Source organism: Paenarthrobacter sp. NPDC089988, assembly GCF_044748465.1.
Taxonomy (GTDB): Bacteria; Actinomycetota; Actinomycetes; order Actinomycetales; family Micrococcaceae; genus Arthrobacter.
Genome location: NZ_JBIVGD010000028.1, coordinates 1 through 42312 on the forward strand (window position 1 = coordinate 1; position 42312 = coordinate 42312).

The following is a 42312-nucleotide window of genomic DNA, read 5'->3' on the forward strand; positions in this document are numbered from 1 at the left end:
TTCGGAACGAAAGACAAAACCCAACAAGCCCAGGCCTGGCAAGGTGTGGGGGCCTTGGGTGCTGCGGTGTTCCGGTCCAAGGCCGTGATCGACCGTGGCTTCACGGACATGGACGAGGGCGATATCGAGGCGCTCCTGACCGCATCCGCCGCGATCCGGGAGACCGTGCACGCCGACGAATGGGCCACCGATTACTGGCGTGCCGGCGGGCAAACCACCTTCGACCTCGCCACCGCAGCAACCGGGGGCGCCGGTGGCGGCCTCACCCTCGAGGCCCGCCTCACAGCCCTCACCAATCGGCTCCGTAGTCTGCCCACCAAAGCAGCCTCGGTTGCGGAGGTCGGCGGCGAAGCAGCCTCGGCATCCGTGAAAGCCGGTTCGGGGACGGCAGGACTCGAGGCGGCCGCGGCTCGTATCGAGTCCCACCTAGCCGCTGTCGGCAAAACCGTCGACGACTACGAAATCCCGCGGGCCACACCTGAGTCCCCCGGCCTCCCCGAGGAGCTGACACCGGCGGATGGGCAGACGGCCAAATGGTCCAAGGAGGTGTCTACCCCAGACCTCAACGTTCAGCCGGCCCAATCCAAAGGCATCTGGACTGACGATATCAACCGCACAAAGACCACCCCACCCCCGGAACTCGGGCCCAGAACCAGCGGGATTGACGAAGCACGCCTAAGACAACGCCTCAATCCGGCAACCCCTGAGCGGGCGGCAAGTTCGTCACATGCCGCGCCTGAGGCTCCTGAGCACAGTCCAGGGCCGGGCACCCATGTTGGCCCTTCCGCGACGCTTGGGCACGGCGCCGACGAGCTGCTGCAGACCGAGGATAGGTCCGTTGATGTCAACGCATCCGGAAGGCCAACATCAGACCCTGCACACCTTGAGGGTCCGGTGCAGGCTGCAGAGGTCTATGGGGAACCGCGGGCCGTGCATGGAGAGCATCCGCCCTACCCGGAATTCACCGACAAGAACCGCGAAGTCATGGCTCTGCGTACCGACTTCGAGGCCCGGTGGGGACGCGACGATAACGGTTACGGCCGTCCTTTCACCAAGTATGAGTACGAGATTAGATACAGCGGTCCCGAAAAGAACGGACAGCCCCGTCACGTTTATCCTCCGTTCGACGGTGCGATACTTGAGACTCTTCAGAAGTTTCATGATCTATCTGCCTTCGTTCAGAAGTTCGGTAGTCAAATGGATCGCGTTGGCCCCCAAAGTGGTCGATTTATTGGAGTGATCGAGAACGGGGTCCCAGCTACATTCGAAGAACGTTCGTTACCCGTTGCACAATTGGGTGATAAATACTATCAGTACAAGTTGGTTGATGCCTGGCCTCCGGACGCGAAGGGCTGGAGCATTGAAGTGCCCGTATCGCTCCAGCTTTCGGACGCAAAGGGGGCGGTCTACAGATGGTAATAAAGGATGCTAACGGACTAAATGTCAGCGTTGAACGGTTGATCCAAGTAGGAATCTTAGAAAAATGACAATATCTCTAGAATCGCTAAACGAAATCTGTTCCAATCTCACTGAATTACTCAAGGAATCCGATTCAGGTCTATGGCAGGAGGAGGAGAACGACTCATGGTATATAGCCATGGGGGCAGAGGCGACTCTCCGTTTATATACGAGCGATTCTGTGATCGTGATAGCAGAATCCGACAAAGGCGGGAAGGAGTTTCTTCTATTTGAGTCGACTGAAGCTGAAGCGGTTGAGTTGTTCCTTGCCCGCTTGCTGTGCATGCACATTCGCGGAGACGCGGATCTCCCCATGCTGCTTGTTGTCCCCATTCCCCTAACGTTGAAAGACACAGCTCCGGGGTTTGTGCTTGCCAGCGACGGCCCGGTATCTACCCTAACCGAGACCGCCACGGGAAAGATTTATCGCGGCGATGACTTGGATCTAGTGGTCTTTTCCCACTACGCAAAAATGACGCCGCGCGAGATTCGAGAAGCCTACGCCGCGCCAGAGGGCAAACCGCCGTTCTTTCCGTTGACATGAAATAAGGGTGCACCTCGACGGGCATACGGCTAGACCTGCCAATCTCGTTGCTGCGTCTCACACTGCGGTTCTCAGTAAGGCCAACAGTAAGCAGAGTATCGAGCTTCGCAATGAAGCCGTTGGAAGATGAGGTTTGTAGATCATGCAAGAATCTCTAGATCTGATAGTAAATCGGATCGACGACCTCGCAACCCGGTCATGTTCTGCTGCCTGGCGGAGCGCCCCCGACGGGACATGGTTCTTGCGTACCGGCCACGATCTCAGATTGCATCTTTTTCGTCGTGGCACGATGTTGCTTCTCAGCCAGTCTGAACGAGGTGCAGAGGAAGAGCTGTATTTCGAAACATCCGCAGTCGGGGCTATGGAAAGATTCATGGTCAATGAGCTCTGTATGATACTCAGAGGTCGAAACGGAAACTCATTTCTCGTGGTTGCACGACCGCCTCTTACCGAACAAAGCGTTGCTCCGGGTTTCACTCTTACGAGAGAGGGACACTTGGCGAAACTAAGTGAGGACTCCACAGGTCTCATTTGCCGCGGAGAATTTACAGATCTCATCAAGTTCTCGTACATTGCCAAGATGTCGCTGGTGGAGATTCAGGACGCTTACATAGCGCCCCGCGGCCTGCCGCCGTTCTTCCCTCTGCGATGAAGTCAGCAGGGGCGTGCATGACAGCCCGCCCGGAATGCAGTTCTTTCCGATACCGGCAATCTGAGTTTATGGACGGGACACATGGAATCGTTGCAATGGGTCGTGATTGGACCGGCAGCAGTGTCTGCGGTCTTGGTCGCGGGTTCCGTCATCTGGGCTATCTTCGACGTCCTCCGACATGGGTCCATGAATCAGGTCACCAAAGCGCTCTGGTTGATCTGCCTCTTCACCCTCCCACTCGCCGGTCTTCTCGCATGGCTGTACTGGCGACCTCGAACCAGCGACAGCGCTGAACGGGTCAAGATCACGAACACCCGCAAGGCGTGACCACTTTGGCCGCGAACCGACGGGACGCTTGGTACTTGGCTGCTCGTCGGCGTCGGGACAACGGACGGTATGGGAAGACGCCGGACATGGCCGCGAAGTGGTGGGAACCAAGCGATATCGCACCCATCGACGGGCCACCGATTCACCTGGGACGTACCGCCCTGGTCAGCAGCAGTACACGCCCCACACGGGGCCTCTCTCACGAAGCCGTCCGGCCCTCCCGGCACCTACGACCACGCCTCGGCGACCACACCCTCCCCGGCCGCCACCCCGACCTCCAAACCACCATCGGAGACACCGACGGCAGCCCCGGCACCTGGCAAGAACCAGCTGGAAGAAGCCCTAACGGTGCGCCGGACCAGGCGTTCGCAACCGGGGTCACAGCCACCGGACCCAAAGGCAACGCTTCGGAATACGTCACGGACTACATCACCGCCACCGGCGAAAAGAAATCGATCGCCTTCGACGGCCACCTGTGGCGGGGACGCCCACCCATCCAGATCTTCCAAGAAATCAAAGGCAACTACGATCTGGTGTACCGAGGACTCTTCGAAGGGTTCCACGGCAAGGCCGCAGTTCAGAGGGCCATCGTCAAATGGGCAGAAGAGACGTTGATCAAGACAATAAATCCTATGAGGATCGGAAACCTTCAATGATTGCCTCGGAACTCTTTGACCCCGCGCTACGGGCAGTAAGCCTCCGATTGCTTTTGGGGGGTCGAGACGCTCGCCCTGAGCAAATAGCCGCCAGGGTCATGTCCACGGTGGAACTCCTGGAGACGGTGGACTCTCGCCCCATGGAATGGGCGCACGCCAATGCGTCGCGCCAGCGAACACACAACGACGACATTCTGCCTCGAAGCCTTCAGGATCTTTCGCTCAGCGTCGAGGATGGGGCTCGCGTGGACGACGCCGGTAAGTTCCACCCGGGTTTCGGCTATTTTGTTTCTCTGTTTGGCTTTCTCGCGGGATCCAAGCGAGAAGTATTCCCTTTTGACATTTCCGTCACCGACGGATGCCCTGGCCCCCGTTCCGGTGACTCATTCAAACTGGGCTTTGCCGAGGCGGATGTGGCCGGGTGTGAGGTGATCATCGACGGGTTCTGCGCGCTCATTGACATCTGGGAACCCGTCCGCGGTGCGGTCAGCGGGCAGGCGTTGGCAAAGCTGCATCGCGACGATCCGATCCTTTACCCACCCGTCGGAGTACTCACGTACTTTGCCAACAACAGCGGCTACACCGTCCCGGAAAGCCCCCTCGTACACCTAAGAGCGCTGACGCATGGCACCGTGGCCGTGCTCAAGCAATGGACGCTCGAGGCCAACCTGGAGTATAAGAAGGCGTTCGCCGCCGTCAACGAGGGTATACCCAACGGACGCCTAAGGAGCTGACGCCTCGTGGATGAACCAATACGGGACGAGCTGTTCGACGCGAATCTCGATGACATTGATCTTCGATTCCATCTCGGGGGGAGGTTCGCTACACCAGTTGAGATTGCGCGGCGGATATTGTCGTCCGTGGATGTCCTGGAACAGTTAGATACGCGCCCTCTGGAATGGGTCGATGTCCTTTATCCAGGACGGAGCCAGGCTGCAGATGATTCACTCCCTCGGTCCCTTGAAGACGTAGCCGCGAGAGTGGAAGACGGCGCGCGCAGAGATGATGCAGGCGGCTTCTGGCCAACATGGGGTTATCGTGTGTCAGTCCTCGGTTTCCTCGAAGGAACAGGGCGGACGGCTTGTCCATTTGACATCAAGGTCACCGATGGGCAACAAGGTGCGCAATCCCGGGATTCATTCAAGCTGGAGTTTGTCGAAGCTCTCATTCCTGGACGGGCCGCCCTTGTAGACTGCGTCGCTTCACTTGCCGACATCTGGGAGCCCGCGCGCGGTGGCGTCTTCGGATACGAGGTAACAAAGCAGAACGAAGGCCACCCACTGTGGTATCCGCCAGTGGGAGTTTTGACGTACATGGCGAACCGCTCCGGATACTCACTTCCGTCGAGCCCCCTGGTGAACCTGCGTCCCCTTCGCAGCGGGACACTTGCGATCTTGAAGGATTGGACGCTAGACGCAGTGCTCGCGTACCAAAGCGAATTCAGGGCAGCCAATGCAGGAGCCCGGAAGGCTCCAAACTGACTCCCAAGGGAGATCGCCGCCAGGCTTCGCTCTGCATTGCATCTCGTGGAATCCATGGTTTCATGTACAAACTGCAGAAGACGCTGCTGATGGTGACGCCAGGACGCCCTGACCAGAAGTCCTGCGGGCGGTGTATGACGCTGTAGAGAAAGGTGCACAGTGACAGTGAAACTCAACAAGAAAGCCTTCGACCACGCCAAGAAGCTGATCCGGGACGGCAAGGTTGCCAAGGACGAGCGCGATGACTGGAGCGAGCACGCGCCGTCAACGAAGGAAGAGAACACGTTCCTGGAAAAACACGACTTCGCTGAGTACGGCAAGTGGTACCTCGGCGTCGACGATGAGCATCCGGATGACCAGAAGGGCCACTACAAGTTCCCCATCGGCGACTTCAAGAAGATCCATCGCTGCGGAGTCAGTTCAGCGGAAAGCCGCGCCGGCCAATACGACCACGACGACATCAGGGACGCCCTGGGCAAGCTGCTCGATCAGATCGATAAGGACTGAGCGTCTGCGGGCGGATTCCACAGACGCTTCAGTCCGTGCTCCCAGCTAAGCCAGCAGCCGGCCCCACTTCGTATCAAGCAGGGGTGCGCCCGCCAGCTTCAGGGCATGCCAGAGGGTGACCGCCACGGAATCGAGAACGGGTACTCCGGTGCGGGTCTCCACCTCCGCCGTGATGTTGGTTCCGTACAGATTGGTGCAGAGGTAAACCAGCGCGTCGGGATGGGCCGCCGCGAGTTCGAGCGAGCCCGGCAGCATCTCCGAGTCGGTCACCCGGGCAAATGACTCGTTGTCGCTGAGGTCCAGGTGCCGGTGGTCGATGGTCTTGATTCCCTCACGGGCGTATGAAGCGATCACTGCGTCATTAACGTCCGAGGTGTACGGCGTGAACAAGCCGATCCGCTCGGTTCCAAAAGCTTCAAATGCCGACAAGTAAGCAAGTGTTGAAGTGGTGGCGGGGATGCCGGTGGCTTCGGTGATCTCCTGGACAATGGCGTGATCGTGCGCGGCCCCCAGCCAGGATCCTGAGGTCCCGTTCCATGCGATGACGTCTACGTTGGCGGTGGCAAGGAGTTCGGCGGCGGCGCGCATCACGGACCCGTCGAACTGCTTGTCCGAGGAATCATCCAGGGCAATGCGGGTGACGGGGATGCGGGTGGAATGGATGGTGATGTCCCGCCGGTCGCCGAGGATCCGGTAGGTCTGCGGTTCCAGGCAGGTGTTGGAGGACGGCACGATCATGCCGATCCGGGTAGGGCGGTCAAGGGTAGGCATCAAGAAACTCCTAGGCAGAAACTGGGACGGGGATTGATTGGTGCTCCGTGAAGCCATTCCGGGCGACGAAACGTCCCACTGGGCCGGGATCGTGGAAACCATCGGCATCCAGGACCACGCGTCCCGCGGAGACCACGACGGCGGGCCAACCGTTCAGCGTCTTCCCTTCGAATGGCGAGAAGTCTGTCCCCATGTGCAGCGCGCCGCCGTCGACCTCGCGTTGAACGGCAGGATCAAAGATCACCAGGTCCGCGTCGAAGCCCTCCGCAACCACACCCTTGAAAGGCAGCGCGTTGATCCGGGCGGGACCAGCGGAGAAGACCTCTACAAAGTCCTCCACCGAGCCCCCGGCCTCCGTGACCAGGGCGGTAAACGTGACGGGCATGCGGGTCTCGACACCGGGCAGGCCATGGGGCATGAAACGGACGTCGTCGGTGCGCTCCCGCTTCTGCGAGAGGTCGTAGCAGGAGTGGTCCGAGGAAACGGCGTGGATGGCGCCGGCAGCAAAGCGCTCCTTCAGGGCAGCCACAGTTTCGGCGCTCCGCATCGGAGGGCAGCAGGCGTACCACTCCGGGAACGTCGAGCCATACACGGTGTCGTCCAAGGCGAGGTAGTGCGGGCACGTCTCGGAGTAGGCTTGCAAGCCCCGCGAGCGGGCATCAGTCACCAAATCAACGGCACCGGGCGTGGACTGGTGCACGAAATACACGGGTGCCCCGGTGTACTCGGCCATGGCGAGCGTCTCCTTTACGGAAATCTCCTCGGCGAGCTCGGGCCGGGTCCGGTGCAGGTGTTCGATCCCGATGAGCCCGTCGGCCGCATGCTCTTCGGTACAGTCGGTGATGATGGCATCGTGCTCGGCATGGATGTACGTGAGCCCGTCGAGCCGCACCATCTCCCGCATGACCTTCAGGATGGTGTCGTTGTCAGCCATGGTGGAGCCGCGGTTGGTGGTGTACATCTTCACGGAACGCACACCCTCGGCAGCGAGTTGCTCCAGTTGCCATGTCACGGTCTCGTCCCACGAGATCACGGAACCGTGCAGCGCTACATCGCAACGGGATTCCTGGGCGAGCCGCTTCTTGTTGAGGACGGCATCGAGTGGGGTTTCCTGCGCATCGCGGGGGATGCCGAAATCGATGATGGTGGTGGTTCCGCCCCACAGGGCAGCGGTGGACGTGATGGCGTAATCGTCCAAGGTACGGAATCGCCCGGTCACTTGGGCTACGTGGCAGTGTCCGTCCACGCCGCCGGGGATGACCAGCAGGCCGACGGCGTCGATGGTCCGCTCAGCGGCGGGTACGGGTTCCGCGGCGTCGAGCAGGCCGGTGACTTTGCCGCCGTCGACGATTACGTGGGCGGCCTGCCGCCCGAAACTGTTCACCACCGTGCCGTTGGCGATCACGAGGTCTGGGAGTTGGGACATCGTCGTCCTCCTTTGCTGGTTCTTAGTTGGCGATGCCGGACAGCTGGGCCGATTGGGCTGCGGCCAGGGCGGCGTCGAGGTTGGTGGAGAGGCCGCGCCGCGCCTTGACGGGCGGGGCCGCGAACGAACCGCCCCGGTGGGCGCCGGACTTCAGCGAAACCACGGCCTCGGTCATGCGGATGCCTGCCGAAATGCCGTCCACCACGGGAACCGGGATCCGGCCTTCGAGCTCCCGGGCGAGTCCGGCGAGCGGCGCACCGGCCAGGATTACGACGTCGGCACCATCCTCCGCGACGGCCTGCCGGCTCAGTGCCAGGAGGGTTTCCTTGAAATCGGCCTGCACGGAGCCGATTGAGTTGAGGGATTGGTTGATGGAACGGATGGAGGCGAGCCTGCCACTGAAGCCGAAGCGTTCCACGCAGTCCCGGTACCACGCCTGGATGCGGTCCGAGATGGCGATGATGGAGAAACGCTGGCCCTGCAACGCTGCGGCGCAGAGTGCGGCTTCGGTGATGCCGATGACCGGCACATCCACCAATTCCTTGAGGGCGGGCATCCCAGGGTCACCGAAGGCGGCCACGACTATGCCGTCCACAGCGGAACCGGCGTGATCGCGCCCGGCGGAAGGGCCGCCGTCGTGCGCTGCTTCCGAACCGGAAGCGTATTCCGCGATCAGCTCCGCAACCGCTCCGGCAGCGATGAGCGACTCGAAGCGGGTCTCGATGTATTCCATGCCGTGCCCGGCAGTCCGGACGATCAATTCAGTGCCTGCGCTCGCCGAGCGGAGTGCCTCGGCCTCGATAAGGGCTGTGACGTCGTCGCTGATGTTGGGGTTGATGACCAGGAGTTTCATGGTTTCTTCCGTGCTTTTCTGGGTTGGGGCTCGGTGGCGCTGTAATCCTCCGGGAACTGCTCGCGGTACTTGCCAATGTGCGACGCCGATTGGGCGGCAGCGCGGTCGTCGTCGCCGCTGGCGATCGCTGCGTAGAGTTCGCGATGTTCGCGGATCAGTTCGGGAAGGTCGCTGACGTGGCGGAACAGCCAGTGCATACGGCCTTGGAGGGGTTCGAGCGCCGAGCGAAGAAAGTCGTTGTTGGCGATGCGGGTGATGGCATCGTGGAATTCGCTGTTGGCCCGGTGGGCTTCCAGGATGGATCCCTTGGCCAGGAAGTGTTCGGCCTGGTCCAGGAGTCCGGCGAGGTGCTGGAGGTCTTCGGCCGTGGCACGCTTCGCGGCGAGCCGGCAGGCGAGGACTTCCAGGGATTGCCGGACGTCGAACAGGTCCTCCACGTCCTTGGGGCTCAGGCCGCTGACCTCGGTACCGCGGCCGGAGCGGTCCCGGATGAGTCCCTCCTGCCGGAGCATCCGGAGGGCTTCGCGGATGGGGAGGCGGGAGACGTTGAATTCGGCGGCGAGGTCCCGCTCCACCAGCCGGGTGCCGGGCGCGTAGTGGCCTTCGAAAATCCGGGCACGGAGCGTGTCACGCACGGATTCCCGGAGGGGGCGGTCCGTGGTGTTCGTGTCTTCTGCGGTCAGCATGTCAGCTCCATTTCCGTGATGTGTAAGGCTATGCGCCCGGCCCGGCGGTGTCCGGCCTTGGGTGGTTCAGGACCCGCGGCCGGCCCGGCGAGTGCGAGTCAGACCGGGAGCCGCTTGTTGTAATCCAGCGCCAGGACGGAGATGCCCATGATCACTGCCGATCCAACGAAGTACAGCAGGGCCCAGGTGTAGGAGCCTGTGGCCCCGACAATCAGGCCTACCACAATCGGGGTGATGAACCCGGCAATGTTGCCGCTGAAGTTCATGGCCCCGCCCAGGACGCCGGCGTTGGTGCGGCCGCCCAGGATGGACGGGATGGACCAGAAGAGGCCAACCCAGCGGAGGAAGAACAGCACTGCCGAGAGGAGCACGACGGCGGTGATCGGGTCCGGGACGACGGTAACGCCAACGAGTCCGCCGACCACCACGAGGCTGGAGACGCCCAGAAGGGTCCGCATGACCTTGTTGGCCGAGGCGCCGGAAGCACGCCACTTGTCGGCGATGGCACCGCCGAGGATTTCGCCGACGAACCCGGCGCCGAAGATCACGAACGTGGACCAGCCGATGGTCTTCAGGTCGAAGCCCTTGGCCTGTGCCAGGTAGAGCGGACCCCAGGTGAGCAGGCCGTAGAACACGCCGTTGAAGCCCAGCCAACCGAAGCACATGGCCCAGAAGGAACGGAACTTCAGGTAGGGGAGGAGGGCACGCTTGCCGCGGGCACCTTCGCGGGCGGCTTCGGCATCTTCCTCGGCGTGCGAGGCCTCGATGTAGCTGGCCTCGGCGTCGTTGACGCCCTTGTGCTGGCGGGGGTTATCGCGGATGTACCACCAGACGGCAAGGCCCATGAGGACGGTTGCGGCACCGGCGATGATGAAGGACATCCGCCAGCTGCCGGTGGAAGCGATCAGCCAGGTGATGAGGATGCCGCCCAGGCCGGCCCCGAGGGGAGCTCCGGCGTCGAGGATGGTGGCGCCGCGGCCGCGTTCCTTCCGGTGCATCCAGATGGCGTTGAGCTTGCCGCCGGCAGGCATGACGCCCGCTTCGGTGACGCCGATTCCCAGCCGGGCAATGAACATGCTGAGGAATCCACCGGCGAAACCGGATGCGGCGGTTGCGGCGCCCCAGCCGACGCAGGAGGCCGTGACCACCTTGCGGGGGCCGAACCTGTCGATCAGCCAGCCAACGGGAATCTGCATGAGGGCGTACGTCCAGAAGAAGGCCGAGAGGAGCAAGCCCACCAGTTCAGGCGGGAGGTTGAATTCTTTTTGGATGATGGGGAGGGCTACGGAGATGGATCCGCGGTCGATGTAATTGACCGCTACCAGGACCAACAAGAGGATGAAGAGCTTCCAGCGGACGTTGGTGCGTCGCTGCACGCCGTCCTTGCCGGGTTTTTGGTCGCTGTCCTGGGTTGCCAGTTGCGTGTTTTCGAGAGACACAGCTTCTCCTTCAGTAGGAGTCAACGGGATGGAATGTCTTGGGGCTTTTCTTGGGGGGATGAGCCGGGCGGGATACCGCTGCAGCCTGACCCGTGCCGGCGGCAACTGTTGCGGTCCCTGCCCGTTGATGAGGTGGGGCCGCAGCCGGTGGTGGATCTTTTGGGATCCCGTTTTGGGATCCCAAAAACAACGCTAGATGTGACGGGAAGCACTGTCAAGGTATTTGGTATACAAATGCTGCCAACAAATTGTGACTAAGGCTTGCCGCTCATGCCGAGCTACTTCCCGGGCACCCATCGTGACGTGCGGAAACCCGGTAAATCGAGGGGATTTACCGGGTTTCGCTGGGACGGCCGCTCGTCACGGCTTGCAGTTTTGGGATACTGCGAGACCCATCAGGTCTTACGACCCGCCGGACCGTATGCCAGGATCTCCGCAAGTTCGGCCAACCTGTGCGCCCGCGCCGACTCCGCTGGCGTGAACGGTTCCCCGGGGCGGGAGAACACCAGCGGCCCGTGCCAGGCAGTAGGGATCTTCAGGATGTCCGCGGAGCGTCCGATGGCCGCATCCGCCTCCGTAGCCGGATGCTCCGGATCCAAGGGGACCACGCGGGCTGACAGCAACTCGGCCACGGCCAAGGGGAGTTCCGTGGGGTTCCCGGCAATCCTGGCCGCGAGGCTCAGCGCCCTGGTTTGGCCGTCTGCCATGGCCAGCGCGGTGGTAGGCCAAACGTGGGACTCATGCCCGCCGCCGTCGTGCATGGCCTGAAGCAGCTCGTGCTCGGTGAGCTGGCCGGGGGCGGACAGGACGAACTCATCCATCACCGTGCCGGGGCGTCCGACGCCATCCAGGGGATGGACGTGGATGCTGAGGATGTTGGCGTCGAGCTTGGCCAAGGATCGTGTGATTCTTTGCAAGGACCCGGGCTCGTCCCGCAGCAGGGTTCTGGCGCGCCATAGTGCGGGGGAGCTCTGCAGTCTGTGCCGGTGCTTGAGTGCCGGGGCGTGGAGCCAGCGACGCAGCACCTTCGCCGCCGACGGTTCGGCCACCCAAATCACCAGGACTGTGGCAGTCACCGTGAGCAGCAGGACCTTGGCAACGTACGGCAAATGGGTTTCAACCACCGCCGCATGGACGAGGAGTTCGATGGGCAGCATGACGGCGATATTGGCCAGGGTGAGCCGGGCCTTGGGCGGTTCCGGCAGTTGACCGCAGACCTCGCACAGGAGGTCCGCGGTGGCGGGAGAGCTCGCGTTGGGCTTCATGAACCCATGCTGACGGGCGCGTGTTTCGTGGGCGTTGCTGCTGCGTCACGGTCTCGCGGCAGGATTTTTCCGGGACGGTCCACCCCGATTCCTGGGCGTCAGCGGAAACGCAGAAACCCGGCACCCTCCCATTGGGGGATGCCGGGCTTCGGGCGGATTGACCGCAACGACAGGGAGGCGCTGCGGGCGTCCTAACGGACGGAATCCTCGTCCAGGTCGCGCTGCCCGCGGGCGTTGTTGGCGGCGGCTTCCTTGAGGAGGTCGCGGATCTCGGCCAGGAGCGCGGTGTCCGCCGGGATGGGCTCCTCTTCGGGTTCAGCCGCGGAAAGGCGGTCCTTGACCATGGTGTTGATCTTGTTCATGGGCGCCACGAAGATAAAGTAGACCACGGCCGCGGTGATGATGAACGTTACCAAGGCGGTGACCACGGCGCCGAAGTTCACGAACGTGGCCTCGTTGTCGGCCCAGATCCGGAAGCCCAGGCCGTCGGCGTTCACGCCACCCGCAGCTGCGATGACGGGGTTGATGATGTTGTTGGTGAAGGCGGTAACCAGCGCGGTAAAGGCACTGCCGATGACGACGGCGATGGCCAGCTCGATCACGTTGCCGCGGAGTATGAAGTCCTTGAATCCCTTAAACATGGAAAGTCCTCTGATCGGTACGGTGCGTATGGCTCAAGCAGAGATCAAACTACCACTCGCAGGTATCAATGGGGCGATGCCGGCTGATCGCGAACCACGTAGTCCCGCCGCCGCGCGTCCAAAAACATGAGTACCGACTACTCGTGCGCTGAGGGATAGTAAGCAACTTTACTAATCATGGCGGGACCGCACGCATGGCGATCCGGCCATACCCCTCGTGGGAATGGCGGGTGGCATGCATTGGGCACCCGCTGGGGGTCCGGGCGTCGTTATCCCAGAGGCGGCGCCCGGTACTTCCTACTATCGCTGCCGCCACACCCGGCGGTCTCCGCCCCGGTCCAGCGGCCGGGGGGGAGCGGACAGCGGGCGACGCCGGCACCTTGGTGGGTGCCGACGTCGTGGTTCTGCTGTGGTTGACGCAGCACGCCTGTGCTAAATACGTCAGGCTGTGGCAGCCTCCATAGCGAGTTCGTTCGCTCCAGCCACCTTTCCACGATTGACCATGAGTGCCAGCAAGTCGAAGACGACTGTTGCAGCGGCCACGCTGGTGATATCGGCGTGGTCGTAAGCGGGAGCCACTTCCACCACGTCCGCACCCACGATGTTGATGCCATTCAGGCCGCGGAGCAGGGCAAGCAGTTCACGGGAATGCAGGCCGCCCATTTCCGGCGTTCCGGTGCCGGGAGCGTAAGAGGGGTCCAGGACATCGATATCAATGGAGACGTAGACCGGCGTATCTCCCAGCCGTTGTTTGACCCGTTCGATCGCCGCCGGGACGCCGATGACGTCAAGGTCGGAACAGCGGATGATCTGAAATCCGAAGTCGTGGTCCCGGAGAAAGTCGTTGCGGTCGTACACAGGCCCGCGGATGCCCACATGCATTGACTTGTCCTCAACAAGCAGGCCCTCCTCGAAGGCCCGGCGGAAGATGGTCCCGTGCGTAATGGGCTGGTCGAAATAGGTATCCCAAGTGTCCAGGTGCGCATCGAAGTGGAGCAGCGCCACCGGGCCGTGGACCTCGTTGACCGCCTGCAGCATTGGAAGGGCGATGGTGTGGTCGCCGCCGATAGTGATCAGCTTCTTGTCGTGGGCGATCAGAGGCCTGGCTTGCTCCTTGATCTCCTTGACGGCCCTGCCGATGTCATAGGGCGTGCAGGCGATGTCGCCGGCATCCACAACCTGCACTTCGTTGACGGGCTCAACGTCGAGTTCGGGGTGGTAGCCCGGGCGCAGCAGTCTTGACGCTTCACGGACAGCTGCCGGACCAAAGCGGGCCCCGGGACGGAAGGAGGTTCCGCCGTCGAACGGAACGCCCACAATAGCGATGTCGTACTCCGGGACGCGGTCCAGTTGTGGAAGTCGGGCGAACGTGCCCAGTCCGGCGAAACGGGGAATTTTAGTGGCGTCGACGGGACCGATTGCTTGGTGGTTGCTCATGACAGGGATCCTTCGTTGATCTTGGGGTCTGATGGTGCAGGAGGCTTCTTTTCGGAGGTGAGCTCGTGCAGTGACTTGTTGGCTGTTTCGGGAGCCAGGAGGAAAGTGGCAACGAGCCCCACAAGGGAGATGATCGCGCCGATGAGCAGCGAGCCGGCTGCTCCGAACGACACGATGGCCAGGGGCATCAGGTAGGTGCTGGCCGCCGAGCCAACCCGGCTGATCGCCGTGCCGAAGCCGACGGCCGTAGCACGGATCTCTGTGGGGAACAGCTCGTTGGGATACACCACTTCAAGGAAGCTGGAGGCGCCGGAGGCCAGCGCGAAGATGGCCAAGGCAATGAAGAGCGGTGCTGCGTCCACGTTGGGGATAAAGGCCGGAATCGCCAAGGCAACCACAATGATGCCGAACGTCCACAAGAGCAGCTTTCGGCGTCCGATCTTTTCCACGAGCCAGAGGCCGGGAATGCCGCCAACAACAAACAGCATGGAAATCAGGAACGAGCCGCCGTAAAGGTTGGCATCGCCGTGCATGCCAAAGGACGTCAGGAGATCCGGGGCAAAGGTGTAAACGGCGAAGAGCGGGATGACCTGCGCAGTCCAGAAGATCGAGACGAAAAGTGTTCGCTTCCAAAACTGGCCCCTGAAGATGTCCAGGAAACTGCCTTGCCTCTGAGGTCCTTCGCTATCGGAAGAGATGTCGCTGAGGCCGTACTGCGGGCCGTACACCTTCTTGATTACGGCATCGGCCTCGTCCCGGCGGCCGCGGGAGAGAAGCCATCGCGGTGATTCAGGTGTGCCCAGGCGGCACAGAAGCGTGATGACGGCGAATACTGCCGGACTGGCAACCATGAAGCGCCAGGCATCCGGACCGGCGTCGCGCAACAGGTAGCCCACTGCGTAGGCTGCGGCGGCGCCGATGGCCCAGACCACGAAGGTGGCGCCGAGGAGGCGTCCGCGATGCTTCTTGGGCAGGAATTCCGCGAGCAGCGACGTTGCGATGGGGTAGTCCGCTCCAATGGCCATGCCCAGGAAGAACCTGCACAGGACCACTTGCCAAATATCCGTGGCGAAACCGTTGAGGACGGAGAACAGCGCCAGTGCGATGAGGTCTGCGATGTACATTTTGTGCCGGCCGATCTTGTCGGTTAGCCAACCGAAGACCGCGCCACCGAAGAAGATGCCTACCAGGCTTGCGGCGCCCACCAGGCCAATCTCCGCCGGGGACAGGTCCAGGCCAGGAGCCATGGTGATCAGTGCGATGCCGATGATGGACAGTGCATAGCCGTCGATGAATGGTCCGCCGGACGCGAAGAACGTCAACTTTTTGTGGAACCGGGTTAGTGGGGCGTCATCAATGAGGTTGCTGGTTGCGCTCATTGCCAACCCTCTCTCGTGAATGCTCGTCATTGAGCGGGTGAAGTTAGTGGTTCCAGTTTTCGTGATGCGCGTCACCGCGTATATTCGTGCATTGTTTACATCTGACGAATCGGTTTAGACGAACGTCTAAGTACCCCGAAAGTACGCAGAACTGGAGCGCATCCCATGGCGATCACCGTGGCCGAACTCGTCGCCGAACCCCAGCTTGGACTCACCCTCCTGGCCGGGGCGGGCGGGGCAGGAAACCGCATCACCTGGGCCCATACCTCGGACCTGCCGCGCCTCTGGGAATGGGTCACCGGCGGCGAACTCATGATGACGAACGGGCTCTCCATCCCCGCCGACGCGGACGGGCAGGTGGCGCTCGCCGAAGCCCTGGTGGACGCCGGCGCAAGCGCGTTGGCCATCGGTGAGAAGATGCACGCACCCCCGCTGACCGACGAGTTCCTTGCCGCATGCGAGGACTTACCGCTGCCCCTCATCAACATCCCGTACCCGCTTCCGTTCATTGCCATCGCCAGGTCCGTCGCGGAGTCATCGTTGCTTGAGGAGTCCCGCAGGCTCCGCCAAACAGCCCGGGTTTACGACCTCCTCCGGACCGCCGGTGCCTCCGAGGACCACTGGCAAAGCCTGGTGCTGCGCTTGGCCACGGAGTTGGACGCCGAGCTCTTCGTGGTGGACCGGAGTTGCCTGCACCCCTGGCACCCCGAGGGCCAGCGCCTGCCGGGCTTCCTGGTGGACGAATGGTCGCCGCAGCCGGGCCAGGTCTCCGTTGCGGGCAAGAACTTCCAATGGCACCGGATCCGCGGCAGGCACGTGTTGACCATGGACATTCCCACGCACGCGAATGCGCTCCTGGTGGTGCTGCCTACCAGCGAACCGCACCCTGACGCCGTCGTACTTTTGCATGCCGCAACCGTGCTGGGACTGCAGCTGGCGCGCATTGTGCTCTCGCTGGAGGGGCGGCACCGGCTGGCCGGCGAGTTCCTGCTGCAAGCACTGGACGGCCGACTCGGAACCGGCGAGATTGAGCGGCGGCTGGAGGCCTTCGGGGTGCCACCGCAAGGATTCGTGGTCGCCTCGATGTCAGCGGACGACGGCGACAGGCTGGCCAACGTGCACATCGAACTGTGGCGGCACGGGACTCCGGCGGCCTCCTTGCGGAGGAACGACCGGCTGCACGTGGTGGTTGCGTCGGAGGCCGCCGATGAACTCCTGACGCACTGCGCCGGGGCCGGAACCACCATTGGCGTGAGCTCCGCCGCCGCCGTTGGTGGACTCCAGCAGGCGCTGCAGGAGTCGCTCTGGGCGCTCGGTTCGGCCAGGGCCAACAAGCTGGGCCTGGCCCGGTATTCCGAGGGGCCCAGTTGGTTGGGGCTGACCGGATACGAGGAAGGAACGGCCCTTGTCCAACGTCTCCTGGGCCCGATATTCGACTACGAACAACGGCAGGACGGGAACCTGATGGTCACCCTGAAGACGTATTTGGACTCGCAGCGATCCTGGCAGAAAACGGCGTCCGCGCTCTTCACGCACCGGCAAACCATCATCTACCGGATCCGGAAAATCGGCGAGCTGACGGGCCTGGACATGGGTGAAACGTCAACGTTGGCGCAGCTGTGGCTGGCGTTGCAGATCCACGAGGCGATGCACGGTTAGCCTCCGGGAGAACACCTGCCTTGCGCTTTTTCGACGTGACCCGCTATGGTGTGAAGCGTGTCACTGAGGTGGCGCAAACGCTTTTGATCTGCGGCGGGAGAGTCCTGCCGGTACATCCAGTCAGGCGCCGTAGGAGCAAATCCTCCCCAGGAATCTCTCAGGCCCATGTACCGCCGCGGCGAGGCAACTCTGGAAAGCAGTCCGGGCAACCGGGCTCACCGACGGTGCAAGTGAACTATGTGGAACCACAGTTCGCGGAATCTCTCAGGTCCAATACAGAGCGGGGAGGAACCCATATTCACCATGGCGCTCAGCGGGCGCCTGAATCCTGGAGTTCCTCTTGACTGTTCAATCCTCCCCAACCGCATTCGCGGACCGGCATATCGGCGCCCGCCGCCACGCCGATGTTGACACCATGCTCAAGGCCATCGGGTACGACTCCGTAGACGGCCTGGTGGACGTCGCTGTCCCCGATTCCATCCGCCAGTCCTCGCCGCTCACTTTGCAGAAAGCGCTGAGCGAGACCCAGGTCCTGGCCGAACTGCGCGAGCTCGCGGCGAAGAACAAGACCGCGGTGCAGATGATCGGCCAGGGCTACCACGACACCATCACGCCCCCGGTGATCCGCCGCAACATCTTGGAATCCCCGGCCTGGTACACGGCTTACACGCCGTACCAGCCGGAGATTTCCCAGGGCCGCCTCGAAGCGCTGCTGAACTTCCAAACCATGGTGCAGGACCTGACAGGCTTGCCGATCGCCAACGCCTCCTTGCTGGATGAAGCCACCGCCGTGGCCGAGGCCGTGCTGCTCATGCGCCGCGCCAACAAGTCCGCAGGGGCACGCGAAGGCAAGACCGTCCTGGACGCCGACCTCCTCCCGCAGACCATCGCGATCGTGAAGGGCCGCGCCGAGGCGTTGGGCTTCGAGGTTCTCGTTGCGGACCTCTCAACGGGATTGCCCGACGGCGACATCAACGGCATCGTCCTTCAGCAGCCCGGCGTTTCTGGCCGGGTCTTCAACCACGCTCCCGTGATCGCTGCGGCGAAGGAACGCGGTGCCCTGGTCACGGTCGCCGCCGATCTGCTGGCGCTCACCCTCATCACGCCCCCGGGTGAACAAGGTGCGGATATCGCCGTCGGAACCGCCCAGCGCTTTGGCGTGCCGCTCTTCTTCGGCGGCCCGCACGCTGCCTACATGGCCGTCCGGAACGGCATGGAGCGCACACTTCCGGGCCGCATCGTGGGTGTGTCCAAGGACAACGCCGGCGTGCCCGCTTACCGCCTCGCGTTGCAGACCCGCGAGCAGCACATCCGCCGTGAGAAGGCCACGTCCAACATCTGCACAGCGCAGGCGTTGCTCGCGATCGTCGCCTCGATGTACGCGGTCTACCACGGCCCGGACGGCCTGAAGGCGATCGCCGAAACGGTCCACGGCCACGCGCGTGTCCTGGCTGCCGCACTGCAGAAGGCTGGCCGCGAGCTTGTCTCCGATTCCTTCTTCGACACCCTCACGGTCCGCGTCCCGGGCAAGGCCGCCAAGGTCATCGGCGCCGCTGAGGCACGCGGCATCAACCTCCGCCACATCGACGCAGACACCGTGGGTGTTTCGCTGGATGAAACCACGACGCCGGAAGTCCTCTCCGCGGTCGCCGTCGCCTTTGGCGCAGGTCCGGTAGGGGACGCGGCCGGGTTCGAGTTGCCTTCAGATGTTGTCCGGACCTCGGACTTCCTGCAGCACCCGGTGTTCAACACGCACCGTTCCGAGACGCAGATGTTGCGCTATATCCGCAAGCTGTCGGATCGGGACCTCGCGCTGGACCGCACCATGATCCCGTTAGGTTCGTGCACCATGAAGCTCAACGCGACCGCAGAGATGGAGGCCATTTCCTGGCCGGAGTTCGCCTCGATCCACCCGTTCGCCCCGGATTCGCAGACTGCCGGATGGCGTGAGCTGATCACTGGGTTAGAAGCCGACCTGACGGAGATCACCGGCTACGACCAGGTGTCCATCCAGCCCAATGCCGGTTCGCAGGGGGAGCTGGCCGGCCTCCTTGCGATCCGCGGCTACCACCTGTCCCGCGGCGATTCGCAGCGGAACATTTGTTTGATTCCGGCGTCGGCCCACGGCACCAACGCTGCTTCGGCTGTGCTGGCTGGCATGAAGGTTGTCGTGGTGGCTACCGCTTCCGACGGCACCATCGACCACGCGGACCTCACTGCGAAGATCGAGGCCAACCGCGATGTGCTTTCCTGCATCATGATCACCTACCCGTCCACGCACGGTGTGTACGACGCCGACGTTGTTGAGGTGTGCGATGCCGTTCACGAGGCCGGTGGCCAGGTATACGTGGATGGTGCGAACCTCAACGCGCTCGTTGGGCTGGCCCAGCCGGGTAAGTTCGGCGGGGACGTGTCCCACCTGAACCTGCACAAGACGTTCTGCATCCCGCACGGTGGCGGCGGACCTGGCGTGGGCCCCGTTGCTGCGAAGGCCCACTTGGCACCCTTCATGCCGGGCGATGCCAACAATGCTGCTTCTTCGGAAGGCGGCGTTGCCATCTCGGCCTCCCGCTTCGGCTCGGCCGGCGTCCTCCCGATCTCCTGGGCCTACGTGAAGCTCATGGGCGGCGAAGGACTCACCGAGGCCACCAAGTCCGCGCTGCTCGCGGCGAACTACGTTGCTTCACGCTTGGACGAGCATTTCCCCATTCTGTACACGGGTGAAGGTGGTCTCGTTGCCCACGAATGCATCCTGGACCTCCGCGAACTCACGGCACGTACGGGTGTGACGGCTGAGGACGTGGCCAAGCGACTGATCGACTTCGGCTTCCACGCCCCCACGCTGGCGTTCCCTGTTGCGGGCACGCTCATGGTTGAGCCGACGGAGTCCGAGGACCTCGCCGAGATCGACCGCTTCATCGAAGCAATGATCACCATCCGGGCCGAGATCGAGCAGGTTGCCGCCGGAGACTTCTCCGTGGAGAACTCCCCGCTTCGCAACGCACCCCACACGGCAGCCGCCGTCGTAAGTTCCGCCTGGGAGCGTGACTACCCGCGTGAGCAGGCAGCCTTCCCTGTGCCGAGCCTGAAGCAGGACAAGTACTTCCCGCCCGTCGGACGGATCGACGGTGCTGCGGGCGACCGCAACCTCGTCTGCTCCTGCCCTCCAATCGAAGACTTTGAGAACTAAAGGATCCCGATATGCCTGAGAACTACACCGCTCTCTACGAACAGCACAAAAAGGCCGGCGCTTCCTTCACGGACTTCGGCGGCTGGCAGATGCCCCTTAAGTACGAGTCCGAGCTGGCTGAGCACCACGCGGTCCGTAACGCCGCCGGCCTGTTCGACCTCTCGCACATGGGCGAAGTTTGGGTCACCGGGCCGGAAGCCGGCGCCTTCCTGGACTACGCGCTGGTAGGCAAGTTGTCTGCGATCGCCGACGGCAAGGCCAAGTACTCGCTGATCTGCAACAACGACGGCGGGATCATCGACGACCTCATCACGTACCGTCGCCCCTCGCCGGAGGAAGGCGTGGATAAGTTCCTCGTGGTTCCGAACGCGGGTAATGCTGCGGTTGTGGCCGCGGAACTGTTGAAGCGTGCGGCCGGGTTCGATGTTGTGGTTGAGGATGCCTCTGCCGCGACTTCGCTGATCGCGGTCCAGGGGCCGAACGCCGAAGCCATCCTGTTGAACCTGGTGCTTGGCGAGCAGCACTCCCTCGTCACCGAGCTGAAGTATTACGCCGCCGTCGAGGTTTCCATTGCCGGTGACGAGCTCTTGCTGGCCCGCACCGGGTACACCGGCGAAGACGGCTTCGAGATCTACGTGTCCAACGAGGACGCTCCTTCCCTCTGGGAGGCCTTGCTGGAAGCCGGTGAAGGCCACGGCCTCATCCCGGCCGGCCTCGCAGCCCGCGATTCCCTGCGCCTCGAGGCCGGCATGCCGCTCTACGGCAACGAGCTGTCCTGCCACGTCAATGCCTATGCCGCCGGGCTGGGGCCCGTGGTTGCCCTGGCCAAGGAAGGCGACTTCGTGGGCAAGGATGCGCTGGCCGCCATCAAGGCAGCCGGCGTCGGGTCCACGATCGGGCAGAAACTCGTGGGGCTTAAGGGGGCCGGTCGTCGTGCGGCCCGCGGACACTACTCGGTGCTCAAGGACGGTTCCCTGATCGGCGAGGTGACCTCAGGGCAGCCGAGCCCCACGCTCGGTTACCCGGTAGCGCTGGCGTATGTCGACGTCGAACATTCCGCCGTGGGCACCGTAGTTGAGGTGGACCTCCGCGGCAAGGCAGAGCCATTCGAAGTTGTGCCGCTGCCGTTCTACAAACGTTCCAAGTAGGTTAGCCGGGGTTTTCGTGCCCGATATCCTCCGCGGGCTCGGTCGCAGAAGCGCCCGCTAAGCGGACGCGATGCTCCCTTAGACGCCCGCTTCCGGACATCGGGCACGAAGAACCGTCCCGGGCATGAAGAGATCAAATACGACGATAGGAATTGATATGAGCAAAGTTGTTGCCGGGCTGAAATACTCGGCTGAGCACGAATGGGTTGCCGTGGATGGTGGCGGGACGGTGGGGATCGGTATCTCCGCCGTGGCCGCCGATGCCCTGGGCGACATCGTCTACGTGGACCTGCCCGAGGTCGGTTCCACTGTGACCGCGGGGGAGACTTGCGGCGAGGTGGAGTCCACCAAGTCCGTGTCCGACCTGTACTCGCCCGTCACCGGTGAAGTGACCGAGATCAACGACGCCGTGGTCGACGATCCCGCACTCATCAACAACGACCCCTACGGTGCCGGCTGGCTGTTCAAGGTGGCCGCCACCGAAGAAGGCCCGCTCATGACCGCCGAAGAGTACGCCGCAGCCAACGGAGGCGAACTGTGAACCCGGTATCCGTAACTGAATTCGAGCAGGTGGTATCACCGTCGTTGGACGCTCAGCTCTCCGAGCTGGATCCTGAGATCGCGGCAAAGATCGACGACGAACTCGGCCGCCAGCGCGGTGGCCTGGAAATGATCGCGTCCGAGAACCACACCGCGGTTGCCGTGATGCAGGCGCAGGGCTCCGTGCTGACCAACAAGTACGCCGAGGGCTACCCGGGCAAGCGCTACTACGGTGGCTGCGAGCACGTGGACGTGATCGAACAGCTCGCGATCGACCGCATCAAGTCCCTGTTTGGTGCCGAGTACGCCAACGTGCAGCCGCACTCCGGTGCCCAGGCCAACGCCTCCGTGATGCACGCGCTGATCAAGCCGGGCGACACCATCATGGGCCTGAACCTCGCCCACGGCGGCCACCTCACGCACGGCATGCGGATCAACTTCTCCGGCAAGCTCTACAACGTGGTTCCGTACGGCGTTCGCGAGGACACCCACACCGTTGACATGGCTGAGGTGGAGCGCCTGGCCCAGGAGCACAAGCCCGCATTGATTGTGGCCGGCTGGTCCGCTTACGCGCGGCAGCTGGACTTCGCCGAATTCCGCCGGATCGCCGACTCCGTTGGCGCGTACCTGATGGTGGACATGGCCCACTTCGCCGGACTCGTCGCCGCTGGCCTGCACCCCTCTCCGGTCCCGCACGCGCACGTTGTCACGTCCACCACGCACAAGACCCTCGCCGGTCCGCGAGGCGGCATCATCCTCTCCAACGACGCCGAGATCGCCAAGAAGATCAACTCCGCTGTCTTCCCCGGCCAGCAGGGTGGACCCCTGGAGCACGTGATTGCCGGCAAGGCCGTGGCGTTCAAGATCGCCGCGTCGGAGGAATTCCGTGAGCGCCAGTCCCGTGTCCTGGCAGGTGCCCGGATCTTGGCCGAGCGCCTGGTGCAGCCCGACGTGGCAGCGGCAGGTATCTCCGTGGTCAGCGGCGGAACCGACGTGCACCTGGTCCTCGTTGACCTGCGCAACTGCGAACTCGACGGCCAGCAGGCTGAAGACCGCCTCGCCGCGATCGACATCACCGTCAACCGCAACGCCGTCCCGTTCGACCCGCGCCCGCCCATGGTCACGTCCGGCCTGCGCATCGGCACGCCTGCCTTGGCGACGCGTGGTTTCGGTGAAGCAGCCTTCCGCGAGGTTGCGGACATCATTGCCGAAGCCTTGATCGCCGACGCCGGCATGGACCTTTCGGGCCTGCGTCACCGCGTCGAAGCCCTGGCTGAGGCGCACCCGCTGTACCCGGGAGTTGCTGACCTTAGCTAGTCGCTCGGTTCGCCCGGCGGGCCTGAGGTCCTCTTGCGGGGGCCCGATGGGGCCGACATCCTCCGCGTGCTCGGTCGCGAAAACGCCCGCTGGGCGGACGTGACGCTCCCTTAGACGCACGCTTCCGGATGCCGGCCCCATAGGGGCCGGCGTCGGGTGGCCAGATCCGGATGGTCAGGGTGCTGGGGGATCCTCAAGTGTTTTCGGCGCGATGGGCGGTGTGCGAGCCGGTGTCGTTCGTTGGCTGTGGGGATTGGGTCTACCTGCCGGGGGTGTCTTGGGGCGCGGGGTTGGTTTGGGTGTGGGTTTGCTCTCCGGTTTGTGGGTTTGGTTGTTGGGGGTCTACTTGCCGGGGGTGCCTGCTGTCCGGTTCGGGGGCTTGCTGCGCAGGGTGCCGTGCGCACGGCATGTTCTGCAGCGGAGCCCCGAAACGGAGGTGACCTATGAGTGGCCCCTTTGGGAGCGGGGTCCGGCAGCGGCCGTCTAAGGGAGCTTCGCGTCCGCCCAGCGGGCGCCTAAGCGACCGAGGCCGCAGAGGAGCCCGGTCACGACGGGCCATTGGTGAGGCGGCCCGTTGGTGAGGCTGGCCGTCGCCCGAGCGGCCCGTTGGTGAGGCTGGCCGTCGCCCGAGCGGCCCGTTGGTGAAGCGGCCCGTCGCCTGAGCGGGCCGATGGTGAGGGCCGCAGTGCACGCGCTGCAGATTGATCTACCCGGGTGGGGCATTCGCTGGGAACGGATGCCCCACGTCATTACCGGGTTTGGAGGTTCGCACTGGGACCTCCACGGGGGCTGGGCCGCCTTGGCTCGGGATTTGGCCCGGCCCCCACATTCAGTTTTGCCTCCCACGTTGTTTGTCCTTCAACCCCGAAAGGGATCCCGGTCATGGCTGTTGGTGTTTTCGATTTGTTTTCTGTGGGTATTGGTCCGTCGAGTTCGCATACGGTGGGTCCGATGCGGGCCGGGGCGGTGTTTGCCCGGGAGTTGGTTGAGTCGGGGGTGCTGTCTGCTGTGGCGGGGTTGCGGGTTGATTTGTATGGGTCGTTGGCTGCGACGGGTAAGGGGCACGGGACGTTCACGGCGACGTTGTTGGGTTTGGAAGGGTTCGAACCCGAGTTGATTCTGCCGGATGAGGTGGAGGAGCGGTTGGCGGCGATCGCTGAGACGGGTGTGTTGGACCTGGCTGGTGCTGTTCATGGTTTCGGGGCGGGCGAGGGCGTCCGGTTGCCGTATGCGGTGGAGGATATGGTGTTGCATCCGTTGACGGTGTTGCCCCGGCATACGAACGGGATGAAGTTCGCCGTGAGCGACGCTGAGGGGGCCGTTCTGAGGGAGGCGACGTTCTTCTCCGTGGGTGGGGGGTTCATTGTCCGTGAGGGGCAGGAGGACACCGCGCAGCACGAACTCGATGAGTCGAAGCAGGAGCTTCCCTTGCCTTTCCGGACCGCGGCTGAGCTGCTGGGCAGGTGCCAGTCCAAGGGCCTCGGCATTTCCGACATCATGCTGATCAACGAACGTGCCAGCCGCAGCGAGGAGGAGATCCGGGAAGGCCTGCTGCACATTTGGGCGGTGATGGAGGCCTGCGTCGAAACCAGTTTGAAGCGCGAAGGCGTGTTGCCGGGCGGGTTGCGGGTCCGGCGTCGTGCTCCTGACTGGCTGGAGCGGTTGTTGAAGGAGGACAAGGACCGGAACGATCCGAAGTATTGGCAGGAGTGGGTGAATCTGATCGCGTTGGCGGTCAATGAGGAGAACGCTTCCGGTGGCCGGGTGGTGACGGCTCCGACGAATGGTGCCGCGGGCATCATACCTGCCGTGTTGTATTACGCGTTGCATTACGCCCCGGGCATGGACAAGGCCAGCCAGCAGGACAAGGACGATGTCGTGGTCAGGTTCCTGCTCGCTGCCGGTGCGGTGGGTGTGTTGTATAAGGAGCAGGCGTCGATTTCCGGTGCTGAGGTGGGGTGTCAGGGTGAGGTGGGGTCGGCGTCGTCGATGGCTGCTGCGGGGTTGGCTGAGGTGATGGGTGGTTCCCCGGCTCAGGTGGAGAACGCGGCGGAGATCGCGATGGAACATAACCTGGGGCTCACGTGTGATCCGATTGGTGGGTTGGTGCAGATTCCGTGTATTGAACGGAACGCGATTGCTGCGGCGAAGGCGATCAACGCGGCGAAGATGGCGCTCTGGGGTGACGGGACGCACCGGGTCTCGCTGGATGAAGTCATCGTGACCATGCGTGAGACGGGCAAGGACATGTCCCACAAGTACAAGGAAACCGCGATGGGCGGCCTGGCCGTCAACGTCGTCGAATGCTGACCCACCCCCAACGCAGGGAAAGCCACGTTGTGAGGCCCGCTCTGCGCCCCAAAACCCCCGCGAAGCCCGCAGAGCGGACCCCGCAACGCACGAATTTCACACTCCGCACAGTCGGCACGAATCTACAGACCACGACGAAGGAAACCCATGACTCTCGCACCTGAAGGCCGTAAGTTGCTGCGCGTCGAGGCCCGCAACGCCCAAACCCCTGTTGAGCGTAAGCCTGAGTGGATCAAGGCGAAGGTCCAGATGGGGCCGGAGTTCGTGGGGTTGAAGAACCTGGTGAAGAAGGAAGGCCTGCACACGGTGTGTGAGGAGGCCGGGTGCCCGAACATTTTCGAGTGCTGGGAGGACAAGGAAGCGACGTTCCTGATCGGCGGGTCCGAGTGCACCCGGCGCTGTGATTTCTGCCAGATCGATACCGGCAAGCCCTCCCCGCTGGACCGGTTCGAACCCACCAAGGTGGCCCGGTCCGTGCAGGCCATGCAGCTGCGGTACGCGACTGTGACCGGGGTGGCCCGTGATGACCTCGAAGACGAAGGCGTGTGGCTGTACGCCGAAACGGTCCGCAAGATCCACGAACTGAATCCCGGCACCGGGGTGGAGTTGCTGATCCCGGATTTCTCCGGCAAACCCGAACACATCAAAGCGATCTGCGATTCCAAGCCCGAGGTGTTCGCGCACAACGTCGAGACCGTGCCCCGCATTTTCAAGCGGATCCGTCCCGCGTTCCGGTACGAGCGGTCCCTGGATGTCATCACCCAGGGCCGGGACCTGGGCATGGTGACCAAGTCCAACCTGATCCTGGGCATGGGCGAAACCCGGGAAGAAATTTCCGAAGCGCTCAGGGACCTGCACGCTGCCGGGTGTGACCTGATCACGATCACCCAGTACCTGCGCCCGTCCGAGCGGCACCTGCCCGTGGACCGGTGGGTCAAGCCCCAGGAATTCGTGGACCTCCAGCACGAGGCCGAAGAGATCGGCTTCCTCGGCGTCATGTCCGGGCCCCTGGTCCGCTCCTCCTACCGGGCCGGCCGGCTCTGGGCCACCGCGATGCGCAAAAAGGGCTGGGACATCCCCGAAGCCCTCGCCCACATCGAATCCTCCGGCACCACCCGCCAGGAAGCCTCCACCATCCTCGCCACCCACTGCTAAGTACCGCAAAACCGCGACACCCCCCGGCGCGGAGCAACAACAACTAAAGAAGTACGACGGCGGTCTGGTCACCTCGCGAAGGCGACCGGACCGCCGTCGTGGGTAAGTCACACTCGCGGACCGTTCGAACTTCAGCGCAGTTTTTGCTCAAGACAGGCGCAAAGTTCGCGCAGCACGCCCCGGGAGGGCCCGGCGGGGCAAGAGCCAGACCCCAGAAACCGAGTACAAAGCAAAGTACCCTTTCCATCGCGCGCGGAGGGCGTGTCCCGAATCGACGCCTTTGGGTGCGAAGCCCAGTGCTGGCGCGGAATGGAACAGCGGGCCAGCCCCATCCGCGTGACTCTGTCGAGTTGCAAAGGGTTAACGAAACCAAGTAGCCGGGCTTTCCAAAACTGAGTACACGCCTGCGGAACGAAGGTACTTTCAAGCCCTTGTTCGAGAAGAAAAGTGGGGTACACCCAAGAGTAGTCAGGGCATTGGTGCGGGCTGAACCATTGGGGGCATCGCTTCATCGGCCCCAACGGCCGGATGCTGGGGGTTGCACTGCGGCTCCCCGGATCATCGATCAACCAAGGAGTCCCATCATGCGCAAACTTTCCAAGAAGAGCCGGATCACCGCCGCAGTCGCCGGCGTGGCTTTGGTGGCCGTAGGCGGCGGCGCGGCTTACGCCTACTGGACCACCACCGGTTCCGGCAGCGGCTCTGCCACCAACTCGGCCGGCGGTGGAACGGTCACGCTGCACGCCACCTTTGCCGGTGGGCTCGCCCCCGGCAACCAGGTGGCCGTGGCCTACACCGCGGACAACTCTTCCACCACTGGCACTGTTGTTGGTGCCCTCAACGCCAACGTGACCACCAACGTTGCCGGCTGTCTTCCGGCCTGGTTCGAAGTGACGGCCGTAACCAGCAACTCGCTCGTGGCAGCAAATGCGACCGGGACGTCCGTAGGCAGCGGTGTGCTGAAGTTCAACGACGACGCCGCCGTGAACCAGGACGCCTGCAAGTCGGCCATCGTTACTGTCAACGTCACCAGCAACTAGCGTAAGCAGCGGCCGGGGTCCGCCTCATTCGAGGAATGGCCCCGGCCGGTTCTTCCCGTCGTGATCCTGGCACCGCAGTCCGGAAGGAGGCTCCATGTCCCAGCTCCCAGTGCTCAACGCAAACTTTTTCCGTGGGCCCGGAGCCGGCGTCCGCACGGCAATCGTGGGACTCCTGGTTGTCCTGGCTGTGGTGATCACCTTGGGGGCGTGCGGTGGGCAGGGAGACGGACAAGGTGGTGGCCAGGCCGGGTCAGGCAACGACGCCAAGGGATTGACTGTGGCGTTGTCGCCTGCCAGCCGCAGCGTCGATCAGGGGCAGTCGGTCACGTACGACATCTCCGTATCCGCCACAGGACGCTTCTCCGGGACGGTGACAATGTCCGCTGCCGGACTCCCCGCAGGAACGACGGCGGGTTGGTCGCCCGCGTCAGTGGTTCTGGAGTCCGGTCGCTCAGCGAAGACAACCCTGACCATCTCAACGTCGCCCACAACACCTGCGGGCAAATCCGACTTCACGGTGACAGGGGCCAGTGGGACAGTCCAGTCCAAGGCGGCGAAGGCACAGTTGCACGTCAAGGAGTCCAAACGGACGTTCGGCGTCACGGCTTCCCTGTCCGGAGCCCTCGCTCCCGGCGTTTCCCTCCCGTTGGACCTGCAGATCACCAACCCTGAGCGCAAGAGCATCTCTGTGACGAACCTGTCCGTCGCCATTGGCCAGGTAGTGCGGACACCGGCAGCGGTGGCAGCGGGCCTCCCCTGCAGCGCTGCCGACTACAGCGTCTCCCAGTACTCCGGTACATACCCCCTCGCCGCCCAGCCCGGCCCCAGTTCCCTGTCCACTCTTGGCGTGGCGGAAACCAGCTGGCCCCGTATCAGCATGCTGGACACGCTTCAACTGCAGGACGGCTGCAAAGGTGCCACCGTCCAACTCACCTACTCCGGCACGGGACAGGGCAACTGACATGAACATCACCCGCGCTCCCCACGTCCGGCCCACGCATTCGGGCAGGCTCGCCCGAACGGCGGCGGCCACGATCGCCTTGTGCATCCTGGGCGGCGTTGGATCTGCCTACGCATATTGGGCAACAACGGGCGCGGGCAAAGGTTCTGCAACGAACGGCACCCTGCAGAACGTCACTGTCGTCGCCCTGCTGGGTGGAGACACCCCGCAGAACAGCCTCATCCCCGGTGGAACCGCGGATGTTATTGTGCGCGCCACGAACTCCAACCCCTACGCCGTCACAGTGATCGGGGTGACGCCAAACGGGGCAGTCAGCGCTGACGCGTCCCACCCCGGCTGCACCACCACGGGGGTGACACTGACGCCGACGCTCCCGCAGCAACGAACCATCCCAGCCAACTCCTCGGTGCTTCTGACGCTCCCCAACGCGGCGAGCATGAGCACAGCCTCGTTATCTGCCTGCCAAGGTTCCCTGTTCAGTGTCCCCGTCACTTTGGAGGTAAAGAAGTGAGCCGGCTACCCAAGAAAGGCATTTCCGCGCGGACCACCATGGGCCTGGGAAACCGGGTCATGGTGGTCTTGCTCGGAATTCTCCTGGTTTCATGGGGTGGGCCGGCAGCCAGCGCGTTCTGGACTACCGTCAGCAGCAATGCGGGCGGTGCCAAAGCGGACACTGTCGCCCAGGGGGCCAAGCCGGTCGCCGCAGTGGGACTCGCCGGCAATGTTACGGTCACCTGGACCGCAAGTTCGACGGCGGCCGGCAAGCCCGTGACAGGCTACAGTATTGCCCGCTACAACGCAGCTACCGGGGGAACCAAGGTGGCCGGGTCAGGCACATGCACCGGAACGGTGGCGGCCTTGAGCTGCACGGACACAGCTACCACGGGTACGTGGTACTACGCTGTGACGCCGCTGATTTCGCTGTGGCAGGGCACCGAAAGCCTGCGCAGCACCGGTGCAACCGTGGATGCGACGGCTCCGAACGTTCCATCAGTGAATGCACCGACGTTGATCACAGCTTCCAACGTTTCCAATGTGCCGGTGACCGGCACGGCTGAAGCGAACTCGACGATTGTGCTGACCGTCACCGACGCGGGCGCTGCACACACCGTGACGCAGACCCGCACGGCAAACGGCTCCGGCAGTTGGTCTACAAGCGGCCTCAATCTGAGCACTCTCAACGACGGCACCATAACGTATTCCGCCCGGGCCACCGACGCCGCAGGAAATACGAGCCAGCCCGGCCTGGACACGTCCAGCAAGGATGCCACGGCCCCAACCGTCTCGAACATCCAACTCGGCAACGGTGGCGGCAACCTCGGCAAGGTCGAAGAAAACGACACCATCACCGTCACGTACTCGGAAGCCTTGGATGCCAGCAAGATCTGCAGCGCGTGGTCAAGCGACACCGCTACCCAGACCATCAGCGGCAACAACCAGGTGACGGTGACCATTAATTCGTCCGACAGCCTCAGCGTCAGCGTCACGAACAGTGCCTGTAACACCTTCCGTTTTGGCACAGTATCCCTTGGCAAGGACTACGAGAACTCGGGTTCGGTGACGTTCAGGGGGTCAGGCAGCAGCGCGTCGGTCCTGGTCTGGAACCCGACGGCGAAGACCATCACCATCACGCTGGGTGCTGTCTCCTCGGGAAGCCCCAACACAACCGCCCAATCGGCGGCTGCGGCCAGGTTCACCCCGTCGTCCGGGTTGTCGGATATCGCGGGCAATGCCCTCTCCACTTCACAGTTCACCAGTCCGAACGCTACGAGCTTCTAGACTCCGGAGCTTGTGTACAGGCGACCACCTGGTTTGCCCTTCCAGGGTCGGAACCTGTGCGCAAGCTCCGGGCCGTGCGGTCTGGGCTTGCGCTCGCGGGGTGAAGCCAGATGCCTTGCGGCCAGAGCCGCCAGTGATAAGGCGCACTAACCACCCACAATCCCGGCCCTGCCGACGGGGCCGGGCGTAACCTTGGAACCGGACGCCAGCGCCGCCGTCGTGCGTTTGATCCTGCGACGAAAGGCGAGCCGCCCCTTGAAGGCTGTAGCGGAAATGTTCACGATGGGTCCCGGAAACAAGGACCATCACCCGGCCATCCGCTGCGCTGTTGGTGTGTTCGTTCCACTGATTACGTTGTTGCTCATGGGCCGCCTGGACCTTGCGGTGTTTGCCTCGTTCGGCGCGTTTACAGGAATTTACGGCCGCAACGAGCCTCACAGCCTCCGCTTCCGCAGCCAGCTCCGGGCAGGCGGCTTCATGCTCTTGGTGATCCTCCTGGCAACGTTGACGGCGCGGGTGGCGCAGTCGCTCGGGATCGACGGAGCCGCTTATTCCTGGCTCCTCACGGCCGCGACCACGCTGGTTGCCGGCCTGTGTTCCGTGGTTGTTGCGGCGTGGCGCCTGCGTCCGGGCGGCTCGCTCTTTCATATCTTCGCCTTCGCCGCGATTGCGTCCATTGCCTCCCAGCCGCCGCTGTGGGAAGCGATGCTCGTTTCCGTGCTGACCACGGTCCTGTGCTTGCTGATCGGGATGTCGGCCCGCGTAGTCAAGAGCCACCGCACGCCGTGGAAGCGACCGCCGCGCATCCGGCACACGCCGCTCGAAAGGCGCGCGTTCTGGCTCGAGGGCGCCGGCTACCTTGTGGCCGCGGGCCTTGCAGGAACCATCGCGACGCTGGTTGGTGAACGGCTCGGGTTCGGACACACCTACTGGGCCATGGTGGCTGCAGTGGTTCCGCTCGTGGGCCATTCCACCAGGCACCGCGTCAGCCGTGGCATCCAAAGAATCGCGGGCACTGTGATCGGCCTGGTTTTGCTGGCCGGTATCTTGTGGCTCAATCCTGCGCCGTGGGCAATGGTGTTGGTGATCGCTGCGTGCCAGTTCGGCGCCGAGCTCTTCATTGCGCGGCAGTACCTCGTGGCGCAGGTCTTCGTGACGCCCTTGGCCCTGTTCGCTACGTTGCTCGCGGCTCCCGTCGATCCCGGGTTGCTGCTGCGCGACCGCATCGTCGAGACGGTGATCGGTGCCGCCGTCGGCGTCGCGGTGGTGGTGACGCCTGCCGTGTGGCGTCGCGCGCGCCGGGCCTGACCCGCCCTCCTGTTCAATGCCGGACCCTCCCAAGCGCCGGGCCGGCGAATAGTGTTCGGGCCGGCGAATAGGCGGCGCGGTCAATGCGCGGGCTGTCTCCGGGGCGTGGCCCGGCAGGTGCGCTGCCTTTCTGTAAGGCGCGTCCCACCAGATGCACGACGGCGGCCTGCCCGCCTCGGTCGAGCAAGGTTGCCGACTCCGCACCCTTCGCTAAGATGAAAGAACTTAGACAATCGTGTTACTCGTCTAACGAAGGATTTTTTCATGACAGTGAATGCCGTTAGGGAAGGATATTGGTACGGGCAGGAGACCGCCGCGGTCGAAGTATTGAATGCGCTGCGGGACTATCGCAGCGCGGAGGCTGCCATGCGGCGGCGCACTGGATCGTCCATGGGCATGGGTGAAACCGACCTGCTCGCTTTGCGCTACCTGCTTGAAAACGAGCGTGCCGGCAGGGATGTGGGGCCGAAGGAGCTCGGTGCCCGCTTGGGTATTACCTCCGCGTCGATGACCACCCTGGTGGATCGATTGGTCAGGTCCGGCTATGTCGTCCGCGAACCCCACCCCACTGACCGGCGCGCCCTGGTGCTGCGGCCAACGAAGGGCTCCGACCTCGAAGTTCGCAACACCCTCAGCGGAATGCATCGGCGGATGCTGGATGTTGCCGCTTCCCTGAGCCGCGGCGAAGCTTTGGTGGTAATGGACTTCCTGCGGCGCATCCGCGAGGTGATTGATCAGGTGGAACCTGACGAAAGCCCAACTGGACATAATTGATAAGTACACATATAACTAGATAGTCAAGCTACTTACCAAGGTGTGGAGAGACAATGACTGTCATAGTGAGGGAGCCCGCTCCCGCGGATGAGCCGCTTCACGGAACGGAGCACGTGCACCACGGTGAGGTGTGCCAGGACGTGTCCGTCCTCGCCGGACCCACGCACTGTGGCTCCAGCATGGCGATCTCTTCCGGGCCGGGCAGTGCCTCAATGCAGTGGACCTCGGTTGAGCCGATTTGGCCGGAATGGGCCTGCGGTTGCGGATTCCGGATGGACATCGATGCCACGGATCCCGTCAGCAGCGTCTGGGTAGCGGCCCAGCGTTGGCAGAGCCTGGAACACGAACTGGCCATTGCACGGAACACCTTCCAACTGGCCTTCAAGAAAGCTGTTGACAGCGGACTTGAGCGCGAAGCGTTGGCCCGCGCAGTCGGAGTTGTCCCCGCTGACGTGGAAGCTCTTCTTCAGTGACTTCCCTCGTCACACCAGTCGGCCCCACGGGGCCGGGAACACCGCCGTCGAGCCTGCATCAGGAAGCGATGGGCTCGGAAACGGCGGCTGCAAGCGGAGGCCACAGCCTGCTGCTGGGCGGGCGATACCGGCTGGGGCGTTGGCTCGGCGGCGGATCGGAAGCACAAGTGCACCAGGCATGGGACGAGCGGACAGGAACGTTGCGCGCGGCCAAGATCTTCCGCGGGACCGAAACCCTTGACCCGCAGCCCGGCACGTCCACGGCTTTCCAACAGGAATTGGATATCCACCGGCGCCTGCGGCATCGGAACATCGTCCGGCTGCGGGATTCGGGCGAGCTGACCGTCGAAGGGCAGGTCCGGGACTTCGTGGTCATGGACCTGGTGGACGGCAGGGACCTGCGGGCCGTCCTGCGCGAGGCTCCCGCCGGACCACTCCAGACCGCCGCCTGGATGGGCGATGTTGCCAAGGCGCTCGCCTACATCCATCGTCGCGGCGTCGTACACAACGACATCAAGCCCGGGAACATCCTGGTCCCGAGTGTGGCAGATGCCGGGCGGGCAATGCTGACCGACTTCGGCATTGCCATCAGCCCGGGCCACGCACCGCGCAGTTCGTCTTCGGGGACGCCGCACTACATGAGCCCCGAAGCTGTCCAGGGTGAAACGCCTACCCCGGCAAGTGACATCTACGCCCTGGGATTGGTGACCCTTGAGTGCCTCACCGGCACCAAGGCGTTTCCAGGGCCTCCGCTTGAGTCCATGGTGGCAAGGACATTGAGCGAACCACGGGTTCCCGGCACGGTCCGGCGGCGCTGGTCCATGGTGTTGCACGCCATGACAGACCCCGATCCTGCCGGCAGGCCGTCAGCCAGACAGGTCGTCGGTATGTTCCGGCGACTTCGCTGGCGGGCATAAATGACGGTTCCTGGTAAGCGCCGAACGGCGTAGCCAAGGACCACCGCACGAGAGAAAGAAGAAGAATGGGATTCTTTGGATGGATCATTTTGGGCCTCATCGCCGGTGCTATCGCCAAGGCCATCAAGCCGGGCAAGCAGGGCGGCGGACTGCTGGCGACCCTGCTCCTCGGAGTGGTGGGCGCAATCCTGGGCGGCTGGATCGGAAGTGCACTCTTCAACGTGGGCATCAACCAGTTCTGGTCCCTCTCCACGTGGCTGCTGGCCATTGGCGGCTCCCTGATCGTCCTGATCATCTGGGGACTGCTGACGCGCAAGAAGGCCTGACCGCCTGAAACGTTGAGGGCCCCGGCCCGGTTGTGACTTGCTGACAGCCGGGCCGGGGCCCTCTCGCATTCCGGTCATAATCCGACGGTTCGGCCCGCATTGTGGGCCACGTTCGAAGCACGGTTACGCTGCACCTTAACACCGCCTCTTCGGACGCCAGGACCATCCATGACCCTCATCCCAGCAGCCGCCACTCCCGCTCGTCCCGACGCGAATCCGGGTGCCAGCCGGACCATTGCAGGGACCGCCCTTGGCGCCGTTGGCATTGCCGCAGTGATCGTCGGTTTCGCCGCCCTGCTCCATCTGACCGCTCCGCAATCGCCGCGGATCGGTCCGGTCTTTTCAGGGTGGGCGGAAGCCGTGGACCAATCGCCCTTGACCGCCCTGCGGTGGCTTGTGGGCGACATGACCGAACCGTTGTTCTACAAATCCGAGCTCGCCGCGACCGGGCTCCTTGTGGGCGCCTTGATCGCGTGGTGGGCCGGCCGTCGTCGTTGCCGTTGGGCAGGCGATCTGAGCTACGGCACCGGGCTGTGGCCGTGGGTTATGGCATCCGCGGCTCTCAGTCTCCTGATCTCCAACGCAGCTTTCGGTTGGATGCTCGACGGCGGGTGGCAGCCGACGTTCGTCCCCTTTGTTTGCGTCGCGCCCGCCGTGGTTCTGGTTCACGGTCCCGGATGGAAGACGTGCCTGACGGGGGCGGTGCTCGGAGCTGCCACCACCACACCCCTGGCGGTGCTCTTGGTTCCACTGTTGTCGGATCCTCTGGGGTTGCCGTCCTCAGTGGCCAACGTCGCAGCGATGTCTATCGGGACAGCGGTGTCGTTCCTGGTCATCCTGCGAATGCCCGGGCTGGTGGGGACCACGCAGATTGCGGCCCGCGAGGTGGGGAAAACGCCGGGGTTGTTGGCCAGCGGCGACCCTTTGCCGGCAGGCGGGACACTGGAGGCCGCAGCGAAACCTGGCCCGCCGACGTCGTGCCTGTCTTTCCGAAACGAGGCCCTCTGGGCGGCGCGGCGGGTCCTCAAGGACTTCACGGAAACGTTCTTCCTCGCGAACGAGGTGGCGGGCATCGGTGTGATCCTGGGGGTGGCTGCCGCGTTCGTGCTGAACCCCGCACTTCCTGCCTATGGCTCAAACCTGGTGCCTCATATCCTGTGTGCCCAGGCCATTGCGTCGGCGGTGGGCGTGGTGCTGTGGCGGGGCTGGTTCCGTAATGACGGGTGGGCGGCAACCTACGCTCCCGTGGTTTCGGTGGCCCCGGCCGCGGTTCTTGCCTTCAACGGATCCTGGGCTGCAATCATTGGCGGCGCCTTCCTGGGCGCACTGCTGGCACCACCTCTTGCCCGTCTGATCGCATCTTGGCTGCCTTCCGGTTTCCATCCGGTGATCGGCAACACTGCGGCCATGGCCATTTCGACGGCGGTGGTCCTTCCGGTGCTGGAACTCCTGCCGCACTGAGTTCATCTTTCCTGTGGACACTGGCTTCCGGCATGACTTCAGGTATGCGGTAGAGGCCTTGAAACTCTTGAGGGTTTCCTGAGGAACAGTTGATGGATTGCAGGATGGGTTCTTGAGGTGGGGCCGTCAAAGTATTTCTTGTCAGCCGGAAAGGCTGGAAACAAGAGAACGGCCGTCCGGGGAAACGGTGGCCACCTTTGAAAGGACACTGATTCAGATGGCCATCAGCCTCAAGACCACCTCCGGCAAGATCCTCGCCTCCGTCGCCCTGGTCGGCACCGCAGCCGCCGTCGCCGGCATGGGCACCTACGGCGCGTTCACCTCCTCCACCTCCGCTTCCCAGGCCGTCACCGCCGGGACCGTCACCATCGCCCTGGGCACCGGAGCATCGAACACCCTGAACGTCCCGGTCGCAGGCCTGCTGCCCGGTGACAAGGTCGAAAAACTCGTCACCCTGGCCAACACCGGCAACTCGGACCTGAACAACGTCACCCTCACCACCTCCGCCGGTGCCACCGCCTCCCTGTTGACCACCGACACCACCAACGGTTTGCAGCTGACCATCGAAAACTGCTCCGTTCCCTGGACCGGGTCCGCCGCCCCCTACACCTGCGCAGGGACCAAAACCACCGTGCTGGCCTCGGCCCCGGTGATCGGCGCGAACAAGGTCTTGAACAACCTGACCTCCCTGACCTCGGCCAAAACCGACAACCTCAAGGTCACCACCGCGTTCCCCACCACCGCGGACAACACCTTCCAAGGCGCCACCTCCACCATCGCCTTCTCCTTCACCGGCACCCAACGCACCGAAACCACCAAGTAACCAGGGCGGTTTCGGGCTTCACGCCCCGGAGGTCCGGCCTGTTTGCCCTTCCGGCCGGGCCTCCGGTTCCATGAACCGGGCCACCGGTTCCGTGAACCGGGCCACCGGTTCCGTGAACCGGGCCACCGGTTCCGTGAACCGCCGGGATGACCCGGCACATAGAGGCCCCGCCGGGCCTGGTCGGATTCACCACCCCAGCCCGATCAGGCCCGTCGATATCTTCAACCCCCCGCCGCCCAGCGCAAAGTCCGTCGGGCGCCGGCATTCCCCGGCCATCGATTCGCCGCGGATCCAAGACCCCGCCGGGCCTGGTCAGGCATCCCCCCTTCCCGATCAGGCCCGCCGGATAATCCTGAGCCAGACTTGAGGATTTCCAGCAGGAAAGCCTGAGCCGGGCACCCCAAACTCTTAATCAGACGATGACCAACACCGCGGAAGGAACGCCAGGATCATGAGCGCACTGACCAGCATCAACACCCCCGCCCTCCATGGCCGGCGTTCCGCCGCCAAGCCGGCCCAGCCAGCGAAGCCGGCGCAGCCCGCGAAGCGGGTGCGTGCCGCCAAGCCGGCGCAGCCCGGCACCCCCACGACCACCGCTGTGAAGCAGCCCGCAGCGGTCACCACAACCCCGGCAGCCGCCGTCGTGGTTTCCACTCACGCTGCCGCCGCACAGGGTGCGTTCCGCCGCATCGCCGGCAAGACCTTCAAGGTCATCGGCGCCGTGATGCTGGTCCTCGCTGCCCTGGTCTTCGTGTTCCTCGCGATCGGGCCGCGCATCCTCGGCTACCAGACCTCCACCATGCTCACCGGTTCCATGTCCCCGCTGATCAACCCCGGCGACGTCGTCGTGACCGTCCCCACACCGATCACCGACATCAAGGTAGGCGACATCATCACCTACCACATCCCGGTCGAAGACCAGCGCGTGGAAACCCACCGCATCACCGAGATCACCACCACCGCCGATGGCGGCGTGGCAGTGCAGACCAAGGGCGACGCGAACAACGGCATCGACCCCTGGATCGCCACCCTGCAGGGCCAAACCGTGGACAAACACGTCGCCACTATCCCCTACGTCGGTAACGCGATCCGTGCACTGCGCGAACCGATCGTCCTGAACATCCTGATGTACGGGGCTCCGGCCATCCTGGTCATCGGTATGCTCGCCTCCATCTGGACCAAGGAACCTGCCAAGGCCTCAACCGAGGAAACCGCAGCAGTGCAGGCGGCCAGCGGTGAGTGAGAACCAGGACCGTAGCGTCCCGCTCCCCGGGAACTTGCCCGCAGACGTCGAGGCCCAGGAAGTTCCCGCTTTCGAGATTCCTTCCTTGGAAGTCCGCACCCTGCAGGCCCTCGCCAACGAACTGGGTGATTCCAAGCCGGTGCTGCGCCTGCTTGCCACCTACCTGACGATGCTCCCCAACCGGATTCTCCGGATTTCCCGCGGGCTGTGCGAGAACGACCTTGATGCCAGCATGGAAGCGGTCCTCAGCCTCAAGATCTCCTCGGCGATGGTGGGAGCCCGCGAAACGGAAAACCAGTGCCGGGCAATGGAGTACATGATCCGCGAAGACCACATCGACTTCGCCGTCCAGGCCCTCCCGACGCTCCAGCAGTACACCGAGCGCTGCGTCGCCGCCCGGCCACAGTTGCTGGGACGGGCACGGGAAACCCTCAGCCGGCAAGCCCTGGATTGCGACTACTGAAGCCACAGGCCCCGTGAACCTCTCTGGGAATCGGTTCGCGGGGCCTGTAAATCTCCGTGCCGGCGGTTACCGTTCTCCCGCCGGCACGGTTGTTTTCGCGGTCCGGATTTTGTGTGGCACTACCGTCAACGCCGCGACGGCCAGCACCCCGGCAGCGGCGAAGACGTAAAAGCCGGCCGGGTACACGATGTTCGCTGCCACCAGGGTTCCCGTCACCGCGGGTCCAAGGATCGCACCAAGTCGGCCCACGCCGGCGGCAAATCCCAAGGCGGTTCCGCGGAGGTTTGGCGGGAAGAGTTGGCTGACCCAGGCGTACACCAGGACCTGCGAGCTGAAGACGAAGATGCCGGTCACGAAGACTGCTGCATTGAGCAGGAACTCACTCTGGATCTTCACACTGAGCAGGGCAAGGAACACGGCGGACAACCCGAACCACAGCAGCACGATCTTCTTGGTGCCGTGCCTGTCGGCCAGGATGCCCGCAAGCACCAGCCCGGCCACCGCTCCAACGTTGAGGACCAGCAGCAGCGTCAACCCGGTGCTCACCGTATAGCCGGCCGCCGCCATGATCTGCGGAAGCCACGTGTTCAGCCCGTACACCAACAGCAGTCCCATGAACGACGCGACGCCGATTCCCACGGCCACCAGCGGGTACGGCTTCCGGAGCAGGTCCCGGAAACCGGCTTTCGGGGCGGCCTCCGATGTGCCTGCTGCGGTTGAAGGTACGACGGCGGGCGCTGGCGCCGATGTTCCGCCCGCCTTCGCCGGGGCTGCTTCCTTCGCTGAAGCGGCCTCGGGCAGGGATTCCGGGAGCTTGGCCCACAGGAAGGGCAGGAGCACCAGTCCGGCCACGCCTCCGATGATGAACATCAGCCGCCAGTTGGGGATGATCAGGAGGGCCAACGACGAAGTGGCGACGGCGCCCACGTGGTAACCGGTCATGGTCCGGGTGGTGGACTTACCCGCCGAACCTGCCGGTGCGTAGTCGTTCATGTAGGCCAATGCAGCGGGCAGGCATGCGCCGAGCCCCAGTCCGGCCACCAGCCGGAAGGCCGAGAAGACGGCCACGTTGGGTGCGAAGGCCACGGCGATGGTGAAGATCGAGAACCCTGCCACGCAGGCGATGAGCAGCTTGCGGCGGCCGAGCTTGTCCGAAAGCGGTGCGATGAACAGTGCGCCGAGCCCTACGCCAACCAGAGAGATCGTTGCCGCGAACGTAGCTCCAACCGCGTCGAAACCGAGTTCACCGGTTTTGATGAGAGTGGGGATGACGGTTCCAAGGACCACAAGGTCGAAACCGTCCAGGACCATGGCCAACCAGCAAAGCCAGACGGGCCATTGGGAGCGTTGGGAAGATGACATCGTTGGCATAGCGTCCTCGGTACTTCTTCGATGGAGTCCGACCACCAGAACGATCGGTCGGATATGAGAGTTGTATCACCGCGTTTTATAACCGGGCACACGTTCTACCATTGAATGGAAGCGTCGGCTTGGTGCCGTCGCGGCAGAGGAGCTCATGATGGCCAATTCGGCGTCCGGTGATTCGGTGGTGGACCGCGTCGTAAGACTGATTGAGGCGTTCCCTGCCGGCGTGACCTCCCTCCAATTGACGGAGCTGTCCGAGCGGGCCGGTTTGCCGCTTTCCTCGGCCCACCGGTTGGTTCGCCAACTCGCGGAGCACGGCTTGCTGGACCTCGGAGCCGGTGGCGCTGTCAGACTGGGCCTCCGGTTATGGGAGCTTGTTAACCGGAACTCACCCACGTTGGCACTCCGGCAGGCGGCCATGCCTTTCATGGAGGACATCCAGCAAGTCCTCAACCAGAACGTCAACCTGGCGGTGCTCGACGGCTGGGAAGCCCTGTTCGTGGAACGGCTTTCGCGTCGCGGATCGGTGGCCAACCGAGCCCAAATTGCCGGGCGCATGCCGGTCCACATTTCTTCGGCCGGGATCGCCCTCATGTCGCATCAGCCGCGCGAGCTGCAGGCGGAGTACCTCAAGCAGTTCCGTGACCCGGCCGGGAAAGTGAGTGCCGACGTCGTGCGCCACCTCCTGGCTGAGTCCGCGCAGCACGGCTACGCGCAACTTGCCGGCGTGGTGGATCCGGATACTTGGGGCATCGCCGTTCCGGTGAGCAACGCCAAGAGGCGCACCGTTGCCGCGCTTGGCGTAGTGGTTCCGCTTGCCGAGATGCGGCTTCAGGCGCTGGTTCCTGCGCTCCAGACCGCCGCGAGGGGGATCGGTCGTCAGCTGTCGGAGTGAATTCCACCTTCCGTTGAATGGAATCCGTGTAACGCCAGACACATGCTGCGGGCCACACTGGGTCGAGGCTCATCCCGACCCCGCGGGACCGCAACGAAGCGAGGAAAACCATGGCACGCACACCCATCACCACCCAGGTAGCCATCATGGGCGCCGGTCCCGCCGGACTCATGTTGTCCCACCTGCTCGCGAAGCAGGGCATCGAATCCGTGGTGGTTGAGATCCGAAGCCGCCAGACCATCCAGGAAACGGTCCGCGCCGGAATCCTGGAACACGGCACCGTAAACCTGCTGGTGGACTCAGGTGTGTCCGACCGTGTGCTGCGTGAAGGCGACCGCCACGACGGCATCGAGCTGCGCTTCAACGGGGAAAGCCACCGCATCAACTTCAAGGAACTCGTTGGTGAGTCCGTGTGGCTTTACCCCCAGACCGACGTCTTCATGGATCTTGCCGCGCGACGCGAAGCCGACGGCGGCGACGTTCGCTACAGCGTCACCGACACCACTGTCCACGACCTCGAGGGCAAGCCCAAAGTCTGGTTCACCGACGCCGACGGCCAGGAGTTCGAGATCACCGCCGACTTCCTGGTCGGTGCCGACGGATCACGCAGCCACTGCCGCTTCCAGATCCCCGAAGCCAACCGGAAGTGGTTCTTCCACGAGTACCCCTTTGCCTGGTTCGGGATCCTCGCCGAAGCACCCCACAGCGCCGACGAGCTCATCTACGCCAACTCCGAGCACGGCTTCGCCCTCATCTCGCAGCGGACCGAAACCGTCCAGCGGATGTACTTCCAGTGTGATCCCAAGGAAAACGTGAGCGAGTGGGACGACGAGCGCATCTGGTCCGAGTTCCGCAAGCGCGTCAACGGCAACGGTTTCGAACTCAAGGAGGGGCCGGTCCTGGAGAAGATGGTGTTGCCGTTCCGAAGCTTCGTGCACACTCCGATGCGCCACGGCAACCTCTTCCTGGCCGGCGATGCCGCGCACACCGTCCCGCCGACGGGTGCCAAGGGGCTCAACCTCGCCATTCACGACGTCAAGGTGCTCGTTGAGGGGCTCGACTCCTTCTACTCCACCGGTTCCACCCTGTTGCTGGACTCCTACAGCGACCGTGCTCTGGACAGGGTCTGGAAGGCCCAGCACTTCTCCTACTGGATGACCTCCATGCTGCACACGGTCCCCGGCGCCGACGACTTCGACCGGGCCCGTCAGCTCGGCGAATTGCACTCCGTGGTCTCGTCGGAGCATGCGAAGGCCTACTTGGCGGAGTCATACACGGGCTGGCCAAATTCGCGGTAGGGATTGAGCTCGTGTTGATGTCTGCTCCATTCCTTTTGTGCAAGTAGAGGCCTTTTTCTCGGCGTTGTTTACGCCGTAGGTGGTCGATTCAGGAAGCGTCCGACGGCGATTACTCGCCGACGGGCGCTTCTTGAGTTTGTTGGCCTTGCGTTTGTTGTCGCGGTAGTGGCGCGTGTGCACGCGGAAAGGGTGGGAACCGTCAGTTGGCCCGGCGCCATGGATAGACCCCGCGTCCCCTTCTCTAGGTGCGGTGGTGGTGGTTTCGTCGGGGTGTTTGGGTGGGGTCGATGTGTGGTGGTGGGGTGAACCAGGGGATGCCGTTGTTGGTGGTGATTTTCCATTGTT

At 63.6% G+C, this 42312-nt stretch carries 39 protein-coding genes and 1 riboswitch; of the genes, 29 read left to right on the top strand and 10 right to left on the bottom strand.

What is annotated here, in order from left to right; genetic code table 11:
- The 7 genes from ACIPV6_RS21885 to ACIPV6_RS21915 all read left to right on the top strand — a co-directional run.
- Positions 1-1419 (top strand): hypothetical protein (locus ACIPV6_RS21885; RefSeq protein ID WP_400272915.1); only part of this gene is annotated, 1419 nt, incomplete at its 5' end.
- Between the two features lie 64 nt (positions 1420-1483).
- A complete protein-coding gene (locus tag ACIPV6_RS21890; protein WP_400272916.1) occupies positions 1484-2002 on the top strand; it encodes an Imm61 family immunity protein in 519 nt (172 codons plus the stop codon).
- A gap of 142 nt (positions 2003-2144) precedes the next feature.
- A complete protein-coding gene (locus tag ACIPV6_RS21895) occupies positions 2145-2654 on the top strand; it encodes an Imm61 family immunity protein (RefSeq protein WP_400272917.1) in 510 nt (169 codons plus the stop codon).
- An 81-nt stretch (positions 2655-2735) separates the two neighbouring features.
- Positions 2736-2981 carry a PLD nuclease N-terminal domain-containing protein gene (locus ACIPV6_RS21900; protein ID WP_400272918.1) on the top strand — a complete coding sequence of 82 codons (246 nt, stop codon included), beginning with the start codon at positions 2736-2738 and terminating at the stop codon, positions 2979-2981.
- Between the two features lie 5 nt (positions 2982-2986).
- Positions 2987-3637, top strand: a complete 651-nt coding sequence (locus tag ACIPV6_RS21905; protein WP_400272919.1) for a hypothetical protein — start codon at positions 2987-2989, stop codon at positions 3635-3637.
- A gap of 140 nt (positions 3638-3777) precedes the next feature.
- The gene (locus tag ACIPV6_RS21910; RefSeq protein ID WP_400272920.1) at positions 3778-4371 is read left to right on the top strand and encodes a hypothetical protein; all 594 of its coding nucleotides are present in this window, start codon (positions 3778-3780) and stop codon (positions 4369-4371) included.
- Between the two features lie 906 nt (positions 4372-5277).
- On the top strand, positions 5278-5625 hold the full coding sequence (locus ACIPV6_RS21915) for a hypothetical protein (protein ID WP_400272921.1): 348 nt from the start codon (positions 5278-5280) through the stop codon (positions 5623-5625).
- A gap of 45 nt (positions 5626-5670) precedes the next feature.
- Here the strand turns inward: ACIPV6_RS21915 and ACIPV6_RS21920 are convergent, their stop codons facing one another.
- The 9 genes from ACIPV6_RS21920 to ACIPV6_RS21960 all read right to left on the bottom strand — a co-directional run bounded on the left by ACIPV6_RS21920 (position 5671) and on the right by ACIPV6_RS21960 (position 15522).
- The gene (locus ACIPV6_RS21920; protein WP_400272922.1) at positions 5671-6396 is read right to left on the bottom strand and encodes an aspartate/glutamate racemase family protein; all 726 of its coding nucleotides are present in this window, start codon (positions 6394-6396) and stop codon (positions 5671-5673) included.
- Positions 6397-6406: 10 nt separating this feature from the next.
- Positions 6407-7822 carry an amidohydrolase family protein gene (locus tag ACIPV6_RS21925; RefSeq protein ID WP_400272923.1) on the bottom strand — a complete coding sequence of 472 codons (1416 nt, stop codon included), beginning with the start codon at positions 7820-7822 and terminating at the stop codon, positions 6407-6409.
- Positions 7823-7844: 22 nt separating this feature from the next.
- Complete coding sequence (locus tag ACIPV6_RS21930; protein WP_400272924.1) at positions 7845-8675, bottom strand: aspartate/glutamate racemase family protein; 831 nt, start codon at positions 8673-8675, stop codon at positions 7845-7847.
- Complete coding sequence (locus ACIPV6_RS21935) at positions 8672-9361, bottom strand: GntR family transcriptional regulator (RefSeq protein ID WP_400272925.1); 690 nt, start codon at positions 9359-9361, stop codon at positions 8672-8674. The genes ACIPV6_RS21930 and ACIPV6_RS21935 overlap by 4 nt, the downstream gene beginning before the upstream one ends.
- A 98-nt stretch (positions 9362-9459) precedes the next feature.
- Positions 9460-10800, bottom strand: a complete 1341-nt coding sequence (locus ACIPV6_RS21940) for an MFS transporter (RefSeq protein ID WP_400272926.1) — start codon at positions 10798-10800, stop codon at positions 9460-9462.
- Between the two features lie 395 nt (positions 10801-11195).
- On the bottom strand, positions 11196-12065 hold the full coding sequence (locus ACIPV6_RS21945) for an amino acid-binding protein (RefSeq protein WP_400272927.1): 870 nt from the start codon (positions 12063-12065) through the stop codon (positions 11196-11198).
- Positions 12066-12256: 191 nt separating this feature from the next.
- Positions 12257-12706 (bottom strand): large conductance mechanosensitive channel protein MscL, encoded by a 450-nt coding sequence (gene mscL, locus ACIPV6_RS21950; protein WP_400272928.1) that lies wholly within the window; start codon positions 12704-12706, stop codon positions 12257-12259.
- Positions 12707-13147: 441 nt separating this feature from the next.
- On the bottom strand, positions 13148-14143 hold the full coding sequence (speB, locus tag ACIPV6_RS21955) for an agmatinase (RefSeq protein WP_400272929.1): 996 nt from the start codon (positions 14141-14143) through the stop codon (positions 13148-13150).
- Entirely contained in the window at positions 14140-15522 is a 1383-nt protein-coding gene (locus ACIPV6_RS21960) for an MFS transporter (protein ID WP_400272930.1), read from the bottom strand. The genes speB and ACIPV6_RS21960 overlap by 4 nt, the downstream gene beginning before the upstream one ends.
- A 165-nt stretch (positions 15523-15687) precedes the next feature.
- Between ACIPV6_RS21960 and ACIPV6_RS21965 the strand changes: the two genes are divergently transcribed.
- The 20 genes from ACIPV6_RS21965 to ACIPV6_RS22060 all read left to right on the top strand — a co-directional run bounded on the left by ACIPV6_RS21965 (position 15688) and on the right by ACIPV6_RS22060 (position 38409).
- Positions 15688-17181: a PucR family transcriptional regulator gene (locus ACIPV6_RS21965; protein ID WP_400272931.1), complete on the top strand. Its 1494-nt coding sequence runs from the start codon at positions 15688-15690 to the stop codon at positions 17179-17181.
- Between the two features lie 84 nt (positions 17182-17265).
- Positions 17266-17364: riboswitch (glycine riboswitch) on the top strand.
- 157 nt (positions 17365-17521) lie between these two features.
- A complete protein-coding gene (gene gcvP, locus ACIPV6_RS21970) occupies positions 17522-20371 on the top strand; it encodes an aminomethyl-transferring glycine dehydrogenase (protein WP_400272932.1) in 2850 nt (949 codons plus the stop codon).
- Positions 20372-20382: 11 nt separating this feature from the next.
- Complete coding sequence (gene gcvT, locus ACIPV6_RS21975; protein WP_400272933.1) at positions 20383-21519, top strand: glycine cleavage system aminomethyltransferase GcvT; 1137 nt, start codon at positions 20383-20385, stop codon at positions 21517-21519.
- Between the two features lie 157 nt (positions 21520-21676).
- Positions 21677-22060, top strand: a complete 384-nt coding sequence (gene gcvH / locus ACIPV6_RS21980; RefSeq protein WP_400272934.1) for a glycine cleavage system protein GcvH — start codon at positions 21677-21679, stop codon at positions 22058-22060.
- The gene (gene glyA, locus ACIPV6_RS21985; protein ID WP_400272935.1) at positions 22057-23376 is read left to right on the top strand and encodes a serine hydroxymethyltransferase; all 1320 of its coding nucleotides are present in this window, start codon (positions 22057-22059) and stop codon (positions 23374-23376) included. The genes gcvH and glyA overlap by 4 nt, the downstream gene beginning before the upstream one ends.
- Before the next feature lie 882 nt (positions 23377-24258).
- Positions 24259-25686, top strand: a complete 1428-nt coding sequence (locus ACIPV6_RS21990) for an L-serine ammonia-lyase (RefSeq protein WP_400272936.1) — start codon at positions 24259-24261, stop codon at positions 25684-25686.
- A 147-nt stretch (positions 25687-25833) separates the two neighbouring features.
- A complete protein-coding gene (gene lipA, locus ACIPV6_RS21995) occupies positions 25834-26841 on the top strand; it encodes a lipoyl synthase (protein WP_400272937.1) in 1008 nt (335 codons plus the stop codon).
- 584 nt (positions 26842-27425) lie between these two features.
- Positions 27426-27881: a hypothetical protein gene (locus ACIPV6_RS22000; RefSeq protein WP_400272938.1), complete on the top strand. Its 456-nt coding sequence runs from the start codon at positions 27426-27428 to the stop codon at positions 27879-27881.
- Positions 27882-27975: 94 nt separating this feature from the next.
- On the top strand, positions 27976-28842 hold the full coding sequence (locus ACIPV6_RS22005) for a hypothetical protein (protein WP_400272939.1): 867 nt from the start codon (positions 27976-27978) through the stop codon (positions 28840-28842).
- Between the two features lies 1 nt (position 28843).
- On the top strand, positions 28844-29353 hold the full coding sequence (locus tag ACIPV6_RS22010) for a hypothetical protein (protein WP_400272940.1): 510 nt from the start codon (positions 28844-28846) through the stop codon (positions 29351-29353).
- A complete protein-coding gene (locus ACIPV6_RS22015; protein WP_400272941.1) occupies positions 29350-30621 on the top strand; it encodes an Ig-like domain-containing protein in 1272 nt (423 codons plus the stop codon). The genes ACIPV6_RS22010 and ACIPV6_RS22015 overlap by 4 nt, the downstream gene beginning before the upstream one ends.
- Positions 30622-30876: 255 nt before the next feature.
- On the top strand, positions 30877-31929 hold the full coding sequence (locus tag ACIPV6_RS22020) for an FUSC family protein (RefSeq protein WP_400272942.1): 1053 nt from the start codon (positions 30877-30879) through the stop codon (positions 31927-31929).
- Positions 31930-32193: 264 nt separating this feature from the next.
- Positions 32194-32703, top strand: a complete 510-nt coding sequence (locus ACIPV6_RS22025) for a MarR family winged helix-turn-helix transcriptional regulator (RefSeq protein ID WP_400272943.1) — start codon at positions 32194-32196, stop codon at positions 32701-32703.
- Positions 32704-32756: 53 nt separating this feature from the next.
- Positions 32757-33176 carry a hypothetical protein gene (locus ACIPV6_RS22030; protein ID WP_400272944.1) on the top strand — a complete coding sequence of 140 codons (420 nt, stop codon included), beginning with the start codon at positions 32757-32759 and terminating at the stop codon, positions 33174-33176.
- Entirely contained in the window at positions 33173-34093 is a 921-nt protein-coding gene (locus tag ACIPV6_RS22035; RefSeq protein ID WP_400272945.1) for a serine/threonine-protein kinase, read from the top strand. Before ACIPV6_RS22030 ends, ACIPV6_RS22035 begins: the two co-directional genes overlap by 4 nt.
- Positions 34094-34158: 65 nt before the next feature.
- Complete coding sequence (locus ACIPV6_RS22040) at positions 34159-34419, top strand: GlsB/YeaQ/YmgE family stress response membrane protein (RefSeq protein WP_400272946.1); 261 nt, start codon at positions 34159-34161, stop codon at positions 34417-34419.
- A 168-nt stretch (positions 34420-34587) separates the two neighbouring features.
- A complete protein-coding gene (locus ACIPV6_RS22045) occupies positions 34588-35880 on the top strand; it encodes a hypothetical protein (RefSeq protein ID WP_400272947.1) in 1293 nt (430 codons plus the stop codon).
- Positions 35881-36097: 217 nt separating this feature from the next.
- Positions 36098-36703: a TasA family protein gene (locus tag ACIPV6_RS22050; protein WP_400269591.1), complete on the top strand. Its 606-nt coding sequence runs from the start codon at positions 36098-36100 to the stop codon at positions 36701-36703.
- Positions 36704-37154: 451 nt separating this feature from the next.
- Positions 37155-37946 carry a signal peptidase I gene (locus ACIPV6_RS22055; RefSeq protein WP_400272948.1) on the top strand — a complete coding sequence of 264 codons (792 nt, stop codon included), beginning with the start codon at positions 37155-37157 and terminating at the stop codon, positions 37944-37946.
- Complete coding sequence (locus tag ACIPV6_RS22060; RefSeq protein WP_400272949.1) at positions 37939-38409, top strand: Hpt domain-containing protein; 471 nt, start codon at positions 37939-37941, stop codon at positions 38407-38409. Before ACIPV6_RS22055 ends, ACIPV6_RS22060 begins: the two co-directional genes overlap by 8 nt.
- Positions 38410-38475: 66 nt before the next feature.
- Here ACIPV6_RS22060 and ACIPV6_RS22065 read toward each other — a convergent pair whose 3' ends face one another.
- The gene (locus tag ACIPV6_RS22065) at positions 38476-39780 is read right to left on the bottom strand and encodes an MFS transporter (protein ID WP_400272950.1); all 1305 of its coding nucleotides are present in this window, start codon (positions 39778-39780) and stop codon (positions 38476-38478) included.
- Between the two features lie 148 nt (positions 39781-39928).
- Between ACIPV6_RS22065 and ACIPV6_RS22070 the strand changes: the two genes are divergently transcribed.
- Together ACIPV6_RS22070 and ACIPV6_RS22075 are read left to right on the top strand one after the other, a co-directional pair.
- The gene (locus ACIPV6_RS22070; RefSeq protein WP_400272951.1) at positions 39929-40669 is read left to right on the top strand and encodes an IclR family transcriptional regulator; all 741 of its coding nucleotides are present in this window, start codon (positions 39929-39931) and stop codon (positions 40667-40669) included.
- A gap of 110 nt (positions 40670-40779) precedes the next feature.
- On the top strand, positions 40780-41967 hold the full coding sequence (locus tag ACIPV6_RS22075) for a 4-hydroxybenzoate 3-monooxygenase (protein ID WP_400272952.1): 1188 nt from the start codon (positions 40780-40782) through the stop codon (positions 41965-41967).
- The last annotated feature ends 345 nt before the right edge of the window (positions 41968-42312 follow it).

Excerpts from the sequence above, each read along its gene's own strand:
- ACIPV6_RS21890 (WP_400272916.1), top strand. The coding sequence starts at position 1,484 with ATGACAATATCTCTAGAATCGCTAAACGAAATCTGTTCCAATCTCACT.
- ACIPV6_RS21895 (WP_400272917.1), top strand. The coding sequence starts at position 2,145 with ATGCAAGAATCTCTAGATCTGATAGTAAATCGGATCGACGACCTCGCA.
- ACIPV6_RS21900 (WP_400272918.1), top strand. The coding sequence starts at position 2,736 with ATGGAATCGTTGCAATGGGTCGTGATTGGACCGGCAGCAGTGTCTGCG.
- ACIPV6_RS21910 (WP_400272920.1), top strand. The coding sequence starts at position 3,778 with ATGGAATGGGCGCACGCCAATGCGTCGCGCCAGCGAACACACAACGAC.
- ACIPV6_RS21920 (WP_400272922.1), bottom strand. The coding sequence starts at position 6,396 with ATGCCTACCCTTGACCGCCCTACCCGGATCGGCATGATCGTGCCGTCC.
- ACIPV6_RS21925 (WP_400272923.1), bottom strand. The coding sequence starts at position 7,822 with ATGTCCCAACTCCCAGACCTCGTGATCGCCAACGGCACGGTGGTGAAC.
- ACIPV6_RS21930 (WP_400272924.1), bottom strand. The coding sequence starts at position 8,675 with ATGAAACTCCTGGTCATCAACCCCAACATCAGCGACGACGTCACAGCC.
- ACIPV6_RS21935 (WP_400272925.1), bottom strand. The coding sequence starts at position 9,361 with ATGCTGACCGCAGAAGACACGAACACCACGGACCGCCCCCTCCGGGAA.
- ACIPV6_RS21945 (WP_400272927.1), bottom strand. The coding sequence starts at position 12,065 with ATGAAGCCCAACGCGAGCTCTCCCGCCACCGCGGACCTCCTGTGCGAG.
- mscL (WP_400272928.1), bottom strand. The coding sequence starts at position 12,706 with ATGTTTAAGGGATTCAAGGACTTCATACTCCGCGGCAACGTGATCGAG.
- speB (WP_400272929.1), bottom strand. The coding sequence starts at position 14,143 with ATGAGCAACCACCAAGCAATCGGTCCCGTCGACGCCACTAAAATTCCC.
- ACIPV6_RS21960 (WP_400272930.1), bottom strand. The coding sequence starts at position 15,522 with ATGAGCGCAACCAGCAACCTCATTGATGACGCCCCACTAACCCGGTTC.
- ACIPV6_RS21965 (WP_400272931.1), top strand. The coding sequence starts at position 15,688 with ATGGCGATCACCGTGGCCGAACTCGTCGCCGAACCCCAGCTTGGACTC.
- gcvT (WP_400272933.1), top strand. The coding sequence starts at position 20,383 with ATGCCTGAGAACTACACCGCTCTCTACGAACAGCACAAAAAGGCCGGC.
- gcvH (WP_400272934.1), top strand. The coding sequence starts at position 21,677 with ATGAGCAAAGTTGTTGCCGGGCTGAAATACTCGGCTGAGCACGAATGG.
- ACIPV6_RS21990 (WP_400272936.1), top strand. The coding sequence starts at position 24,259 with ATGGCTGTTGGTGTTTTCGATTTGTTTTCTGTGGGTATTGGTCCGTCG.
- lipA (WP_400272937.1), top strand. The coding sequence starts at position 25,834 with ATGACTCTCGCACCTGAAGGCCGTAAGTTGCTGCGCGTCGAGGCCCGC.
- ACIPV6_RS22000 (WP_400272938.1), top strand. The coding sequence starts at position 27,426 with ATGCGCAAACTTTCCAAGAAGAGCCGGATCACCGCCGCAGTCGCCGGC.
- ACIPV6_RS22005 (WP_400272939.1), top strand. The coding sequence starts at position 27,976 with ATGTCCCAGCTCCCAGTGCTCAACGCAAACTTTTTCCGTGGGCCCGGA.
- ACIPV6_RS22010 (WP_400272940.1), top strand. The coding sequence starts at position 28,844 with ATGAACATCACCCGCGCTCCCCACGTCCGGCCCACGCATTCGGGCAGG.
- ACIPV6_RS22025 (WP_400272943.1), top strand. The coding sequence starts at position 32,194 with ATGACAGTGAATGCCGTTAGGGAAGGATATTGGTACGGGCAGGAGACC.
- ACIPV6_RS22030 (WP_400272944.1), top strand. The coding sequence starts at position 32,757 with ATGACTGTCATAGTGAGGGAGCCCGCTCCCGCGGATGAGCCGCTTCAC.
- ACIPV6_RS22040 (WP_400272946.1), top strand. The coding sequence starts at position 34,159 with ATGGGATTCTTTGGATGGATCATTTTGGGCCTCATCGCCGGTGCTATC.
- ACIPV6_RS22045 (WP_400272947.1), top strand. The coding sequence starts at position 34,588 with ATGACCCTCATCCCAGCAGCCGCCACTCCCGCTCGTCCCGACGCGAAT.
- ACIPV6_RS22050 (WP_400269591.1), top strand. The coding sequence starts at position 36,098 with ATGGCCATCAGCCTCAAGACCACCTCCGGCAAGATCCTCGCCTCCGTC.
- ACIPV6_RS22055 (WP_400272948.1), top strand. The coding sequence starts at position 37,155 with ATGAGCGCACTGACCAGCATCAACACCCCCGCCCTCCATGGCCGGCGT.
- ACIPV6_RS22065 (WP_400272950.1), bottom strand. The coding sequence starts at position 39,780 with ATGCCAACGATGTCATCTTCCCAACGCTCCCAATGGCCCGTCTGGCTT.
- ACIPV6_RS22070 (WP_400272951.1), top strand. The coding sequence starts at position 39,929 with ATGGCCAATTCGGCGTCCGGTGATTCGGTGGTGGACCGCGTCGTAAGA.
- ACIPV6_RS22075 (WP_400272952.1), top strand. The coding sequence starts at position 40,780 with ATGGCACGCACACCCATCACCACCCAGGTAGCCATCATGGGCGCCGGT.